This window comes from Yersinia intermedia (assembly GCF_900635455.1).
In the GTDB taxonomy this organism is placed as follows: domain Bacteria; phylum Pseudomonadota; class Gammaproteobacteria; order Enterobacterales; family Enterobacteriaceae; genus Yersinia; species Yersinia intermedia.
Window position 1 is genome coordinate 1384117 of sequence record NZ_LR134116.1, and the last position, 57671, is coordinate 1441787.

The window sequence follows — 57671 nt, forward strand, 5'->3', positions numbered from 1 at the left end:
GCGACGGGTGCGGTCGGCATAAGTCACCACGCGGTTAGCATCAAAATGTTGCTTGCCGTTGCTCTCGGTTTGCCACAGATTATTTAAAAATACCTGCACCGCATTCATGCGCTGATCCTGGCGAGCCTCAACCTGCGGTGTGGACCAGTAAATCCCGTAAATTTGCGGTTTGCTGGCAGCCAGCGTTCCGAAATAGTTATCTTCTGCGGCATTTTTCAGGCGTTCGACGAAATTATTACGTTCGAGATAGTTACCGATTTCACGGTTCCACGCCGCCGCTTTTTCCGTTGGGAAGACACCGAGAATGGCACAGCATCCCCGTTGTTTTATTTGTGTTTTTTGTTCTTCGGTGACCTTACCATTGATAATATCATCGGCATGAATTTGGGGAACTGGGTTCTCACCCTGTGCCAGACTACGGCGGATCTCGGTGACTTGCTGGCGAATATTCTCTTCCACGGCTTGGAAGACCTGCTGATAATCAGGCAGCGCCTGACGTAATTGCTGCTTCACCGCTTTGATTGCTGCGGGAATATCGTCTATTTGTAATGAAGCCATAATACTGATTCTCCGATAGCTGTAGGGGAGGGCCGTGGTAATGGTGCGTGTGATGCTGACCATTTGTTTGTTTTTTGTTATCTTGAAGTGAACATTATTTAAGTAAAATGGAGAAGAATAAAGGGATGAGGTTGTGGAAAAATTTCCTCTTTAATATTCTGCGTTCTGTGTATGGCTAACATCTGCAATTCGAGGGAAAAATGTCACCAGTAGTCCCGATGTTCAGTAGCTCGCCGATTTCTCTGAGAACACCACGTTTGGTGCTCGATAGTCTTAAAGAACAGGATTGGCCGCTGTTTTTGCGCTTATACCAGGATCCTGCGGTTCAGCGTTATATGGCCGATCCAATGGATATAGCCGAGATCCGCGCGCGTTTTGAATCACGCTTAATTCCTTGGGACAAGACCTCCAGCCATTGGCTATGTCTGGTGGTTCGTGAACGCGCCAGCGGGCAGAGCATGGGCCTTACTGGCTTCTTAGCCGAATGGTCGCCGTTACAGCAAGCTGAAGTGGGTTATGCCATGTTACCGTCCTGCCAGGGCAAAGGTTTTGCCAAAGAATCCTTGTTGGCTGTATTGGCGTTTGGTTTCCAGCAATGCCAGTTTCATAAAATGAAAGCCACGGTTACCGTGGGCAACCATGCTTCACGCGGGTTACTGGAACGCTGTGGTTTTCAGTTGGAAGGCACGTTGCGGGATAACTATCAACTTGGCGGGCAATGGTGTGATGACTGGGTGTTAGGGATGTTGGCCTGCGAGTTTGATTCTTAGTAACTTATCCGATGAGTTAGATATTTATTATCAGCTACTCGACAGCCCTTTAGCGCTGGGATATGTTCATAAACAGACCATCTGATGGTCAGCGTCGCTCGGACGGTCCGGGCGCTAACGTATCCTCGAGGAAATTATGGCTGAACTCCCTGCTAAACGTCGTTTTACCCGTATTGATCGCTTGCCCCCTTATGTTTTCAATATTACCGCTGAGTTGAAAATGGCTGCCCGCCGGCGCGGTGAAGATATTATTGATTTCAGTATGGGTAATCCCGATGGCCCGACACCGCCACATATCGTTGAGAAAATGTGCAGTGTCGCGCAGCGTGAAGACACCCACGGCTATTCAACCTCGCGGGGGATACCTCGGCTGCGTAGGGCGATTTCCAACTGGTACGCCGAGCGTTACCAAGTGGACATCGATCCTGAAAGTGAAGCTATTGTCACCATAGGTTCGAAAGAGGGGCTGGCGCATCTGATGCTGGCGACGCTGGACCACGGTGATACGGTGTTGGTGCCGAATCCTAGCTACCCGATTCATATTTATGGTGCGGTGATTGCAGGGGCGCAAGTTCGCTCAGTCCCATTGACTGAGGGCATTGATTTCTTCTGTGAATTGGAACGCGCGATTCGTGAAACCATTCCCAAACCGAAAATGATGATCCTCGGCTTTCCGTCTAACCCTACAGCACAATGTGTAGAACTGGAGTTTTTTGAACGGGTAGTGGCGTTAGCGAAGCAATACGATGTGCTGGTGGTGCATGATTTGGCCTATGCCGATATTGTGTACGATGGCTGGAAAGCACCGTCAATCATGCAGGTGCCCGGCGCTAAAGACATTGCAGTTGAGTTTTTCACCTTATCCAAAAGCTACAATATGGCCGGTTGGCGTATTGGTTTTATGGTGGGTAACCCGGAATTGGTTAATGCGCTGGCCCGCATCAAAAGCTATCACGACTACGGCACGTTTACCCCGTTGCAGGTGGCGGCAATTGCTGCCCTGGAAGGGGATCAACAGTGCGTCCGTGATATCGCTGAAAAATACCGCCAGCGGCGTAACGTATTGGTGCGTGGGTTGCATGAGGCTGGCTGGATGGTTGAAAATCCCAAAGCGTCGATGTATGTCTGGGCGAAAATCCCAGAGCCTTACGCCCATTTAGGGTCACTTGAGTTTGCCAAACGCCTGTTATCTGAGGCAAAAGTCTGCGTTTCGCCGGGGATAGGATTCGGTGATTACGGTGATACCCATGTCCGCTTCGCCTTGATTGAGAATCAGGATCGGATCCGTCAGGCGGTGCGCGGAATTAAAAGTATGTTCCGTGCCGATGGCTTGTTGAAACCGAGCAAAGCGGTTTCAGGTGACGGTATCTAACCCCGCGCTTACTCTGAACTAAATAGCTAACTCCCTATTCTGACCGGCGACTCAAGCTGTCCGGTCAGAATAAAGTACCTTATGTTCAAAACGTTATCTGCCCACCCTTAATGTTCTCTTCATCTATTTTGTACCATACTGACTATTAACTTAGTGAAGTCAGTGGAGCACAACAATGAGAAATCGCTATTCGTTACCCCAAATAACCCTGCATTGGTTGACGCTAGTGATGGTCATTCTGACTTACGCCGCCATGTTACTCAGTGACTCGGTGCCGGATGAAGACCTTGCCTTAGTGAAAAATCTGCATTTCAATTTTGGTATTTCTGTCTGGCTACTGATGTTGGTACGGCTCTGGTTGCGCCAGCGTAATGTGGCACCGGCGATTACGCCAACGTTACCTAAATGGCAGCTGCTAGGGGCGGACATTATGCATTGGGGACTGTATTTAATGTTCTTATCATTACCGGTGCTGGGCGTGTTGACACAGGCTTATGGTGGGAAAACCTGGTTCTTGCTGGGGTGGCAGGTACCGCAATGGGTGACACCGGATGATGTCGCGCGTAGTTACCTTAAGCAAACTCATGAGTTAATCGCTAATTTAGGCTATTTTGTGATTGGCGCTCATGCGATGGCCGCGCTTTATCATCACTATATTCGTCGGGATGATACGTTACGACGAATGATTCCTGGAAAATGATAAAGGGCGCAAATGCGCCCTTTATACGATGTCAGATTGTGGATGGTTTGAGTAAGTGTTACTCGACCATCATCATGAAGGTGCCAACCCAGACCACCAACATAATTGAGATACCCATAAAGAAATATTTCACTGAACAACTCCCCTTGGAGCTACTTCGCCAGTAACGATCCAAATTGCTGTGCTGCGTTTACCCTTGTAACTTGAAATTGCAGTGGCGTCCGCGAGGTTAGCTAACCCGAGTCACTTACTGATGTAAGCCCGTCGGGATCAACTCACTTGCTGGCTAGCGCTAATTCCAAGTACTTTGGGTATTAATGTGGACGAATCACGCGTTCAATCAATGGCGGCCATTTCATCATAACTGGCTAGCTATCAATCTGAGATACATCCGAATTGTCGTGCCAGCCTGAGTGAACTCAGTGGGATACGACAGGATCGGGCTAATGTAATCCCAACAGGGAGAAACTTTCAATACTGTAATTTTATGCATCAGATCACGTTTTCGTATCTAAATGGCAAATATTGTGAGCCAATGCATTGAAGTGTGAGGCTATTAACGTTTTTTTAAATTATCGCCAAATAACAATTTGTTACTCTCTTGGTTACAATCTAAGCCAATGCGGCTGACGTTAAGATAATCAGCTTATTTTTTTTACCTCGATGTTGGCCTCAAAGCCCAGTAAATACAGGGCTTGCTCTAGTGCTTCAACCTTGGAGGCGTAATACACATCCAGCAGGCGATCCATCTGTGCGGCATTCAAACCAAGCTTGCGCGCCATATCTGCTTTGCGGGTATTGGTGGTTAACATCGCATTGTGTAATTCAGCTTTCAGCCGCACCAGAATGGGCACATGAACTGAAATATCACCCGGTTGCAGTGCTGAGGGGGCAGGGACGGGGCGGCGCTCTTCCATTTCTGCTGCAATACCATTCTTAATACCGTCTTGTGCTTCCAGTTCAATATCTTCCTGAGAGTAGGTCACTGATTCCAATTCAGGGAAATCGCGATACTGGATGTGGTACTCGCCGCTGGCTTCATCAAGGGTATAATGGGCTGGGTAATGGAACACGGTGTCACTCCTGTGGCGAACAAGCTACTAAAGGTAGTGGCATTGTACTGACATCAGCAGGTTGGGGTTACTTATTTAACGTAGTGGTACTTTGGTTCAATCGGCCATTTGGGGCGATGTTAGTTGCATTTCCAACGCCCTTGCCGGGCACCTGAAGGCACACTCACCGCAGCCATCGCACAGCGCTAAAGCCAGCGTCGGCGGCTGGTGGGGCCGCCACAGCAAAGCCTGTTTATCACAGTAATCAGCACAAGTGTTGCAGTAGATATAGGTGTTTTGACAGATGTTTTTTACGCCCGGATGCGCCGTAATAGGGTGGGCAGACGGTGATAAAGCACCGCTTTGGCAAGCGGTGGTACAGGCCAGACAACGGCTGCAATATTGAGTAGAAAAATCCAACTCAGGCTTTTGATTTACCATGACTATCAGATGTTCGCCGCAGACGTGCATGCAGGCTTCACAACCGGTACACGTTTGCGTGAAAGCACTTTCAGCAATGGCTCCCGGTGGCCTGATTGCCGTTACCGACGAGAGGGGAAGCGGTTGTTGGCGGGCACTTTTTAGCAAGCCGCGAAATAGCCCACGGCGACTGATGGTGCGGTTTTCCAGATACGCTTTGTAGTAGCGCTCGTCTTTTATCACCGACTCTTTTTTTATCACCGAAATAGCTCGCGGGGCTGAGGAAATAGGCCCAGTTCAGTTTGTAAGGTTTGCAGGTAGCACTCGGTTATCTTTGCCAGTAACGGATATACCTGATGCTCGGTCTGGCTACTTGATACCAGCTCAAGGTAGCGATAGGCCCACGGCAGTAAATGCTCAGTGAGTAATACCAGTGCAGCTTCGCCAGATGGAAGCTTAGTTACCGGTTGCTGCTCAATTAAATTAACCCATGCCAATAACATTAGGCCAAATTGGTCTTCCGGTTCACGGATAGTACTTTGATTTACCAGCCCGAATGTTGACAGGAATTCGCGATATTGCAGGGTGCTATCTCCCATCAAGATATTTTCTTTATCCAGATAAACGGAACCCCAGGGTGGCGCGGGCATTTCACCTTGCCCCTCAAACAAAATCGAGAAATCATATTCCAGTTGTTCGGGCTGGATACTCGGCATTTGCTGGCAATAGCGCGCAATTTTAGCCGGATTTGACCACGGAAAAAGCTCAGCAATCTGTGGCAGCAGTGGCCAAAGGCGCTGTACGGTATCGGACTGTGGTGGATAGTAAAAACAGGCACCTAAAATCCTTGGCAGCGTGGTATTTAGTAACATCAAAATTTTCTCTCTTTGGGGCCAGCTATCTCAATACTGATTAGCCGCAGTTATCACGGCTAATCAGTGAGTTGTGAGTAGGGCAATAGCAGCAATAGGTTAATTTACATTGGTACTTGCCACAGATTGTAGAAAGCGATGCGCCCGGCCAACTCACCGATCACCAGCGCCGAAGCACTGACCGCGAGCGTAACTCGAGGGATTCTGTCTTTCAGTAATGCTGCGGTGGCAACAAAGATACCGAGCGTCAGCAGCAGAATTTGAATTCCCCAGAACAGCCCCTGTTGGCTACTCAGCTCCGCTGAACTTTGACCAAGAAAACTGAGGTAACCTGGTTTATTCACCAATGTCACAATGGCACCTACCAACACGGCTAATGCACCAAGCTGGCGAGCGCCGGTCAAAATAGCGAAAGCGCCACCGCCAACCAGTACCGTCATCCACAGTTGTAGCGAGGTATACGAGGTATCCCAATTAGGCACCGTGGTCAGTTGATAAACTTGAGTGATTGACCAGGCAAAGGCCAGGCCGAAGATCACGGTTGCCACATTGCACAACATTGCCAGTAGCGTATTTTTGACGATGGTTGAGAAAAATACGGTGCCACAGGCCATGGCGACAAATAAGCCACTGAGCACTATCTCGTTACTCATTGGTGAGCGGCCAACACCCAGTAGCATGGTGGCAGCGCGCAATGGTTGCCCAACATGCAGAGTGCCAACGATCAGGCCAACCATCATCAGCATCAGGCCGATGATATTGGCTTGTTTGAGTTGTAAAGGGGTGGTCATACCGAGTTTGTTACTCAGTAGCACCAGTGCAAACAACCCGACAGCGGTTTGCCCCAGTACGGTGAAAAACACCAAGGGTAATTCATGCATTTTATACCTCCGCCGGATTTTGGATGCGGCCTGATGTATCACCAGATGGCTTGGCATCACGGTGGCTTTTGATAACCAGATTGGGGTGTGTCAGATGCGCGTACGGTAATGGCGCAATGGCATTTTCTTCACCGTATTTATCCCTCAATAGCGTGATTTCATCAAAATCTAGTGCGCGCTGCGGGCAGGATTCGACACAAACCGGTTTATCGCCTGCGGCGACCCGTTGATAGCAGCCATCGCACTTGGTCATCAGTTTCTTCTTGGCATCAAATTGCGGCGCACCATATGGGCAGCGCATCTCGCAATAGCGGCAGCCGACACAGAGATCCTGATTAACGACCACCAAGCCATCTTCTTCACGTTTATGCATGGCACCAGTTGGGCAACCTGTTACGCAGGTGGGCGATGAGCAGTGGTTGCAGGCGATAGACAGATAGTAGTTGAAGACGTTTTGTACCCAAATATTGTTCTGCTTAGCCCAACTGCCGCCGCCATATTCGTAAACACGCCGCAACTTCGGCCCAAGATCTAATTTCTTCTCATCCTTGCAACTGATTTGGCAGGTCTTACACCCAGTGCACTTGGTGGAGTCGACAAAAAAACCATATTGCTTCATTACTCAACTCCTTATATGCGTTTTACTTCAACGAGGTTGGTGTGTTGTGGGTTACCTTTTGCCAGTGGCGACGGTCGCAGTGTTGTTAACGTATTGATACACCCTCCCACATCAATGCCGTCCTTATTGGTATTTCGCCATGCCCCCTGCGGCACGCTAATCACCCCCGGCAACACCCGTTCGGTAACCTTTGCGGCAATACGAATACGGCCTCGGCTGTTAAAAATTTCGACCATATCCCCTTGTTGGATACCGCGAGGCTGGGCGTCAATGGGGTTAATCCAAAACTGATGCGGAACCGCTTCCCGCAGCATGGCTACGTTATAATAAGAGGAGTGGGTATGGCCTTTGATATGGAAACCTGTCATCTGCAAGGGGTAGTTTTTCATGGTTTCTACATCGCTAACACCTTCAAAGGTAGGGCAATATTCGGCGACAGCCGTAATGCGATCACCGGGTGCCAGTTGCCACTCTTTTTCCAATGTTGCCAGCGCTTCTGAGTAGATCTCAATTTTGCCAGACGGGGTTTTCAACGGGTGGTTCACCGGGTCATCACGGAAATCTTTTAACGCGATATATTGACTGCTGTCCGCATAAATACGATCGATGATGCCTTGGTCGTTGGTCTGTTCAAAAGGCGGTAAGGCGGGATTTTTCTCACGCATTTTGTTATAGCTGATTTCAATCCATTCTTGCTGGGTATGGCCTTCGGTAAAAGCATCGCCAATCCCTAACTTAGTGGCAATTTCGGCTAACACATCATAAGACGGGCGGCATTCCCACAGTGGCTCGATCGCATTTTGCAACCGTGTGACATAGTGATAAGCCCCACTGGCGTAAGAGTTATCAATCAAATCATTTGATTCAACTGAAGTGACATCGGGCAGTAATAAATCAGCATACTTGGCAGAGTTAGTCATGTGGTTTTCCCACACCAAAATAAACTCGCACAGTGATTCATCTTGTAAAATGCGGTGGGTTTTATTCAGATCAGAATGCTGATTGCCGATAACATTACTGGCGTAGTTCCACATAAACTTAATATTGGTATCAAGTTTATCTTTATTCTTCACATGCGCATTTTTCGCCGTCATTTCAGTGCCACGGAAAATAGCATCGGTCCACATAAAGCAGGGTATAGCCGTCTTCACTGGGTTCGGAATACTGAATCCCGGCACCGGATATTTCACATTCCCACCCCAGGCGCCGGTATTGGTTCCGGCGCGGCCAATATTGCCGGTCATCAGTGGCAACATCATAATAGCGCGCGCCGCCTGCTCGCCATTAGCACTGCGCTGAATACCCCAACCTTGTGATATCCATGCTGCACGGGCATTTCCTAATTCGCGGGCTAATTGAATAATCCGTGTTGGCGCAATACCGGTTATCTCACTGGCCCATTCTGGTGTTTTTTCTACCCCGTCGAGGCCGTTACCTAAAATATAGTCTTTGTAAGAACCATTGGCGGGGCTGAAGCGGGTAATGTTGTGGTATCCCAGCCGACACAATATTGTGTCAGGAAATCTTCATCAGTCAGATTTTCTTTAATTAATACATGTCCTAATGCCGCCACCAGTGCGGCATCGGTGCCTGGGAAGATGGGGATCCATTCTGCATTGAGGGTCGTCACACTGTCGGTCATGCGTGGATCGATAATAATAACTTTGGCTTTGCTCTTCCCCAGCGCATGAACGGTTTCGATATATTGCCCGCCACCCGACATGCGTGTTTCTGCCAGGTTATGACCAAACATGACCACTAAATCTGAGTTTTTAATTTCATCCAGTAAGGTTTCGTCTGCGCTACCATAGATATACGGCATCACCGTATTTATTTGAGCAGTAGAATAGGTACCGTGTTGGTCGAGAAAACCACCGAGCAAGCTCAGCATTCTTTTACAGGCATTGCGGCCTTGTAAATTAGCGCCGGTCGAGCCAGAACCATATTGATAATAAATTGCTTCGTTACCGTATTGTGCAATGGTTCTTTTTAGATTATCGGCCACAATAGTGGTAGCTTCATCCCAACTGATACGTTTGAATTTACCTTCGCCACGTTTGCCAACACGCAGCATGGGGTATTTTACTCGATCTGGATTATATGTTTTCCATCTTACCGATCTACCACGCAAACAGGGGCGAATTTGATGCTCACCGAAGGTGGAGTCATCATAAATTGCTTCATTAGCAATCTTAATAATTTCGCCATTTCGCACATGTACTTTTAGTGGGCAGCGGCTACCGCAGTTAACCAGGCATGCACTGTATTTAATGGTTTCCTCTGTTGCTGCTGCGCGCTGTTCTGGCGCGGCATGTACTGAAAAAGGAAGGGTGATAGAACCGGCAATAGCCGCAGCCCCAGTCACTGCGGCGGATGTTTGAATAAATTCACGGCGGCTCAGTGAACCGGTGATAGGTCTTTTATTGTTATTCATCGACATTACCTTTGCGGAGGACACTTTTTTAATGAAAAATAAGAAAATCAGGCGTAAATGGTATTGCTTCACCTTAGGAAATAATTTGTTACTTTTATATGATGCAAATCAATTAAGGCGATATAACGGAAATATAGCGCTGTTTTTTGTGAGTTTGCCAAAGGTTATTAATGATTTAATGAAAGGTATTAACCATTTACTATACATATACGTAATATACTTATATAAATTTGGCTGTCGTAATAAAGAATCAATCTCAAATGAAAGTATGTTGTTATTATTCTCATTTTTTGTGATGTTAATTTAATTTATCTTTATAATCTTAAGAAAAGTCTCAATAAAATCGCTGCTGTTTTTTCTATTGTTTTTTATCACGATAACGCGAATTTTAGGTGGTATTAACACAAGCTAAATAATGGCTTAAACGAGGTGGTGATCTATTTTTTATGACAAGAGGAGATCTACATCACGATTTTTATCACTTGCGGCTTGCAGTAGGGTATTAACATGTTAATTTAGGGGTAGTTGGATTGTTACCGTCAATGGCGGGCAAAACCTGATTGAGTAGCTTGATGAATGCTGCTGAGTCGGGTTTTTTTGTTTTCAGGGCCAAAGCATGCGAATTGCGAAAATACTTAACAACAACGTGGTGATTGTTCTCGATCAACATGGTCAGGAACAAGTCATTATGGGTCGTGGCCTTGGCTTTCAAAAACACCCAGGTGAAGCACTAGATAACTCATTGATAGAAAAAGTGTTTGCTCTGAAAGATAATGAGTTGGTTTCGCGACTGAGTGAGCTACTTAGCTGTATTCCATTGGAAGTAATGATTACTTGTGACTGTATTATCACGCAGGCAAAGGCAAAACTGGGTAAGTTGCAGGATAACCTCTATATTTCGCTGACTGACCACTGTTTCTATGCAATTGAACGGCATAAACAAGGTTTGGATATAACGAATGGATTGCAGTGGGAGATTCGTCGGTTGTATCCCAAAGAGTTTGCCTTGGGCCGTGAAGCATTGCAGATCATTAAACAACGGCTTGGGGTGCAATTGCGTGAGGATGAAGCCGGGTTTATCGCGCTGCATCTGGTGAATGCGCAGTTGAAGGGTGAAATGCCTGAAGTGATGCAAGTGACGAAGGTAATGCAGGAAATTCTGCATATCGTGAAGTACCAATTTAAGCTGGAATATGATGAGGACGGGCTGAGTTATCACCGTTTTGTTACCCATTTGAAATTTTTCTCGCAGCGGATGTTGGGCCGAAATGGGGTCACCAGTGATGATGATTCCTTACACGATGCGGTGAAAGATAATTATGCTGAGGCCTATCGCTGTGCGGGTAAGATCCAGCAGCATATGAAATTGCAGTATCAGCAGGATTTGAGCAAAGAAGAGCGGATGTTTTTGACTATCCATATTGAACGCGTTCGCCGGGAAAGTTTTAATCTGCCAGATTAAATGACTTAAAAGGGCGGGGTTCTAAGTAGTAACAGAATTTCGCCAAACTGGATTGTTACTGCTTCGGCAGGCAAAACCTGAATGTACTTGTATCGCTAAGTCGCGATGCGGAGTGCGTTTAGGTTTTTTTTTGCCCGAATTTTTACCTGTATAAACAAGAGTGTTACCGAAGGAATACACGATGCAATACACAACGGTCGCCAGCGAGATCCTCGCCGGAGTAGGGGGTCAGAGTAATATTAATAGCGTAGTACATTGTGCTACCCGTTTGCGCTTCAAACTCAAGGATACGGCGCGGGCTGATGCCCAAGCGCTAAAAGACAATCCCGGCGTTATTATGGTTGTGGAAAGTGGTGGCCAGTTTCAGGTGGTTATCGGAAACCATGTTAGTGAGGTCTATCAGGCGCTAGTAAACCAGGCGGGGCTGGCTGATGCTGAAGAACATGACAGCAAGTCAGGTAACTCAAAAGAGAGTGTGTTTAGCCACTGTATTGATATCATTTCGGGTATTTTCACCCCCTTGCTCGGTGTACTGGCGGCTTCGGGTATCCTTAAAGGTTTTCTGGCACTGAGTATTGTTTGCGGCTGGTTACAACCCAATAGCGGCAGTTATACAATTTTATTTGCTGCCAGTGATTCGCTGTTTTATTTCTTCCCGTTGGTCTTGGGTTATACCGCAGGTAAGAAATTCGGCGGCAATCCCTTCATTACCATGGCGATTGGTGGTGCATTGGTGCACCCCTTGATGCTTGCCGCATTTAACGCAGCCGGGCAACCTGGTGCTTCTGAGGTCTATTTCCTTGGTATCCCGATTACATTTATTAATTATAGCTCGTCGGTTATCCCTATCATATTAGCGGCTTGGGTTAGTAGTCGGTTAGAAAAAGGGTTCAACCGGGTGTTACACAGCAATATTAAGAACTTTTTCACCCCGTTGCTGTGTCTGGTAATAACCGTTCCGGCAACCTTTTTATTGATTGGCCCGCTGGCAACCTGGCTCAGCCATTTATTGGCGTCGGGATTCCAAATTATCTATTCGGCTGCTCCGCCTGTTGCCGGTGGTGTATTGGCAGGGCTATGGCAGATTTGCGTTATCTTTGGGTTGCATTGGGGGTTAGTCCCGTTGATGATCAACAACCTGAGTGTACTAGGCTATGACGCCATGTTGCCACTGTTGTTACCCGCAGTTATGGGGCAAGTGGGGGCCACGCTCGGTGTCTTTTTGCGTACTCGCGATGCAAAAATGAAGGTACTGGCTGGTTCGGCATTTACTGCGGGGATATTCGGTATCACTGAGCCCGCTGTTTATGGGGTGACATTACCGTCGAAAAAACCGTTTGTTTTTGGCTGCGTAGGCGGGGCGATAGGGGGTGTCATCGTTGGTTTCTGCCAGACCCATGTTTATTCATTCGGCCTTGCCAGTATCTTCTCTTTTGCCCAGATAATTCCCGCTACAGGTGTCGATGCCAGTGTATGGGGCGCTATTATTGGCACCCTGATTGCGTTGATCTTTGCTGCCATCAGCACCTTCTTTTTTGGCCTGCCAGCGCCTGTTGTCACCGCAGAAACAGAAGATTTGTCTCACAGCTCATCCATCACCGATAACCACAGTGGTCTGGGCGAAGTGATATTTAGCCCGATCAGTGGCGAATTGTTAGCTCTAGCGGATGTCAGTGACAATATTTTTGCCAGTGGTTTACTGGGGGCGGGAATCGCGATTATTCCACAACAAGGGCGAGTAGTGTCACCCGTTAACGGCGTTGTTGCGTCACTGTTTAAAACCCACCATGCGATTGGCATTGAGTCTGATTCTGGTGCTGAGATCCTTATCCACGTTGGTATTGATACCGTCAAACTCGATGGCAAATATTTTACCGCTCATGTTAAAGCCGGTGATCGGGTCAACGCGGGTGATTTACTGCTGGAGTTCGATTGTACGGCGATTACAGGTGCCGGTTATGACCTGACGACACCGATAATTATCAGCAACAGTGAAAATTATCAGGATGTCCTGTGTACCAAAGGCACCGCTATTACTGAGCAAGCCCCGTTATTAACCGTAATTCGTTAATACTGATTCAGGAGAAAACCGATGAAACATGCATTTCCAGATAATTTCCTTTGGGGCGGTGCGATTGCCGCTAATCAGGTAGAGGGGGCTTATCTTACTGAGGGTAAAGGGCTATCTACCTCTGATTTACAACCCCATGGTATTTTTGGCGATATCATTCCCAGGGTGAGTGGTGACAGTTATGTCAAAGATGTTGCTATCGATTTTTATCATCGCTACCCAGAGGATATTGCGCTATTTGCTGAGATGGGGTTTAAATGTTTGCGGATATCCATTGCCTGGACACGTATTTTCCCACAGGGCGATGAGCAGCAGCCCAATGAGGCCGGTCTGGCATTCTATGACCGTGTATTTGATGAAATGGCGAAATATAACATTACGCCATTGGTGACATTATCCCACTATGAGATGCCTTACGGGCTGGTTAAGAATTATGGTGGCTGGGGTAATCGTAAAACAATCGGTTTCTTTGAACACTATGCCCGTACCGTGTTTCAGCGCTATCAGCATAAGGTTAAATTGTGGCTGACATTTAATGAGATCAATATGTCACTGCATGCGCCGTTCACCGGCGTAGGATTAGAGCAAGAAAGCAGTAAAAGTGCCGTATATCAGGCGATCCATCACCAGTTGGTTGCCAGTGCCAAAGCGGTTGCTGCATTGCATGAAATTATCCCTGATGGTCGAATCGGAAATATGCTGTTGGGTGGGCTGATGTATTCACTCACTTGCAAGCCTGCCGATGTGTTGGAAACATTACAGCAGAATCGTGAATGGCTATTCTTTGGCGATGTGCAGGTGCGCGGTTATTACCCCTCTTATATGGCTCGTTATTTTAAACAGCACGGCATTAGTGTTGAAATTACGGCTGAAGATAAATTGGCATTAAAACAGACTGTCGATTTTATCTCCTTCAGTTATTACATGAGCGGCTGCGTGACCGCCGATGAAGAGTTAAATCGTAAAGCCCGAGGCAATATTCTTAGCATGGTGCAAAACCCGCATTTGGCCAGCTCTGAATGGGGATGGCAGATCGATCCTGAAGGGTTGCGTATTCTGCTCAATGAATTATGGGATCGCTATCAAAAACCCCTGTTTATTGTTGAAAATGGGTTGGGAGCGAAAGATAAACCGGATGTTAATGGCCATATTGAAGATGATTACCGCATCGAATATCTCAATGATCATCTGGTTCAGGTTAGTGAGGCGATCGAAGATGGTGTTGAGGTGATGGGATATACCAGTTGGGGACCGATTGATCTGGTCAGCGCCTCGAAAGCTGAATTATCCAAACGTTATGGTTTTATTTATGTCGACCGCGATGACAATGGCAAGGGTACGTTGGCGCGTCGCCGTAAGAAGAGCTTCTATTGGTATCGCGATGTCATTCAGAGTAATGGCGAGATATTGAAACGCTAATAGAGACGCTTATATTTTGCAGTGAGATGAACAGTACTCAACTGTTTTTCCTCACTGCAACACGACTTATTTGGAGAGAAGCACCGAGTATTTATTATTAGATGTGCGAATTATTCTAAAAAGGGAAAATAATGAAACCAACTTTATATCTGACTCGTCAGATGAATTCTGCTGCATTTTATTTGCTGGCCTCTACCATTTTATTTTCATCATCGGCACTAAGCGAAGATTTAACGGGAAGTGGCGAATATGTCGAGCAATCAACGCCGGAGTGGCAGGGGATCGCATTAGGTTTTGAACCGCAGCAAACGGGGCTGCTAGGCGATATGTTAGGCATTCGCCCTATTTTATCGGAGCACGGTTTTAATTATTCACTCGCTTACTTGAGTCAATTATCATATAACGCGGGGGGCGGCTATAATCATGATAAACAAGCTTCTTATATTGATCAGTTTTCACTGACTTTTCAGCAGGACCTTGAGTTATATACGGGTATTCCCGATGCGGTAATCGAAGGGAATATTGTTAACCGTAATCATGATAACAACCTAACGCGGGATCGGTTACAAGATCCTCGGGCGAATATAACCGATTTGTCGCAAGAAAGTTTTGGTGGACAGTCGATTACTCGCTTGGGCTGGTTAACCTTTGCCCGCAGTTTTGCAGATCAGAAACTGCATTGGCGAATTGGTTTGATGAATAAAGTGCAGGATTTTGACCAAATTATTCCCTGCGATTTTCAAACTCTTGGATTATGTGGTGGTAAATCAGCAAACTCGCTGACCTGGTTTAACTGGAACGTCCATTATTGGGGAACCACACTGCAATATAAGCTTACTGATGGTTTAACATTAAAAGCTGGGGTGATGGAGCAAAATCCTGATGCGCCGAGCCGTGGTAGAGCATGGAGTTGGTCAACCAAGGGCAGCAAAGGCATATTACTGCCGCTTGAATTGGAATTAAAAACCAATGCGTTTCAGGATCTACCCGGTATTTATAACCTCGGTGTTCTTTATACCAATGCTGAGCAACGGGATCTTTATAACGGTGTCTCTGGCGCTCCCGGAGCAACCGACCCAGGTGGTTATCGTTATCATGATAATACCTGGTTCTTTTACAGTGGGTTCAATCAGCAGGTAACAAAACATCAGGATGATGCCAGTCGTGGTCTAAGTGTGTTTTACAGCATGTCGTTGGCGGATCAACGGACCAATTACATGCATTACGCTACTTCCGCAGGTATCCGTTATCGCGGCTTATTTGATAGCCGCCCACAAGATTGGTTGGGATTCGGCGTATCAATGGTCAAACTGAGTGATTATTATAAAGATAATCAACGTTATCTGAATCAAATCAATAATGTTTCCGATTATGCTAATCCACGTTACTCTCCAATTCCTGGGCATTCGATTACCGCTGAACTGTATTATCGTTTCCGTGTCACTTCATGGCTGGAATTACAACCCGACCTACAATATTGGCACTCACCAGCAGGGGTAAACCAAACGCAAGATGCGTGGGTAACCGGATTAAAAACAGTTATTACATTCTAAATCGCGGCTGCATTGCCGATAATACGGCTATAACGTGGTGCTTTAACTGGCACCACGTAAGCTGTTACTCTATTCTCCATCGGGTATTATCTTGCAGGGAATCAGCGCGATGTTGAATATGAGAAACAGATTCGATGATAATCACATTTTCGGTGAGAAGAATATTCATGCAGTTTTTGAGCTGAGCTTATTGCTGAAAGCAATATTGGCTATGATGGAAATTATCGCAGGTATTTTAACCTATTTCGTGACACCGAAATTTTTACTGGATATTCTGCATCGCATCACGCAAGTTGAATTTATTGAAGACCGTGGCGATATGGTAGCCAATTATTTACTGCATGCGGCGCAAAATCTCTCTATCAGCAGTCTGCATTTCGCCGCATTTTATCTGCTCATCCACGGCGTGGTTAAGTTGTGGGTCATTATTGGCTTATGGCGCAAAAAACTGGGTTATTATCCGGCGGCAATAACCATATTCAGCTTATTCATTATCTATCAACTCTATCGTTATACCTTTACTCACTCGGTGCTATTGATCCTGATAACTGCACTGGATGCAGTGGTTATCGCACTGACTTTGCTGGAGTATCGAAGATTACGGCATCAGCATAAAGCCCCGAGCAAGCCATACTGAGCAATGAACCAAAAAACCGAGGTGCAATGCCCAGTTAGGTTACTCAGTTAGCAAAAATATGCGCTTGACCAATAATTGTCAGATCAACCATTAAACCGATACTTATACCTTCGCGGCTGATGGTTTTGACGTCTACCGTTTCATTACTTTCAACAAGATATAAGGTAAGTGTTGAGATGAAACCCGCAAAATCAATATTGATAACCTTGGCCATACAATGAGTGGTGTAGTGATGATCAGCTGGCAGTGGGGTAATAGTAATTTGTTCTGGCCGTAACATAATCCGGCTCAAACCATGGCGTTGTTCATCATCAACCCTGACTTTGCCTAGTGCGCAATCAGCCCATCCGGTATCAATATTGGCGGAAAGAATCAATGTTTCGCCAAGGAACGTTGCCGTTGGTTCATCAACCGGCCGCAGATAAAGTTCTTGTGGCGGGCCAACATGCGCCAGTTTACCCGCCCGCATTACCGCGACTTGCGAGGCAAATGATAATGCTTCGGTTTGATCATGCGTCACTAAAATAGAGGCAATATTCGCCTGTGCCAACAGTTCAGCCACCGCTTTACGCGTTGAGGCGCGCAACGCGGTATCCAGCGCTGAAAAAGGTTCGTCCAACAGCATCAATACCGGCCGCTGTGCTAGCGCTCTGGCGAGAGCGACTCGCTGTTGTTGCCCACCCGAAATCTCATGAGGCCAAAGTTGTGATAACCGCCGATCCAATGCGACCATTTCCATCAGCTCATCAACTCGGCGGGCTTTTTCCTGCTTGGTCCCTTTTAGCCCATAACCAATATTGCCCGCAACGGTAAAGTGGGGGAACAGCGCCCCATCTTGCGGCACAAAACCAATCCCTCTTTTGTGCGCTGGCACATGGGTTGAATGGTCGAATACCGGATGGCCTTGCAGGATAACTTTACCGTGATCGGGGGTTTCGAACCCGGCAATAATTCGCAGCAACGTGGTCTTGCCTGAACCGGATGGCCCAACAATCGCGGTGCGACTGCCGGCGGTAACCTGCAAGTTAATTCGATCTAATACGGTAACCGACTGGAAAGACTTACCGATTTGCTGAAGTTCAAGCGTGCTCATAATCCTGCCGTACGTTGCGATTGAGAATAAAGAAGCCAGGTTAGTGGTAGAGACAGTGCCACCATCAACAGTGCATAGGGTGACGCCGCGACATAATCAATTTCACTGGTCAAGGCCCAGAAACCAGTCGCCAGTGTCCGGGTACCGTTCGGGGCCAGTAATAATGTGGCGGTCAACTCATTGGAGATGGCGAGGAACACCAGCGCCGCTCCGGCAGCGGCACCCGGAGCAGCAAGGCGCATAGTGGTGCTCCATACAGCCTGAGTCGGTGTTTTGCCCAAGCTGCGGGCCACGTTTTCCAATTCGACGGGGGCGGTCGCAATGCCTGCCCGTAAACTGATTAAGGCGCGTGGGGTAAACATCAATAAATAAGCTAGCAAAATAGTGAATTCTGTTTGATACAGCGGGCGAGCAACACGGATAGTGATGGTGACCAGCGCCAGCGCGACCACAATACCGGGCAGCGAACTGGTGACATAATTACAGCCTTCCATCGCACGGTGCAAACGCCCTGGATAACGCACCGATAGCCATGCCATGGGGACGACACACAATGTGATAATAACCGCACCGCTCAGTGCTAATGCCAGTGTTTGTTTCAGGGCAGGCAGCAGTTCAGGGTTCAGCCAGACATCAATCCCACCAATATAGAGCCAACGGGCCAGCGTGATAAAGGGCACGCCCAGCGAGAGGGTGGTGAGTACCAATGGCAATAGCAGACACAGCAGTGTGATGGCTGTACTCATTGAATACGCAGTCTGACGCCTGGCACTGCCGGAGCCGACGCGTGCATAGCGGTTGTAGCCACGGCTGGTGGCTTCGATTAACAGTAGCCCCAGGCAACATAACGCCAGAACCCCTGCTAACATATTGGCCGCCGGGCCATTAAACGTGGATTGGAATTGGTCGAAAATAGCGGTGGTAAAAGTATCGAAACGGATCATGGCATACAAGCCATACTCCGCTAATAGATGCAGCGCGATCAGTATCGACCCGCCCCATACTGCTAATTTTAGTTGTGGCAGGACCACGCGAAAGAAGACGACTGTTGGGGGGCTACCCAATGATGCTGCCGCGTCTTCAAGGCCGGGGTCAAGGCGGCGTAATACTGCGGATGCGGGCAGATAAATAAAGGGAAAATAGGCAATCACTGAGATAAACACACCAGCGGCAAGACCATGCATTGATGGCACCAGGCTAATCCATGCATAACTTTGCACAAAAGCAGGTACGGCTAGCGGTGCAATAGCCAATAGCGACCAAATCCGCCTGCCGGGCAGGGCTGTGCGCTCGGTCAACCACGCCAATGCAACGCCAATAATGGCGCAAAGAGGTAAGGTAAAAACCACCAGTAGCGCGGTGTTAATTAGCAACTCGCCCACGCGTGGGCGAAAAACCAATGCTTTGACTGTCGGCCAACCGGTATCAATAGCGATACCAATAACAAACCCTAATGGCAGCAGGGATAGCAGTGACAGCAAAATCGCGATAGCCACAATCCCGAACCCTGGGCGGTGGTTATACTGCCGTTGGGCTGCCTTACTCAGTGAAACCGATACAATATCGGTGCTTATATTGGCCATAATAGTCAAGGCACTCGGCTTGTTAAATGCCCGCCACCATAGCGATGTGACGGGCTAAAAATGTATTCTATCAGCAGGTTGCCCTTATTACAGCAGGCCGGCTTCGGTCATTAACTCAACCACTTTTTTACTGTTGAGTTTAGATGGCTCAACAGTTGGCGCTTGCAGGTCTTTTAGTGGCACCAATTTAGGGTTTGAAGCGGCATCAACACTAACGGCATACTCAAATGCTGTGTTGGTTCGCAAGATATCCTGGCCTGATTTGCTGGTGATCCATTTGACGAATTCTTGCGCTTGTTTCGGGTGTTTACTGGATGCCAGAACACCGCCACCAGAGATACTCACAAATGCGCCAGGATCTTGGTGTTTGAAGTAATGCAGCTTGGTTTTACCGCTGTTCTCACCTGTTTTTGCCTGATCGACAAAACGATAATAGTGATAGATAACCCCACCATCGATTTGGCCCGCATTCACCGCTTTCATCACGGTGCTATTACCTTTGTAGGCAGTGAAGTTGGTTTTCATGGCTTTTAGCCATTCCAACGTCGCTTTTTCGCCTTTCAGTTCCAGCATGGCACTGACAATGGCCTGGAAGTCGGCACCGGAGGGCGAGGCAGCCCAACGGCCTTTCCATTCAGGTTTTGCCAAATCCATAATGGATTTAGGTAATTCGGCTTCGCTAATTTTTTCCGGGTTATAGACAAACACGGTGCTACGAGCTGCAATACCGGTCCAGCGACCATGTTCAGGGCGATATTCTTTCGCAACCTGTGCCTGTGTGGCGGTATCCAGTGGTGAGAACAGTTTAGCGTTATCGACCAGTACCATTGCCGGAGAGTTTTCAGTCAGGAAAACGTCGGCGGGGGATGAGTTGCCCTCCTGAACCAGTTGATTACCTAATTCGCTGTCGCCGCCATTGCGCAGAGTCACTTTGATGCCGGTATCTTTGGTAAAACCGTCCACCCAGGATTTCACCAGATTTTCGTGTTGAGCATTATAAATCACGATACCTTCATCATTTGATGCGGCATTGACGGAGAACGCCAGCATCATTGAGGAAGCCAGTAAAGCGACAGGGCCGAAAGAGGGGAAGCGTAACGTCATAAACTGAGATCCTTTTAAAAGCGCAAAGAAGAAGACGATATTGTCAGGCAACCGCAAAACAGAGCAATTGTATAGAAAGAAATTAACAATGATAGTAAAAATCATTCGCGTTATTTGCTACGAAATGTTTCATTTTCAGCACTATTATTCCTAATTAATAAAGAGTCTTAATATGATCGTGGCCAGTCAATAGATTTACTGTTCTCATCATTTCCTTATGAAGAACCAAGGGGAATACTGTATTTTCCTGTTTGTTCGTGGCAGACAATGACTTAACATAGCTATCACTTTTTTGTATGGTTTATGGGTATTCGATGCGCTACCTGGCTATTATTCTTCCCTTACTTACGTTGCTCTCTGCCTGTAGTAGCAAACCGACACCTCCTGTTGCTGCCGAGCCATCGGCGGGCCTGATACAGAGCGGTTTCTTGCTTGAGCCGCAACATGTGGGGCATTTGCAAAACGGTGATTTTGCTTATAACGCCGACACTGCCCGATTTGTTGACAAAATGGTGCGTGAACACGGTTTTGAGCCTCAACAACTGCATGATGTATTGGCCCAAACTAAAAAACTGGATTTTGTTATCCGCCTGATGGATAAACAAGCGCCATCGGCAGGCCGCCCTTCCGGCCCTAATGGTGCGTGGAACCGCTATCGCAAACAGTTTATTACCCCTGATAATGTGCAAAACGGTGTGAACTTCTGGAATCAGCATCAAGAGGCGTTGCAACGCGCCTATGAGGTTTACGGCGTGCCACCGGAGATTATCGTCGGAATCATTGGGGTTGAGACTCGCTGGGGCCGGGTGATGGGTAAAACGCGCATCATTGATGCCCTGGCAACACTCTCCTTTGCCTATCCACGCCGTGCTGAGTACTTTTCTGGCGAGCTGGAAACCTTCCTGTTGATGGCTCGTGCGGAGGGTAATGATCCGCTCAGCTTGCGGGGGTCTTATGCTGGAGCGATGGGGTACGGCCAATTTATGCCATCGTCATTTAAAAGCTATGCTGTTGATTTTAATGGTAACGGCCACATCAATTTATGGGACCCGGAAGATGCCATCGGCAGTGTTGCCAACTACTTCAAATCCCATGGCTGGACCAAAGATGCGATGGTCGCGGTGCCCGCTAATGGGCAAGCGCCATACCTTGATAATGGCTTTAAGACGAAATACCCTACCTCGACATTATCTGCCGCAGGGCTAAGCCCGTCCGGTTCGTTAGGGGGCTATCAGGAAGCCAGTTTACTGCGCCTGGATGTCGGCACCGGTTATCAGTATTGGTACGGGTTACCCAATTTCTACACGATTACCCGCTACAACCACAGCACCCATTACGCGATGGCGGTATGGCAGCTAGGTGAGGCAGTAGGCAGGGCACGTTCAATACAGTAAATGGTGAGTGAAAGGCGTTGCCGGCGGTTAGCGCTGTTATGGCAAGCAGTAAAAGGGCCACATGTTACGATGCGGCCCTTTCTATTTCTATTAGTGGTTGGTGCTTATTACAACAGGTGTGAAATATCATCTGGATTAACGGATGGCGGCGATTTACGCCAGCCGCGAGTCAGCCACAACAAGTAGATAAAGCCTGCCAATAGCCACAATAAGCCGACTTCAAGCGCCCGTTGCTCAAGGTGAACCCACAGCCACACCGACATGACGAATCCCATCATGGGTAATAGCCCGTACTTAAACATAGCCGCAGTACCGCGGCGTTTCTCATTGATAATAAAATGCTTTATCACACTCAAATTAACAAAGGTGAAGGCACCGAGGGCACCAAAGCTTATCATCGATACCACTAAGTTCAGGTCAAGGAACAGGGCCAGCAGCGAGATGGTGGCAACGAACAAAATGGCCCGCCACGGTGTGTGGAATTTGCGATGCAGATGGAAGAACACTTTGCGTGGTAGTACGCCTTCTCGCCCCATGGCATAGAAAATACGTGACACACTGGTCTGCGCGGTCATTGCGGAGGCATAAACGCCGGTCAAATAAGTGGCCATAAAGAAGTTATACATCCACTTCCCACCGACATGCTCGGAGATAATCAGGCTGGCGGTATCCTGATGCGGGATCAACGATTGCCAGTCGGGATAGGCCAAATGGGCAGCATAGGAAACGGCGATAAAAATAGCACCAGCGCTGATCACCGTAAAGAGTATGGCTCGTGGCAGGGTGCGTTTGGCGTCGTGCGCCTCTTCGGCCATGGTCGCGATGGCATCAAAACCAAGGAAGGCTAAACAGAGCACTGCCGCACCAGAGAGTAACCCCGACAGGTCACCAGCGTTCACCAGCAGTGGCTTCATTAACGCTTCCGGGCTTAAATCGGCCTGACTGAAAGAAAGCGCAATAAATAATACGATAAAGACCATCTGTGCTGCGATCAGCGAGAAATTAACTGAGGTGAGTAAACGCACACCCAGAATATTAAGCAGACTGACACTGATGATAGACGCAATGATAAATACCGGAGCGGGAATAGCCGGAAATGCCTCATGCAAGAAAATGCCTAAAACTAAATAATTAAGGATTGGCAGGAACAGATAATCCAAAATTTGCGCCCAACCCACCAGAAAACCGGTTTTACCGCCAAAACTGCGCTGAACATAGGAATAGGCGGAGCCAGACAGCGGCATGGCGCTGGTCATCCGGCAATAACTGAGGGCGGTAAACAGAATGGTGGCAACAGTCACCAGATAGGCAACGGGCAAATGCCCCTGACTTAATACAGTCACCTGTCCATAGGTAGTGAATACGCCTAAAGGCACCATATAGGCAAGCCCGAAAGCGACCAGCGCGGGGGTTTTAAGCACTCTGCGCAACTGAATATTTTGTGGCATTACCGTATCATCTCCTGGTGATAAAAAGCACCGTTACGCTGCATTTTTATGCAGCTATAGAACATAAAGGAGCGGATTTTGACATAAGGGTCGCTGTAACGCCAATGACTTCCGTCTTAACCTGATGTTGCCATGCTGAAATTTGCGCCAAACAAATGTGTCCCCCGCATCACCGACGCGGGGGAATTGACTAGGCTTGATAAACCACATTACCGCCGATCAGCGTAGATTCCACCTGCGTCTGGTAAATCGCGTTTGGCGACTGCTCAAACAGGTTATTTTTCAGAATGATGATATCGGCGAACTTCCCTGCTTCCAGTGAGCCGATATATTGCTCTTTGGCAATCATATAAGCGGCATCAATAGTGGCAGAACGTAATGTTTCAATCAGCGTCAGGTCACGATCATTATCCAACCGTGGGCCAGCCGGATGACCATCGAGATCCCATGCACGACGGGTCATACCCACTTGCAGGTTGTACCATTCATCCAGTCGGTCAATGGGCCAGTCACTGCCATACGCAATACGTGCGCCAGCATCAAGGAAGCGCGCTGCCGGCTCCATATGCTGGAAACGGGCCTCGCCCAACATCTCACGCTCTTCATCAATTAGCACGCCAGGCAGGCCGGCCCACTGGAAGGAGAGCACCGCTGTTGCCCCCAGTTTGGCAAAGCGATCATATTGATGGGCGGCAACCAGTTCGTTATGTGCTAATCCTGGGCGGATATCTTTGCCCGGCAAAGCAGCGCGCATCTGTTCCACGGCATCCAGCACCATCTCGATGGCCCCATCACCTACGGTATGAGTGTGTGGGTGAAGACCGGCGCGAGCACATTCCAAAATCACGGCATTGACTACTGGCGCGCTAAAATAGAGGTCGCCATAGCGCTCGGTATTTTGCCAGTCAGGTTGGTGTGCTGAACCTTGGTTGGCACGATACGGCTCCAGTAATGCGGCGGTCATAGTCGGGGGTTGCAATACCCCGTCGATAAACAATTTCAAGTGATCGATGGCGAAACCCGGTGCGGGCGTCCATGCGTGGCTTCCCCATTGGCGGGCGAACTCTACCACTTCTTCTACCACGCGCGCGGCGTCCTGCGGGCCTTGCAGGCTTTCAGGGGTCACTTCTTTAGCACCCAGTACCCGTAAGGTTAATGCGTCACGTTCATGCAAGCGGCGGAAAGCCAGCAACTGTTCGGCAAAAACACGAGTATCCATCACGGTAGTGACACCTTGCGCATTAAGTACTTGCTGCACATGGGCTGCAATTTGCACATTTTTTTCCGCAGTGGCGGAGGGGATACTGTCAAAGGCGCGCATGGCGGGCGCATCTTCCAGAATACCGGTCAATTTACCGTTGTTATCGCGAGCAATTTTGCCATCTGGCGGTACTGGTGTGTGTTCATCGATGCCCAGCAATTCCAGCGCGCGGCTGTTGGCTGCCAGCGTGTGGCAATCATTGGAGAATAATGCAATGGGGCGGCGGGTATTGAGCGAATCCAAGGCTTTTCGGCTCATATCAGCGCCGGTTGGTGTCATCGCCTGACGCTGCCAGGCGCGCACGGTCAGCCAGTCATTTTCACCGTTAAAAGGATCGCTATCGAGGTGCTGCTGGATAATATCCAGTGTCTGTTCAACACTTAGTGCAGCATAATTGAGGTTACAACCAATCAGTTGTTTCCCGCCCCAAAACGGGTGCATATGGCTGTCAATCAGGCCAGGCATCATAAACTTACCCGCCAGATCGATAAGTTGAGTATGCGCGCTAGCGAATTGCTGTTTGATCTCCTCACCGCCCGTGGCCAGAATATAGCCCTGGCCTATGGCGATGGCACTGCAAACCGTGTTATCAGCATCTGCCGTATAAATTGTGCCGTTGTAATAAATACTGTCGGCGACAGGAGTCTGTTTAGTCATGTTATGTACTTTATAATATGCCCCTTGTTCCTTGACGCGCTGTTAGCTGCTTCTAACAGATTTATCACCCGAATCAATAACCTATATCAGTTCATCGGGGATCATTCCTGCGCTGCTTTGCTGCCACGCCAATGACGTTGGGGATTTGAGGAATCAGATAATCATTATAGCTTGTCCTATCAGGGAAAACTCTCCGAGTTAAGTACCCGCCAAGGTGAAAATCTATTAAGGTTTTTTCAGTAACTCGCTTTTCATCATCGCGGCCAGATGGCGCAAGATTTCCGCTTCTGAAAAACCTAACTCTGTAAACTGAGTCAGGCCATCCAGACCGCACACCAGCCCGATCAGCCGCCAGGCAACATCACTGGCATTGATATCTGAGCGGAATTCATCGCTGGTGATGCCGGTATGGATCACCGCCACGGTCGCCGAGTGCCAGTCTGACATCGAAGCCGCATAGGCTTCCTTAATGAGTTCATCCCGCTCGGCCAGTATTGAAATTTCATTCCACAGCCGGGTTTCTCTTTGGCAGGCTTCATCTTGTGGATAGCCCAAAACTTGCTGTATCCGTTCAACGGCAGGTAAGTGCTGACTGTTTAGCGCAAAAGCAGATAACGACTGTTTAACTAAGAGTAGAAATGCGTCTGCTCGTAGTCGTGAAACTGAGGTGAAATGGTGATGAACTTGCCCAACAGCCACCCCCGCTTCGCTGGCAACTCGGCGTACAGTGGTTGCCGCCATCCCTTCACTTATCGCGATACGCATCGCCGCCTGCAAAAGGGTGTCGTGGCGTTCTTCACGGTTCAAATAGGCCAAAGTGACTCCTTATCTGACGCATTAGTGTTTCAGCCATTATGTGATGAATTGGACGCCAGTTCAACTTTCCGCTATCATTGATATATTGAACAAGTGTTCAACATTAATCTATGCCTTATTTGAGCGTTTTGTATGTCTAAAAAGTGGATGATTTTCTACGTTATTATTCTGATGTATCTTCCTGTTTCTATTGATGCAACGGTACTGCATGTGGCCGCCCCTCGGCTGGGTATTGCGCTGTCAGCCACGGGCAGTGAATTGCTGTGGATTATTGATATTTACTCACTGGTCATGGCTTGTTTGCTGCTGCCCATGGGGGCGCTGGGGGATCGCATCGGTTTCAAACGGCTGGCGCTATTGGGGTCGGTACTGTTCGGATTCGCCTCACTGGCAGCGGCTCTTGCGCCATCGGTTGCCGCGCTTATTGCGGCGCGCGCTTTTTTGGCGATCGGTGCTGCAATGATCCTGCCGGCAACTTTGTCGGCCGTGCGCCATATCTTTACCGATGAACGAGAAAGAGCATTGGCGCTGGGGATATGGGTTGCCATTGGAACGACGGGGGCCGCGATGGGGCCACTGGTCGGTGGATTATTGATGGAATATTTCTACTGGGGGTCAGTCTTCCTGATCAATATCCCGATTATTATTGCCGTGGTTATTGCCACGCTGCTGGTCATACCGAGCCTGCCTGTACGGGTGGAGCAATCATGGAAATTGGCACCGGCACTGGTATTGATTACTGCGATCCTATTGTTGGTCTATGCGGCCAAAACCGGGCTACGCGGTGGGGGAGATATGAGGGTAACCTTCCTGGCTGCGTTTACTGGGGGGACGATGCTGTTTGCTTTTGTTCGTCACCAGTTATCAACGACGGCTCCAATGATCGATTTTCGCCTGATAAGCCAGCGGGTGATCGCTGTTGGTATGGCAATGGCCATGACGGCAATGATAACGCTGGTTGGTTTTGAACTCTTGCTGACACAGGAATTGCAGTTTGTGTTAGGTAAAAGCCCACTCGAAGCGGGTATATTTCTGATGCCATTGATGATTGCCAGTGGTGTTAGCGGGCCGATATCCGGTTGGCTGGTGGCTAAACTGGGGTTGCGTACCGTGGCAAGCGCAGGCATTGCATTTAGCTCATTGAGTTTTCTCGGCCTGGCCTTGACCGATTTTGCCTCGCAAGTTTATCTGGCATGGGGATGGATGATAGTGCTGGGGTTCAGTATTGAAGCCTCGTTATTAGCTTCTACCGCGGCGATTATGAGTGCGGCCCCCCCAGAGAAAGCCGGTGCGGCAGGGGCGGTTGAGGGCATGGCTTATGAGTTGGGGGCTGGATTTGGGGTGGCAATATTTGGTTTGATGTTATCGCGGGCTTATACCGCGTCTATTGAGTTACCGGCAGATTTACCCGCTGATCTGGTTACACAGGCCAGTGCTTCTATCAGTGAAACCATTCAGGTGGTCAATAGCCTTGGTGGAGACGAGCGTCTACTGAGCAGCGCCAAACTGGCCTTTTCTGCCTCACATAGTCTGGTATTAGGTACTGCCAGCGTACTGTTAATTCTGCTGGCGGTAGTCGTTTGGTTTACCCTGCCAGAGAGGAAAATACGGCAATTGGGCAAACAGCGTGCCACACCTCACTGATTAGGGTGTGGTTAACACTTCATTAATTAAACAGTCATTACTCTTACTTAACTGTGTGATATACCTATTTAGGGTTTGAAACATTAGAGTTTGGAAGAGGTAAGATCTGAGCAATGACTGAGCAAACGTCCCCCGCACAACTTGATCTTGATAGCGCGGCTCAGCCCCCCAGAGTTTATATTCGGGGGGACTGGGTGTTGGCGCATTACTGCGTTTTGGAGCCGCGCGTTGCGCAATTGCGCGCTAATATGCCCAGTGGGGGGGTATTTGATCTCAACCAACTGGGGGCGTTAGATACCGCCGGTGCAACGTTGTTAGCTCTGCTTCTGGGTGAGGATCGTGTGGCAAATTTACGCGAACTTGCGCCTAAATTGCCAGAAGAACGGAGGATATTACTTGAAACGGTAAGCCATGTATTGCCTGACTTAACCCCTGAGTTGTCTGAAAAACCCGCACGGTTTTGGCTTGAGATGCTGGCTAATACCGGCCGTTCGGTAGATAACTTATGGCAAGATATTAAGTCACTATTGGGCTTTATTGGTCTGGCGCTGGAAACCTTGCTGGGAACACTTTTTCGCCCCTCCCGCTGGCGCATTACCTCATTAATTGCCAATATTCAACAGATTGGCCTCAATGCTGTGCCGATCATTATGTTGCTCACCTTTTTGGTGGGGGCAGTTATCGCCTTTCTCGGTGCAACCGTACTCACTACTTTCGGCGCGGGCATTTTTACCGTCGATTTGGTGGTATTTTCTTTTCTACGTGAATTTGCGGTACTGCTTACCGCGATCCTGATGGCCGGGCGAACAGCCAGTGCTTTTACCGCTGAAATTGGCTTGATGAAAGCCAATGAAGAGATTGATGCTATCCAAACACTGGGCTTGAATCCGGTCGAACTGTTGGTGCTACCGCGCGTCTTGGCACTATTGATCTCTCTGCCGATGCTAACCTTTATTGGCATGGTTTGCGGTATTTTCGGTGGCATGGTGGTGTGTGCCTTAACACTGGATATCTCTCCCACTATGTTTTTGTCGATTATGCAAAACAGTAATGGGTTGCAGCATTTTCTGGTGGGAATAAGTAAAGCCCCTATTTTTGCTTTCCTGATTGCTATTATTGGCTGTCTGGAGGGGTTCAAAGTAACCGGTAGTGCTGAATCAGTCGGGGTTCATACCACCACCAGTGTGGTGCATTCGATCTTTGTGGTGATTTTGCTTGATGCCGTGGCAGCGCTATTTTTCATGGAAATGGGGTGGTGAGCCAAATGACGCAAGATGCAATCATTCAAATTCGCGATCTGGTTAACTGCTTTGGCGTACAGTGCGTGCATCAAGGGTTGAATCTTGATGTTAAGCGCGGCGAAGTTCTTGGCGTGGTTGGTGGCTCGGGTACCGGTAAATCTGTTCTGTTACGCAGTATTGTTGGGCTACGTCGTCCGACTGACGGGAAAATTCATGTTTTTGGCAAGGATTTAATGGCACTGTCAGGTCAATCCCGCTCCATGGTCGAGCGCCGATTCGGCGTATTATTTCAACGAGGCGCACTGTTCAGTTCTCTAACCGTGACCGAGAACGTGGCATTACCATTAATAGAAAACGCCGGATTACCCCGGGCTGAGGCTGAGCGATTGGCTCAGGTTAAACTGGCACTGGCTGGGCTACCGCCGGGCACTGGCAGTAAGTATCCGGCATCTCTGTCGGGTGGTATGGTCAAGCGTGTTGCGCTAGCCCGTGCCTTAGCGCTGGACCCGGATATTCTGTTTCTTGATGAACCGACTGCGGGTCTTGATCCCATTGGTGCGGCGGCGTTTGATAGTTTGATCCGCACCCTGCGGGATGCCCTCAATCTAACGGTATTCTTGGTGACCCATGATCTGGATACGCTGTATACACTGTGTGATCGTGTAGCGGTGCTTTCGCAGAAAAAAGTGCTGGTGGTTGATACTCTGGATAAAGTTGCAGCGACTGATGATGGCTGGATTCAGGCGTATTTTCATGGCCCGCGTGGCCGGGCTGCTTATCAAGCAGCGGCAATTAACAGTGGAGAGAGGTTGTAATATGGAAACCCGTGCTCATCATGTCGTTATTGGGTTATTCACTCTTATTGTGGTGAGTGCCGCGCTGCTGTTTTGCCTATGGCTGACAAATTCCGGTTCTGATCGCCAGTTCAGATTGTACGATATCGTTTTCAATGAGCCTGTGAGTGGCCTGTCACAGGGTAGCACCGTTCAGTACAGCGGGATTCGAGTCGGTGAGGTGACGCAATTACGCCTGGACCGAGACAATCCGAGTAAGGTTTGGGCACGTATCCGCGTTTCTGCATCTACTCCGATACGCGAAGATACCCAAGCTCGTCTCACCGTCGCGGGTATTACCGGCACCTCAAATATTCAATTCAGCAGTGGCAGCCAGACCAGCCCGTTGCTGGAGGGCAAAGATGACGAGGTTCCTATTATTATTGCTACCCCTTCGCCGATGAGCCAGTTACTGGCTAACGGTGAGAATTTCATGACCAATGCGAATGAAGTGTTGGTGCGCTTGAACCAGTTGCTGGCACCGGATAACCAGCAGCGCCTGGTAACGACACTGGATAATCTCGCGCTAGTCACCCAAACCGTGGCTGATCAACGTGGTGATCTCCGTACCTTGTTGCAGCAGTTGGCGCAGGCCAGTAAACAGGCTAATGAGACACTGACTCAAACTAATCGCCTGCTGCGTAATGCTAACGGCTTAATGGATGGGCAGGGGAAACAACTGGTCAGTGATGCCGCCAAGACCATGGCATCGTTGCAAAATACCAGTGCCATCCTCGATAAATTAGTGAGTGAAAATAAAACCTCACTCAATAACGGGATGCGGGGGATGAATGAGCTGGGGCCGGCAGTAGATGAGCTGCGCAGAACATTAGCGACATTACGTGCCGCCGTTTCTCGTTTGGAAGAAAACCCAGCGGCCTTGTTGCGCGGCCGTGAAAGAACACAGGAGTTTACGCCTTAATGCTCTCTTTTAATCTAATGCGCTATGCAGGCCGCCGCGTGTGGCTATTGATGATATCCGGGGGGGCGATACTGCTCTCTGCCTGCACCATTTTACCCTCGGCCCCCGTATCACAAGTTTATCTTCTGCCGGTGCCACCAGCAGTGAGTGCGCCACACGCGCAGACAGTAAACTGGTCATTACGGGTTTCACAACCGGCGACGAACCAGTTTCTTAATAGCTCACGCATAGCGGTGCAGCCTCAAGGCCAGGAGATTGCGGTTTATAAAAACTCCCGTTGGAGTGATTCAGCGCCGATTTTGGTGCGCAATCGTCTTATTCAGGCGTTCCGTAGCGATGGACGGATCCGTGCAGTCAGTAGCGACGATGATAGCTTGCAGGCTGATGTGGAGTTGAGTGGTGATTTGTCAGCGTTCCAAGGGGTATACCATGTTGGTAGCAGCGAAGTGCTGATCCGCTTTGATGCTCGGCTGGTAAGAATTTCAGACCGTAGGATTATTGCAACTCGCCAGTTTGAAATTCGCCAACCGATAAAAGGTAACGAGATGAACGAGGTGGTTCAGGCCTTTGGCCTGGCCAGTGACCAGTTAGCCACTCAAGTGCTCAACTGGACGATGCAGCAGTCCCCTGCGCAGGGTTGATATCTAAACCAGCACCGGCTGATTTTATCTGAGGCGAGTTGGCAGTAGCTAACTCGCCTTTTTTATCGTCTAGTTTAATGATTCAAGGCGAATAATTGCGTCCAAGGGGAAAATATTCTCTTTATTGTTTTGTGATTAGTATCTCATTGAGTGGGTGGTAAATGGTGTTTGAGTTATCTATTGCATTGTTTTTAATGGTTTTTTATTTAAATTGTTCTGTGTTTATCTTTTTTGTTAAAGAGAAAAATATTCTCCAGGTATTAAAAACAACAAGAAAATAGGAAAAGTATTTCTCCCCGTAAAACCATAAGATAAAAATAATCCAAATCACTGATTAATTACTTCAAATGCAAAAAATAACACATCAACAATTACTCGATTGGTTGAAAAAGGAAGTGAAACTTTCATTAGGTTGTACTGAACCTATTGCTATTGCGTATGCTGCCGCAGTGGCTGCTAAATATCTCAACGCACCGATATTAAAAATAACGGGGAATATATCGGAGAATCTGTATAAAAATGCGATGGGCGTCACTATTCCGGGAACAAGCTATTGCGGAGTCACTCTTGCAGCGGCAATAGGGGCTATTGGTGGTAACGCGGATGCCGATTTAGAGGTATTAAAAGGTATTACTGCGACACAAATTACCGAAGCCTATATATTCAATCAATCAGGTAACGTGTGTCTAAACGCAGTAGATGCTACGGACTTTATTTTTATCGATATTACGCTATATAGTCTTAGTGATCAGTGCCGGGTTGTGATTCAAGGCAGCCATACTAATGTCACTGAAGTTTATATTAATAATATAAAGCAAATATTAGTCCGAGACTTAATTACCACCAATGACAGTGGTGTACTACCCGAATTTTCCCTTAACGATGCATTTAAATTTGTAACCGATGTCGCCGCTAAAGACATCATGTTTATGCTGAAAAGTGCTGAGATTAATACCGCGCTTTCTGACGAGGGGCAAAGGAAGAACTATGGTTTGAACGTGAGTGGCGCGTTGTCGCAAGCCAGAAAAAATGGCTTTATTAGCACTGACTTACTGAGTCAAATGTTGATCAACACCACTGCGGCATCAGATGCCCGTATGGGCGGCGCACCCTTACCCGCGATGTCAAATTATGGCTCTGGTAATCAGGGGATTACCGTGACAATGCCGGTAGTGACACTTGCCCGACATCTTAATACCAATGATGAAACACTGGCCCGGGCATTAGCGTTGGCCCATCTAGCCGCAATCTCAATTCATATGCGTTATACCCGATTGTCTGCATTGTGTGCGGCGTCAACGGCAGCAATGGGGGCGGCGGCAGGTATGAGTTGGTTATTGACCCAAGATTTTCAAACTATCTCCTACGCGGTCAGTAATATGATCAGTGATATTAGTGGCATTATTTGCGATGGTGCATCAAATAGTTGTGCCATGAAAGTGTCTACCGCTACCGCCTGTGCATTTAAGTCGGTGTTGATGGCGCAACAAAATAGTGTTGCAGGGGAGCGCGATGGCATTGTTTCCTGCGATGTTGAAGGTTCTATCAATAATTTATGTAAATTAGTGTTATCGCCAATGAGGCAAACAGATAAAGAAATTATCAGTATAATGACACGTAAATAAATATTACGGTTTAACCGCGTGGCCTAACATCATTATTAATAATGATCGGCGGGCTATCGTTAAAATTTAAAGGGACAAATAATGAGCAAGTCAAAATCGATCGCGACTCTGGTTATCCATGCCGGAGATCAAGTTGACCGAGGCAATAATGCTATTTTTCCACCGATTACTACCGCCAGTTCCTTCATTCAGCCAAATTTAGGCGAAGAAGGGGAGTTTTGTTATTCCCGTTGCAGTAACCCGACAAGATATGCATATGAAACCGCCTTGGCTGAGTTGGAAGGTGGTATCTATGCTACGGCAACCGCTTCCGGTATGGCAGCAACTGCACTTATATTGGAGTTGCTACCTAAGGATTCCCATGTATTAGTAATGAAAGGGGTCTATGGCGGTACTTATCGGTTGTTTGAACGTCTGCGTAAACAAACTTCAGGTACGACATTCAGTTATGTCGATCTTAATGATTTGGCGTCAGTAGAGCACCATATTCAAGAGAATACAGGTTTAATCTGGATCGAAACGCCCACTAACCCACTGTTGGAATTAGTTGATATTGAAGCAGTATGCCAGGTTGCCAAAAGCAGGGGCATAATGAGCTGCGTAGATAATACCTTTGCCAGTGCCTGGAACCAAAGGCCACTCACCTTAGGTGCTGATATCGTTATGCTCTCTACCAGTAAATATATTGGTGGGCATTCAGATTTAATTGGCGGTGCAGTTATTACCAATGTACAGGATATTGCAGATCAATTGGATTTCTGTAAAACCACCGTTGGGGCTATTGCCTCGCCGTTTGATGCCTATTTGGCATTACGCGGTATGAAAACACTCGATGTCCGTATGGAACGTCAATGCAGTAACGCTTTAAAAATTGCTCAGTTTTTAGAGCAACATCCTAAGGTGCTGGATGCGCATTACCCAGGTCTGGAATCTCATCCTCAATATCAATTATGTAAAAAACAGATGCGTTCTGGCGGAGCGGTAGTCAGTATCCGGTTAAAAGGCGATATAACAGCGGTGAAAACCTTTATTGCCAAATTAAGTTATTTTGTTTTAGCCGAATCACTGGGGGGCGTTGAAAGTATGGTTAACCATTCTGCTTCAATGTCGCATGGCTCAATGTCTCAAGAAGAGAGGGAAAATATAGGCATATACGATACAACACTACGGCTCTCAATCGGTATCGAAGATATTAATGATTTAATAGCAGACGCAGAGCAAGCCCTTTCCTTTATACAATAATTAATAGGGTAGTCATATGCATGATTATGGCGTGTGGACAATTATAACTCCACTGGTAACTATTTGTTTGGCAATTTTTACTCGGCAGGTAATATTATCGTTATTAATGGGGATAGTTGTTGGATTTACGGTTATTAATGATCACAATCTACTTCAGGGGGTCAGTGGCACTTTAAATGGAATTATTGATACGTTCTCTTCTCCTGGGAATACTCGTACCGTTATTTTTATGGTGATGATTGGCGGGATCATGCGCTTAATTGTCGTGACCGGGGGCGTCCGAAGTTTAGTTCGCGCCTTAACAGAAAAAACCCAGTTTGTTACCAATAAAAAAGCAGTGCAGTTGTTGGCGATGGTGATTACGTCAATTATTTTTATTGAAAGTTCGATCAACCAGCTTATTGCCGGCGCATCGACCAAAGATCTGGCAAAAAGATACGGTCTATCACCAGAGAAAATGTCTTATATTGTCCAAACCTCGTGCGTATCAGTCTGTTCTTCAGCAATGATTAATGGTTGGGGGGCGGCAATGATGGGGGTTATCGGTGTCCAGATCGCCAAAGGGTACATCGATGGACAGCCTTTTGAGATTCTGGCCAGATCGATGGTATGGAATCTGATGGCATGGTTCTCGTTGGCGTCAGTGCTGTTCTATATTTTCTCTGGGGCATCTTGGGGGCCGATGAGAAAAGCTGAGGTGAATTTCACCAGCAAGCAGGATCTGCACGTTGAGAAAGAACCCGATGAAGTCATTGATCATCCGGCGTGTAATTCATTGCTTAACTTCCTCATCCCTATCTTATCGACAGTTATTGCGGTTCCGGTTGCCCTTTATGTTACAGGGGACGGTGATTTCACTAAAGGCAGCGGCTCTATGTCGGTATATAGCGCCGTGATGTTTGGGACAACAGTTTCTTTTGTTTGGTTCTGTGGGCGGCGGATCCTGAATATAGAATCCTTCTTTAAAGAGTTGTATATCGGTTACGCCAGCATGGTGAAAATCAGCTCAATTATGGTATTGGCATTTTTGATGGGGAATGTCTCTGCTGATCTGAATACCGGGCAATATATTGCCACTATAACGTCCGGTGTTATTTCTCCTGGATTCTCAATTGGCTTTATTTTTATTATCAGTGCCATTATGTCACTAGCAACGGGGACGTCATGGGGCACATTTGCCATTATGATCCCCATTGGTGTTCAGCTTGGGGTCTCTCTGGGGATGCCAGTGGAATATATGATTGGTGCGGCCATTGCGGGTTCTATTTTTGGCGACATGACATCCCCTATCTCTGGTGATGCTATCGTGGCCTCTATGGCAACGGATTGCGACCATATTGAGCATATTCGAACACAAATGCCTTATGCTATCGCCACAGCAAGTATTGTTTTGGCAATCTATCTCTATCTCGGGTTTACGGTATAACCTGATGGCTTTCTACCTATCTGTTAGATAGAAGGTTCTACGGATACCCCTACAAATAATGCCATTATAAATATTTATAATGGCATTATTTTCTGCTTTAAATTCCAGCTATTTTTTCGCTGGGAATGCTTGTTTAACCAATCCACTGTTTTTATTTCTCCAGTACTTATCTGCTTGTTTACTCTGCTTATGTCAGGTTAAGTAAAGTCCAACAATTAATCTGACCGAGTAATTATCGACTCCTACAAAATAACTGACAGCGTTTGGAAAGATATATCTTATATAAAATAAGTGTTGATTTTATGTTTCAAAGTGTTTGACTATTGTCATGTGAATTAAGCATTCTGTAAATTAAGCAAAAGGGAATAATCATGCTTTGGGAAAATACCAAGGAGCAGTTCGGGCGTATAACTATTGGTATCCACTGGTTAGTGGCATTTACAGTATATGCATTGTTTGCTCTGGGTTTATGGATGGTAACCTTAGGCTACTACGATGGTTGGTATCATCAGGCACCTGAAATACATAAAAGCATCGGATGCATACTGTTTGCAGTGATGTTATTTCGGGTGATTTGGCGCTTTATTTCGCCGCCACCAAAACCATTATCGAGTTATAGCCGTTTCACTCGGCTCAGTGCGATATTGGTACATTTGATATTATATCTAGTGTTATTTTGTATTATGTTCAGCGGTTATTTAATCTCAACGGCCGATGGGCAACCTATCAATGTATTTGGTTGGTTCACTGTCCCTGCAACACTGACTAACCTACCTGATCAGGCAGATACTGCCGGAACTGTGCACCTCTATTTGGCTTGGGCAGTCGTCGTGCTTTCACTCTTGCATGGACTGGCCGCAATTAAACACCATTTCATTGATGGTGATGTAACCCTTAAGCGGATGCTGGGACGTAGCACCGATTAACCAACTGTATTATGGAGAATTAAATATGTTTAATAAGACCCTGTTGGGCCTGGCTGTAGGGGCACTGATGTTTACTGCAGGCAGTGCTGTAGCCGCCGAATATAAAATCGATAAAGAAGGGCAACATGCCTTTATCGAATTCAGAATTAAACATTTAGGATATAGCTGGTTATACGGCAGTTTTAATGATTTTGACGGTTCTTTCACTTTTGATGAGAAAAATCCGGCCGCTGATAAAGTCAATGTGGTGATCAATACCAATAGTGTTGATACCAACCATGCCGAGCGTGATAAACATCTGCGTAGTAAAGAGTTCCTGAATGTCAGTAAATACCCACAGGCGACGTTTGAGTCGACCGACGTTAAGAAAAATGCAGAGGGTTATTCCGTCGTGGGTAATCTGACATTAAACGGTGTCACTAAGCCGGTGACACTGGAAAGCAAGTTGACGGGGCAAGGTAATGATCCTTGGGGCGGTTATCGTGCTGGTTTTGAAGCCAATGGCACGATCAAACTGAAAGATTTTAATATCACCACTGACTTGGGTCCGGCTTCACAAGAAGTCGAGCTGATTTTGTCAGTCGAAGGTGTTCGCGCTAAATAGTTTGGGTGACACGAATACCGCAGTTGCTTGACCTAAAGGAGCCTTGTGCTCCTTTTCTTTGGTCGGTACCCAGCGTGGGTGCTTGAGTTAAAAGTTAAACTAATTAATCGGATATCCTTCCAATAGCTATACTTAAAAAATCGGACCATAGCGTGCAACCATCATTAAAAGATTAATTTGACTCACTAATCGTATTTAATTGTTCGTGGGGTATATATGGCCAATGTTCCCAAAAAAACGCGCACTATCAAACCACCCTCTTATTTAGATGCCATTACGCCGATGCTGTCGTTGGTGATACTCGTCGGTGCATCTGTCGCGCTGTTTGGGCTTCAGGCCGTCAATGGCCCCTTACAGGTTGCCCTTATCCTTTGCACCATGATTACTTCGGTAATCATCATGAAAAATGGTCATTCGTGGGAGGATATTGCCCAGTCGACGCGTAAGGGGATATCGACGGTGGTCGGTGCGATATTTATCCTGCTTGCTGTTGGTGCATTAATTGGTACCTGGAACATGTCGGGGACAATCCCGACCTTGGTTTATTACGGCATTATTCTGATTACCCCGAATTGGTTTTTCCCCATTACTTTTCTTGTTTGCGTCGGGGTTTCTATGAGCATTGGCAGTTCATGGACAACCGCGGGGACTATTGGCGTCGGGTTAGTCGGGCTGTCAAATATGATTGGTGTCTCACCAGAGATAACCGCAGGTGCGGTGATTTCGGGTGCCTATGTGGGGGACAAAATCTCGCCATTATCAGAAAGTACTGTGTTGGCCGCACAGTTGAATGGTGTTGAGCTGTATCGCCATATACAGGCACAACTTTGGACCACTATTCCTGCCGCATTGATTGCTTTGGTGGCCTTCATCATATTAGGTATCAATCAACAAGCCAGCTTTGATGCCACAATTACGCACGCCGAATTAGCCCGATTTGATGAGTTATTCAACATTACACCTTGGAATTTACTGCCACTGATATTCTTGCTTGGATTATCCGTCGGTAAAGTCCCGGCACCTTTGGCCATTATTAGCGCTGCGTTGCTTGCTGGTGTGATGGCGGCATTTATTCAGCCGCAGGCCATTGCGCGCTTTATTGCTGAGCCTGATACCGCGTTACCCATTGCCGCTGTGAAGGGCGTCTGGCTGGCGATGGCTAATGGTTTTCAGGAGAACTCTGGTATTCCACAGATGGATGCATTGTTGTCGCGCGGGGGAATGGACAGCATGCTGTTAACTATTTGGTTAATCATCGGTGCGGTGACGTTCGGTATTATGGTGGATGACTTTGGGCTGCTTAATAAGCTGGTAACCCCTATTTTGTTGCGAGCCAAAACCGTTGGGCAACTTTTTGCTTCTGCGGTTGCTACGGCCATTGGGCTGAATATCGTCGCGGGTGATCAATATATTGCTTTATTGCTACCCACACGGTTATTCCACGGTGAATTTGCCAAACGCGGGTTAGCGCCAGAGAATCTTTCTCGCTTGGTGGGGGATGCCGGTATCGTCACGTCTCCGTTGATTCCCTGGAATTCTTGCGGCGCCTATATGGCGGCTGTATTAGGCGTATCCACCATGGGCTACCTGCCATTTGCGGTATTTAATATTGCTGCGCCGATAGTCACGTTAATACTGGGTGTTACCGGCTATAAGGTTCGCCGAATTGTGGTTGAGAGAGCTTCATCTGTGCCACCAATACCCAGTGATCGCCGGGGCGATGGGCTATAAACACAAGCTAGCCCTTGCTATACCCAATACGCGCCCAGTGAACTGGGCGCTTTATTGATGGTTGAGCGCTGATTGGCCTAAATAGGGCCCGTCACCGACTGAGTCCCTGACAATCAGTTCGGACTGAAATATATTTTCAGTTGATAAATACCCCCCGTCTAACATTGAAATTAGCCGGTTAATGACATCATTTATCATACCGCTGACCGGGTCTTTAATACTGGATAACGATGGGCTTAAAAAAGGCGCAATGGGAATATTGTCGAACCCAATAAGAGATACGGCTTCAGGTATGTTGATCCCCATCTCATTTAATCTTTTCATGGCACCAATGGCCATATCATCATTGCTGGCGATAATGGCACTAAATGGTTGTTGGCTGGCTAATAACGATTCGACTGCAGTTGCACCACTGAGCGGGGTCCATTTCCCTTGAATAATCAGGCTATCCCGCAGCGGAAGCGAACATGCTCTTAATGCTTCTTTGTATCCAGAAAGGCGCTCAATCGCTGTCGGTGAATCCAGTGAGCCGGTGATAAATGCAATATCCTGATGGCCTCGTTCAATAAGATATTTTGTTGCATTATAACTGGACCCTTTATGATCGCAGAAAATACAGTGGCTGTGGTTTTTTCTTAATTTTCTGTTGACCACCATAATAGGCTGCTTATATTTATCAATAATAACATCCATATCATCCACAGTTAAAAACCGGGGGTAAATTATTATTGCATCGCAACGTAAATCGAGCAGGAATTGGATTGCTTCTTGTTCTTCTTCCGCGCTGTGTTTCCCGTCAACCAGCACCAATTGACGGCCATTATTCTCTAATTTTTTTGCCGCTTGAGACAGTATTTCATTAAAGTAGTTACCATTATAAAGAGTATTGGTCACCACTAAACCAATGCATTGTGATTTATTGGTCGCCAGATTTCTGGCCAGTAAGTTTGGCCGATATCCGCTCTCTTCAATCGCTTTATATACCTGCGCTTTAGTCACTTCACTGACATAGCCTTTGCCTGACAGAACACGCGAAACAGTGGCTTTCGAGACACCTGCTTTTTTTGCCACTTCTTGCATTGTAGACATAGGTCTTTCCTACCCGTTGAAAATTATTGTCATTCTATACCTTTCATCCTTGAAACTGCACGGCTGTTAGCAATATTCACTGACCCTCTGAGCGGGTATACAGGCTGTTCCCATTGGGTTCTGGTCAATGGGCCATAGACTGGTGGCTGACTGCAATACTCAGTTCTTTAGGCCTACAGCTACTGTCTTACACAATCGTCCCGGATTAATGCCGATCTTTATCACATAATGAAAATTTAATGCCGACATCTATTGAATTGTAATTGGTAATTTAAGATTCTCGTGTGGAACCGGTTACCTAATTGCCTGATAATAACTAAAAGCAAGGGTATACCGGCAGGTGATATTTAAATAACTATATGAATATAATAGCTAATTACCACTTATACCGGTGAGGGCAGTCCCCTTAGACCGCAAATGGTTTGCTTAGCTCGGCGTGCGTCATTACGGGGAGTTGCTACTCATGTCAAAGAATTATGCCGCAGTATCCGCATCGATAGTCGATGCCATTGGTGGGGTGAATAACATCGCAGCAGTGACCCACTGTATGACGCGTTTACGCTTTGTGCTTAACGATGATAGTGCGGTTGATCTGGCGAAGTTGAAGTCCATCACCGGTGTGCTGGGTGTGGTGCGCAATGAAAACCAGTGTCAGGTCATTATTGGTAATAACGTTTCATATGCATATGCTGAAGTGCTAAAACTGCTGCCAGAAGGGCTGGTAGCTGAAAATACACTGCCGCAAAAAAATAAAATAACCTTGAAACGTATTGGCGCAGGGATACTTGATGCGCTGATTGGCACCATGTCACCTCTGATACCGGCCATTATCGGTGGGTCGATGGTAAAACTGTTAGCCATGATTCTGGATATGACCGGTGTTTTTGGCAAAGGCTCATCGACACTGATTATTCTCAATGTCATTGGTGATGGGGCGTTCTTCTTCCTTCCGGTTATGGTTGCGGCTTCTGCTGCACTCAAATTTAAAACCAATATGTCGCTGGCTATCGCCATTGCCGGGGTGTTGGTTCATCCAGCCTTTATTGATTTAATGGCGAAAGCTGCACAAGGCCAACAAGTTGAGTTTATGGGCGTTTCGGTCACGGCAGTGAAGTATACCTATACCGTTATTCCGGCATTATGTATGACCTGGCTGCTGTCTTATATTGAAAGATGGGTGGATCGCATTACACCCGCGGTGACCAAAAACTTCCTTAAGCCGATGCTAATCGTGCTGATTTCCGCGCCTATTGCCATCATGTTTATTGGCCCTCTGGGGATCTGGATCGGCAGCGGTATTTCTTCGTTAGTGTACACGGTTCATGACTATCTGGGCTGGCTCTCGGTGGCGATTATGGGGGCACTTTGGCCATTATTAGTTATGACCGGCATGCACCGTGTCTTTACTCCAACCATTATTCAGACCATTGCGGAGACGGGCAAAGAAGGCATGGTTATGCCATCAGAGATTGGCGCTAATCTTTCACTAGGCGGCTCTTCGCTGGCTGTCGCTTGGCGAACCAAAAACCCAGAATTGCGCCAAACGGCACTGGCTGCAGCCGCATCAGCGATTGTCGCGGGTATTTCTGAACCGGCACTTTATGGGGTGGCATTGCGTCTTAAACGCCCGCTGATCGCCAGTCTTATCAGTGGTTTTATCTGTGGTGCGGTCGCTGGAATCGGTGGGCTGGCAAGCCATTCGATGGCATCTCCTGGATTATTTACCAGTGTCCAGTTCTTCGACCCGGCCAATCCAATGAGTATTGTATGGGTGTTTGGTGTGATGATTCTGGCCATCGTGATTTCGTTTATTACCACGCTGTTGCTGGGCTTTGAAGATATTCCGGTTGAAAATAGCGAAAGCGATACCGCCCATTCTGCTGTTGCGCCGAGTGCAGTAAAAATTAACTAAATACGAGGTATGTAATGCCAGCATCAACATTTCCCGACGGTTTCTTATGGGGCGGCGCATTAGCCGCAAACCAGGCCGAAGGTGCTTGCTTTGAAGGTGGAAAAGGGCTGACGACGGTTGATATGATCCCTCATGGACCACACCGTTTGGCAGTGAAGTTGGGGCAGGAGAAGCGTTTTACCTTAAGAGATGATGAGTTTTATCCCAGTCATCAGGCGATCGATTTCTATCATCGTTATAAAGATGATATCGCATTAATGGCCGAAATGGGGTTCACCGTATTTCGTACCTCAATCGCATGGAGCCGAATTTACCCTAACGGTGATGAGCTAACCCCAAATGCGGAGGGCATCGCATTTTATCGCGACCTTTTTGCCGAGTGTAAAAAGTACAATATTGAGCCACTAGTGACGCTGTGCCACTTTGATGTTCCCATGCATCTGGTCACAAAATATGGCTCGTGGCGTAACCGGAAAATGGTTGATTTCTTTGCCCGTTATGCGCGCACATGTTTTACGGCGTTTGATGGATTAGTTAAATACTGGCTCACGTTTAACGAGATTAATATCCTGTTGCATAGTCCGTTCTCTGGCGCTGGGTTGGTGTTTGAGCAACAGGAAAATCAGGAGCAAGTAAAGTATCAGGCGGCTCATCATGAGTTGCTTGCCAGCGCCTTGGCGACAAAAATTGCCCATGAGGTCAATCCTGCTAATCAGGTGGGTTGCATGTTGGCGGGGGGGAACTTCTATCCGCGCACTTGCAAACCCGAGGATGTGTGGGCCGCGCTGGAGAAAGACCGTGAAAATCTGTTTTTTATTGATGTACAGGCCCGAGGTGCTTATCCGGCTTATACCAAACGGCTTTTCAGGGAGAAAGGGATTTCAATTGTGACTGAAACGGGTGACGACGAGATACTCAAACACACAGTGGATTTTGTCTCCTTTAGTTATTATGCCTCCCGCTGTGCGTCGGCAGATATGAACGACCATAATAGCAGTGCGGCGAATATCGTAAAATCGCTGAAAAATCCTCACATTAAGGCCAGTGAATGGGGTTGGGGTATTGATCCTTTAGGTTTGCGCATCACCATGAACATGATGTACGACCGCTATCAGAAACCGCTATTTTTGGTTGAGAATGGGCTGGGTGCCAAGGATGAAATCAACCCGCAAGGCGAGATTGACGATGATTATCGCATCAGTTATTTGCGCGAGCATATCAACGCGATGGGGGAGGCCATTGCTGATGGCATTCCGGTAATGGGCTATACCTCATGGGGTTGTATTGATCTGGTTTCTGCTTCTACCGGTGAAATGAGCAAGCGCTATGGTTTTGTTTATGTTGACCGTGATGATCAGGGCAACGGGTCTTTAGCCCGTAAGAGAAAGAAATCCTTTTATTGGTACAAAAAAGTTATTGCCAGTAACGGTGCCGATTTGGATTAAGTCATCTACCGGGATATCGTCTATAGCCGATATCCCCAGTGGATAAATATAGTCGGGAGCGGGTCCATTTTCTCCTTATGATGTATTACTCGGCGCTATCATTACGATCGTGCGGGCCTTTCTTCAGATGAATCATGAAATCGGTAAATGCGGTGCGCAGCGGTGCAAACAGCGGGTGTTTACGGTTTTCCAGCATTGTTTCTGAAAACAGTTTCAGCCCGAGGGCAAATGCTGCGGTTTTCTCTTTGCCGAAGTCTATATCTTCCCGCGCTTGTAACCGTTCGATGATGCCGAGGATCTCGTCGTGATTCTCGGCTTCGAACGTTAGCGGGGCTTTATCAATAGCGTCACCTTTGCGGTCGGTTAGCGGCTCAATGGTGATGCGATAACGATATCCCGGCATCAGCTTTTCTCCTGATCTTTTTCATCAGTTGTAACCGATGGGGGGGCTAATTCTTTTTCAATCACTTCTACTGCTGTCAGTAATGCGGCGTTAATGCGCGCCACCTGCTCTGGTGCGACATCAGAACGCATCATACTGCTGCGCAGAATATGGCGTAAGCGATGCATAGCATCAGAAATACCTTCTGCCAGATTCCCTTCTGGCCGTCGATTTACCTGCGCCAAGCGGGAGAAAATCACATCCACTATTTGTTGATTTTGTTGTAATTCCACTTTACCCGCATCAGTGATTTGGTAGCTTTTACGGCCATTACCGGTTGCCACTGGCGTGACAAAATCTTGCTCTTCTAGCAGCGTTAGCGTTGGGTAGATAACCCCAGGGCTTGGGACATAGAGCCCAGAAGACGCTTCTTCAATTGCTTTAATCAGCTCGTAGCCGTGGCTCGGCTTTTTATCAACCAGCGCCAAGAGTACGATGCGCAAATCTCCGTGTTCGAACAAACGGTGCATTTTATCACCACGACCACGCCTGCCACCCCTTACTGCCTCAGCGCCTTCAGCGGCCATATGATGACGGCCCCCGCGATGCATTCTTTTGCCACAACAGCGCTGCCCTTCATGGTGTTCACCACCTTGGTGATGACCACATTTTGAAAAACCAAACATAATGACTCTCCTTTAGATATATCTAAACAACTTAGATATATCTAATTTAGATCGATATATCTAAATCCGCAAGCCGAGAGTAAAAAATAGTGGATTTTCTGGGTGAAAATAGAGGGGGTTTTTACGTTATTTATTGATATTTATCATAAATATTTATTATGTGCCAACGAGAAATGGAGTGAGGAACAAGTCACATATAGTGAGGGGGATGGGTTGGCTGGTAATGTTTTAACAGGATTTTATGGACTTAGTGGGACGTGCTGAGAGGTGCTAATGGTGTCCCCTACAGAAATCGAACGTATAAATATTTTCATGATTTAAAAGAGAATTTTTATAGGTAGTCATAATTGTTCCAACATTAATACCAACAAAGAATTTTTATGTCGCTGTCATCGGTTAAGTCTTTGAAACTTGCATAAATCGAGTAAGTCTGGGAAGTTCAACACTAACAGATTATGGTCTATTGCTGGAGTGTGTTTCGATGAAAAATTGGTCCCCAGAGCATACAAAAGAAATCAAAGCTTGGCTCGACATAGATAACTACCGTAAGTTCGAAGAAATCACCTTAAACGGCCTGTATCATGAACTTTGGGCAAGATCGCATTTGTTTAAGCCATGGCCCACGGAGGAAGAGAAAAAAGGGCTGTGGAACTACATGACGAAAATTTTCAGTGGCAACCCCCATCTTTTCAATGACACACAACTCGACTACCCAACGACCAACGATAGCCTTTACAATCCTCCCCACATTTTTATAACTGATATCAGCAGGCTTGCTCAACTGAGTGTATCTGCTCTCAATGTGAATCTTTTCACTTGGGAAAGAGGAAACGATATATACAGTGTTAACGCTCCCCATCACGAAGCTTATGTATCAGCGCTAATGTCTCCTATATGTGAGAAAACTGTTCTGCTCGAAATCGATCTGGGTAGTGGAACAGACGATGAAATTACAGAGTCCATAAAAGCAGCACTGCCTCAATGGAGACGGATTAAAGGGGTTGAGGTTGATGAGGCTGGGGCGGTTCGTTTTGGCTATGGAACTATCAAAAAAATCATAAACTATCGTTTGCCAGCGATGTTGGACATATTGCTATGGGCGAAAAGGAAGGATGTTCGAGTATCAGATGATCGCCTTTCTCGTCTTCTATACACGGACGAAGACGATGAGGCTTCAATCCGGCTTCACTATCACATCAAAGATGCAGATCGACCACTTGCTATGAAAGCTGCAACAATGGACTTCGCCAAGCAGTTCAATTTTTTCATGAATCGAAATCCACATCTAAAAAACATGAGAGTTTCAGATGTGATGAAACTCTCTGATTCCAACTAATCGTAACTCCACGACACCTAGATCTACAGGGCTACTCATTGCCCTGTAGTTCGGAAGCTCGCTCCTTTCTTATTCCGACAGTTCGTATAGTCATTTCATTGAAACGAACAAGAAGAAATATGAAATGAACAACAAAAGCACTCGTCTAATACGTCTTCCTGAAGTCCTCTTGAGAACTGGTTACGGAAAAGCCTGGATCTATCGGCTCATCAGCGAAGGGCGTTTCCCAACTCAAATTAAAATCGGCTCACGGTCTATAGCTTTTATTGAAAGTGAAATTGATGATTGGATTCAAGCAACAATAGATGAAACAAGAAAAAACGCTGCTTAAAACTAATTCTATTAAAGGATAGAGAAAATGGAAATATTTACAAAAATGTAAAGTTTGAATGATAAATACAGGGTTAAACTTTACAAAATACTTAACGAAAACATTGAGTGTCTTATTCTAGTTAGGTTTGACACTCGTTTCTAAGTATTAGGTGTACATAATAGTTACTAGATCTACCAGATGATAAATTGTAATTTTTCAAATCGTTATATATTGATTTACATATAATTTTAAGAATATTCTCTTTAATTTTTTTTGTAAATTTAAAAACCGTCTATTACTAATATATTAGAACTATACTTTTTGTAAACTTTAGGAGGAATATATGTGTAGTATTTGCGTGGATTCATTTATGTTTGAAAATGGTGAAAGATATTGTCATGTTGTTGATAAAGAAACAGGGGAACCACTTTTTTATCCTAATCTGTATATAACAACACAAGTCAGGAATCGTTCTGAATCAATATCAACAATGAAAGTGATAGCAGGCAACATTTCATTGCTATATCGCTTTTTTTACAATAAGAACATTGAGATTGACGAAAGAATTCAGAAGATGATATTTCTGACTCCTAATGAAATCGATGACTTGATAGAGTATACATCGATCAATTTCAAGAAAGCAAAACCTAACAGTTTTAAAGATATTGCTGTTAAAATTCCAACTAGATATTTCAGGGTGACAACAATTGCTAACTATCTAGAATGGTTATGCAAAATTCATCTTTCTCTTTCAAGCCAGAAAGATAAGATTAAAGAGATACAGATTTTCATTAAAAACATCAAAAGAAAACAGCCAAGGAACAACAGTAAATATAATATGAATATTGAAAAAAGTTTAGATGAAAATCAACTTGATTCCTTATTTAACGTGCTTGCACCCGGTAGTAATTCAAACCCATTTTCAATGAATGTACAAAAAAGGAATAATCTGATATTTCTGTTGCTTCACTCATTTGGCATTAGAGTTGGTGAGCTTTTGAATTTAAGGATTAGCGATATCAATTTTTCAGAATCAACAATCTCTATAAGAAGAAGACCTAATGATAGATCAGATCCACGAGTATACCAGCCATTGGTTAAAACTTGTGAGAGAAAGCTGAGTGTTGATACAACACTAATGCTGGAAATTTCAGACTATATTTTAAATGATAGACGCAAAATTAAAAACGCGAAAAAGAACGATTTTCTTTTTGTTACTTACAAGGAAGGCCGAACCCAGGGACAACCTCTATCATTTTCCTCCTATCATAAAATAGTCAGCGTTGTTCGACAATCATCTTCACTTTTAGATGGATTGACAGGTCATAAACTTAGACATACTTGGAACTATGAGTTTTCGAAAGCAATAGATGAAATAGGGGGCATCTCAGATGAAAAGGAACAGCAAATCCGTTCTTACCTAATGGGATGGAGACCGGGTTCAGACACTTCATTAATCTATAATCGCAGGCATATTGTCGAAATTTCGAAAAAGACATCAATTGATCTTCAAAAGACACTATTTAAAGGAATGTGTAATGAATAATATTATGCAAAACAATAAAAAAATAGAATCTAATGAAGGTAAAACCATTATCGTCCAGAGGGTATTAGGTTTAGATGAGAACAGTAAAATAAGTATTAGCAATTTAATCGAGATTATGAATGTAAACTTGCTTAATGGATTCATAAATACATTGCAGCAATATGCTTGTAGTAATAGTCGTTCTTACGTAAAAACCATAATTAATCATATGGTGCATTTCATTAAGAACATACAGCCAGAAAGCATTAATGATAAGGCAGTAATGCAATATAAAAATATCCACCCTACAAATTTACGGGTTTTAAGACCATTTATTATTAAATGGTTCGAGTTTGGATATCCTGGAGTTGATGAAAATGCAGTTGAGTTATTGAAACACTTCGATCTTAAAATAAAGAAATTTGGGCAGGCAGTTTTGCAAGACGACCCGAATGAAGGACCACTAACTAAACATGAGCTTGATTCATTGATCAAAGCTATAACTAATGCGTATGGCAAAGGGGAATTATCATTATCAGATTATGCGATATCGTTATTAATTAGCATGACAGGAAGAAGGCCGCAGCAGTTAGTTCTGTTAAAATATAAAGATATTAAAAAAAAGAATATAAGTGGCGATTTAACTGAATTCTTAATTAGTATGCCAAGAGTTAAACAACGAGATGTACAACAACAATATCGGGATATTGCTATAATCCCGCACCTGGCTTCGATTATAGTTAAGCAAGCCAATGATTCAGTTGATCTTGTTGAGAAAGTTCTTGGCATGTCTCTTGATGATAAGGTTAAAGGAGAAATTCCTATATTTCTAAACAAGCAAAGCCTGTGCAAGTTAGAGAAAACAAAAAATATATTTGAGCTAACAAATAATGATGTATTAAATGCAAAGCCTTCAATAGCCCATGCTGCATTAACTAGAATAGTTAAATTTGAAAATTTAATTTCAAGCCGGACAGGTTTGTTACTAAAAATTAATCCAAGAAGACTTCGTCATACGATAGCGACACTGCTGGCTCAGGATGGTCATGATGCCAGCGTCATTGCCGAATTGCTTGACCACTCTTCGACTTCAAGTGTTGGGATTTATATTAAGAACTTAGCCGATAGTGCAGAAAGGATAGATAATGCTGTTACAAAGCAACTTTCATTTTTAGCAGATATTTTTATGTATGGGATGAAATCGAAAAAAGACCTGGCTTTTAAGTTTTTCTCGACAAAAATATGTCAATCGCAAAATTCAGATTACCCTTGTGAACAATGTGCTTTTTTTATCCCATTTGAAGATATTAAGGATAACAGTTAATGAATAATATCGTTTTGTTTAAATCTAAATATTCAATAAATGTGGAGGATAATTATAACAACTTCATAAAGTTTTGCCATTATAAATTGATTGGATTTACTCAAATTAAAGATTGGGATAACTGTGTGTGGAAAGGAGTTACGACATTTCGGAAGATCGGCGTGGGGTGCAAAAAATTCAGTTCTGCAGATGCAATGCATGACGAGTTTGCTAATTTTGCTAAAGCATACATTAAGTATCAACACTCACTAAAACCGCTAAAGAGCTATGGATCTGTGATGATGGCATTGAGGTGTCTTGAACAAGCACTTTTGCAGATTTGTAGTAATGGTTTCATTTATAATGTTACAACCATAATTTTTGATGAAGCAATGCAAATCGGAAGAAAACATTTCAAGGGTAATGTTTTGGCACAATGTGGAACACAGCTTGAAAGATTATCCAATTTCCTTTACGAACATAATCTTGTAAAAGCTGGCTATATAGCTTGGAAAAATTCGGTAAAACAAAAAGTTAAAAATAATTATATTCCAGTCATAGATGACTATCAAAGAAAAGATAAATTGCCCAATGAGTCTGCGTTATTAGCTATTGCAGATATCTTTTCAAAAGATGATGATGTAATGAGCCAAAGAGATATGTTTACAAGTTCAGTATTTGCGCTTCTCCTCTGTTGTCCAAGCCGAATTTCTGAGATTTTAGCTTTACCTGCTGATTGTGAAATTATCCAGCAAGATAGCAAGGGAATTGAAAGATATGCTTTGAGATTTTATTCAGTTAAGGGATATGGGCCTAATATAAAGTGGATTCCACAAGTTATGGTGCCAGTTGCAAAGAAAGCTGTCAGAAGGCTACGTCATCTCTCTCGAAATGCAAGGTCACTGGCTATATGGTGCGAAGATCACCCTGACGAGTTTTATCGACATGAACTGTGTCCATTGGTCGATGAAAAAGAGAAATTAACAGTTGAGCAGGTCTGCCATGCATTGGGATATCCTTTGCATGACAAAAAAGCATGTATATTGAAAGTTAAAAGGACGAGTCTTGATGGCAATAAGACCTTCCTTAATGCAAGTGATTACGCATACACATTGACTGAACTATGGAAAATGATTCGTTCAGGATTTAGCCAAAATTTCCCATGGTTTGATAAAGAAAAATCTATAAAATATAGTAATGCATTATGTTTACTTAATGATAATCAGCTTGTTTTGTCACGAATGACGAATATCTATTCTCTGTATAAACCTACTAAAGGATTCTTTTCCGTTGATATGCAATGGAAAGAAAGTCATGAGTATGGTTATAAAAATATCTTTGCTCGATATGGTTTCTTTGATGAGGAAGGAAAGCCACTACTCATTCGTTCACACCAGCCAAGACATCTTTTAAACACAATTGCTCATTACGGTGAAATGTCGGAATTAGATATCTCAAAATGGTCTGGTAGAGTCAATGTAAATCAGAACCGTGTTTATAACCATATTTCAGAAGAAGAGATGGTGGAAAAAGTTGGAACTATTGATTTCCATGTAAATTCTTATTGCCATAAGGAGCCGAACTCATCTGCAGGATTAGCTGTGAACTTAAATGATCTTCAGCATGGAGCAATACACTTAACAGAACGCGGTTATTGTATTCATGATTATGCAATTCTACCTTGTGAAAAAATAAATCAATATATTGAGTCATACAATCACTTAAAAGAACTAAAACCAACTGATAAGAATAGGCTTCTAATCATCAGAGATAGAATAATAGAGTTCAAGAGACTAACTCACGTAGCATTTGAAAATGGTGACTATGGTGCTGAAAAATGGATCAAGCATCATGAGTTGAATTTAAATAGAATAAACAATCTGTTAGGTAACTAAAATAGGAAAAATCTATGGCAAAACATTTGAGTAGTAGTGAGATAAAGGAGATAACATATATTATAAAAATGTGGAATGGGAAAATCACATGGGTTAATTTGTGTGAGTCAATACACAAAAAATTAAATAGAACCATAACTAGGCAATCACTTAATTCACATGAGGAGGTTGTCGAGGCGTATAGAGTTAAAAAGAACGTATTAAATTTGAAAGCATCTGATTTAAAGAAACCTGCAAATTTAGCTATTGCTGCACAGCAGATTTTGAACCTTAAAGCAGAGAATGACGCATTAAAAAGCCAAAATAAAAGGTATAAGGAACAGTTTACCCGTTGGCAGTATAATGCTTACAGGCATGGTGTTTCACCAGAGAACTTGAATCGACCATTTAATCAAAAGTAAATAATAATGATTGAGTTAGTATAATGATATTTTTATTATTTATTTTTAGATTGATAGGTTTTACCTATTGACAATTGCTCTAAAGCTGATAATTATTTAGTTAAGTCAGGAAGACAAACCTATTGCAAGGATGCAATTTATGGATAATAAAATAGATTCTCTAACAAGAGAAGAGCAGCTAATCATGCTCATCGATAAATATATCAATGACACGTATAACCCAGAAGATGAAATATATACATATAAGTTATATTTGATCTTTGTTGGATATCATCTGAAATATTTTCAACCCCATGCTATTTACAGTGATTCTGTTAGTAATATTGATAATGTTATGCAAATGTTTTGCAGCGTATTCAAATGTATGAAAAGTAACTTCATTAAAAAATTACGGAATAAAGATGTCATTTTTATCCAATTAAATGCACTTGTTGACTATATCGAAGGGAATCAAATCAGATTAGAGCAAGTCTACGTTGAATTGAAAGCTCAGTATGAGAAGCGTGAGATAAGCAAGGGGGTTATAAATAAGGGAAGTTCGAGGAAGAGAGTAAGGTTGTGATACGTCTATCAAAAAAAAGCTCCCAGAAGGGAGCTTTTGTAAGGTAATTAATCATTAATTGCCGATCACTTTCCAGCCATCGTCAGTTTTGAGTAATCTAACTGGTGTAGTTCTGTTTTCATTATTAATACTTATTTCAGCATTGCATTTGTAACTTTTATCAGATTCTTTTGCACAATCAATTTTCTTAACAGAGTTTAGCGTTCTAAGCATTGCTTCCGGAGCATTTGGGTTAATGGCTCGAACTGCAGAATTCCCACTCTCTATAGACTTGTTTAATGCATTTGAAATATCATTTTCTGAGGGCTCGCTATCGCACCCTGCAAGCAGGAAAGAAGAAATTATGACTGCTGCAACAAAAGTATATTTTTTCATTTTATTTTCCACATAGATATTTTTTAACCACGTTTAAACTTATCTCGATGAATCTTCGATGTTTACCAATCTGAAGTAAAAACGTTTGTACCGATCGATGGCTTACTTGTGATAGATATAACCTATCAACGATAAATTATCGATCTGTTAAACCGATCAATCAATCTCGTGAAATCAATGGATTAATCCCTACTTTCGATGTGGTTGCTTTCAGGCCGATGAAATTGGTTGTTATCTTTGTTGTTTAAGATTTGCAGTAAACTGAGAACGAACAGGAGGGGGAAAGCGGTGAACAGTGAAGATGTTCTTAAAGTTTCTGACTGGATACAATAAAGAGAAACCTATTTTTTTCAATAAGTTAATCAATAAGAGCCATGAGTTAAAACGAGTAACGTTTGCAGATTTACTTCTTTGAGAATTTTGTAAATCGAAAACGGCCTTGATTATGCGTTTGCGTTTATCCTCCTTAACATCAATTTTTGAATCGAGAGAAGCAATTTTTTCAGAAATACTTAGTGTTTCTTTCTGTCTATACGACAAAATCCTTGCAGGAGCAGGAGCAGGAGCAGGAGCAGGAGCAGGAGCAGGAGCAGGAGCAGGAGCAGGAGCAGGAGCAGGAGCAGGAGCAGGAGCAGGAGCAGGAGCAGGAGCAGGAGCAGGAGCAGGAGCAGGAGCAGGAGCAGGAGCAGGAGCAGGAACAACTTGCCTGGTATTCAGTAGTAGTGAGTTTTCGCGTTCAGGCTCGTAGTTGAGAAGCTTTTGAAGATTCGCCCATGAATACATTTTGCCGAGTTGAGATGCTTTGAATGCAATACCCTGGTATTCAAATGAGAAGCCATTCATTTTTCCCGTCGAAGCGATATTGGCTTTACAGGTCACTTGGCTATCTGCGAGTCGCTTGATAAAAGTTAGCAGTTCAGGCGTATCAGCTAAACTTTTATCAATGATCTGTTGAAGAGCTTCTTTTGGTGAGGGCTCCCCAGTCCGTTCAGATAGCATTTTCTCATTACGGGACACTCTCTTCCGCTTCGGTTGTGCCGGTTTGGTTGAAGATGCGGCTTTGGTAATAGTAAGGCCATGAGTAATCTCAAGTTCACTAATAATCCGGGTGCTGATGAGGTTTTCGTTCCTGCCAAGGTAAAGTTTACCGGCACTGAGATTTATGCGGCTTGCGATGATATGTATGTGCTGGCCGGCTTCGTCATCGTGCAACACATAACACCTAAGATGCGTTTCTGAGAAGCCCATGCGTTGCATGTAGTCGTTGGCAAATGATACCCACTGTTCATTGGTTAGGCTTTCACCGCAGGGCAACCGAAGCGAATTGTGCCACACCGCTTTTTCTACTTCCGGGCGAAGCTGTTTGGTGTCATCAAATTCAGCAATCAGTTCAAGGGCTAAGTCACTCAGCATATTGCCCCCGATAACGACTGGATCACTTTTATGATGTGAACCAGGCTTCAATGTATACTGGACCACACCTGAGAAGTTCTTACCTCTCTTGATCTTCTGCATACCCTTCACGAGAGACACTCCAAATATCCGCATTAAGAAGATGTTGACGAAGTTCACTGATCTGTCTTCTGACTGCAAATAGTTCAGTATGGGTAAGCTGGCTTTCTTTGCTCTTACCATCAATATGAGTCGCAATACGATTTAGCTTTTGTGATATTTCAGAAAGTGCTTTCCACGCTTCGGTATTAATAGCGGGTATAATGGGGGGTAATTTGTGTAGGGATGCCATACGAAGCCATTCGCCTTTGCTTCTAGGACCACGTTTGGTATTAAGGTATTGTAATTCTATATTGTTCAGTCTAACACTAACACAATGGGTGCGGAGAAATTCTGAGGGGAACGGGGATTGTGCTTTTAGATGTGTTGGGTTTGTGACAATATTAGGCACCGATTTTTTTCCATATAAACTCCTTTTTATATGACTTCAATTGATATACTTATAGATTACTTTATTTTATTGTCAATACATGAAATCTCATTATGCAATTCACATAAAGCTGAAGTTACCTCGAGTTTTATGTGAATTAGGATTGCTTATAGGGTTTTTCTATTATTTTTATGATGTATATATCTCCGCCATTCTTTAGTGAGAGATTTGTTATTTATCTTATATAAACATGGTAGGGTATTAGGTGCTTTTTCTATAGCCGCATTATAATCCGACATCAATAGTAAAACATCTGCCTCTAAATAATTTCGACCTTCAATACCTTCGATTCTTTCAAAAATATCAGTAATGGTTTTAGTTGCATTAAAGTATGAAAGCATTACACCTAAATAATCAGAGGATAATAATAATATCAAGAATGCAATTAAAGTTCGCGCTATTGAAAAAATGGTTGGGGACTGAATAGTCACGGAGGAAACCCATCCAATGATAATAAACAATAATAATAATAAACTTAAGAACAATAACATTATTTTCGCGCTGGTTTTTTGCAACGCACATGTCCAATATGATGACTCTTCTATCATTTCAGTTAGGCGTTGATACCCTGGCGTTTTTTTAGTTGAAAAATATGTATCAATAGAAAGATTTTTATCATCAATCGATGCTGTGAAATTTTTATAGATAGATACATTTTGCTTATTTGAAAATACTCCTTTAAGGCCATTTTTTATTAACAGAGCACGCCGGGCTTGATCACCAGCTTGTCGATGGCGTTGTTGTAAATGTTCAAACCTAAGCCAAAGTATAGTTGTAATTACACCGAAAAAAGCAACTAAAAGAAGAAAAAAATTATCATCAATGTAAACTGAGGTGGCAGATAAAATAGCCAAGAAAAATTGTGCTAGCATCATTTTAATCTGATACTTCCCAGCCATGTCTAGCTCTGCTCTTTGATGTGACAAAAGATTGGTAGCATCATATAGAGAGTATTCTTTTCTTAATATACTTGATATGAAATCAGACTTCCCGGAAGTGTAGGACTCCAGATCATTATGATGTTTCTTTATTAATTCTGATTTGAGTTCGCTATATTTTTTTTTGAGACTTTCATCTTCATTTAGAATGTCACGAAAAAGAGACATATCAGTCCCCCACCTTGAAGTAGGGATGGTTATATGCAAATTAATTGACTCAATGCTGTCACACTGAACCGATTTAGTTAAAAAATATCTCGGAGTTTTATCGCATTGCTCAATAATTTTATAACCTAACGTGTCAAGATGCTGAAGTATATCGGCAATATGACTCCATTCATCTACGGTCAGCAAAATATCTATGTTAGGCTTGGCTATAATATGTTCTATTGAAGTTGAACCAACATGCTCGATGTGAATATTATAACTTGCACCAGATATATTGGTTCTAAGATTATCAGATTCATTCTTGAAGATGTTCCTCCATTTAGAACTCCAGGGAGTTAGAGTGATTTTCTTTTTATTAGATATTTGCATAGAGAGTCCATTTTCCTCTTTTAAAAACTCATCCAACTCTATTGGTTTTTATGAAATTTATCTATCTTTTTTAGGCGACATGGCCACCAAAATATTATCAAAGAAGTTCTGAGCATCTCTTTTCTTCCTTTTTCTTGAAGGTAGAGCTCTTGACAAATTGAAGTATATGGAATATTTAATTCTAATACATAAATAAGGAGGCATCATGAGTAATTTAATCAATATATATGAGGACGTTTTTTGCCAACCAGGGAGGGTAATAAGTGTCGAAAAAAAGAGAGTCATAACTGAAAAAGGAGTTTTGATCAGTTTTTATGAAGCTCAGGTGGAGTATCCTAATGGAGATAAAAGCAGCCATATATACTATCCTGACAAAAAAATAAAAGATTTTTTGAATGTCTGGATCGTATTTGACTGCTTTATAAGCAATGATAAAAAGTACATCATACATATATATTAATAAGATATCATGGTTTTTTATTAGTTGCTGAAATATTTCTTTCATTATTTAAAATTGTATCTTGTAGTGAATTTTTTTCAATAATAACCAAGAGTGTTTCAGCGAGGGAATGTTCACTATGAGTATTATAATACTCCTCTGAGAATTTTGATGTTCTATCATCTTCACAGGTTAATTTATTCGCAGTAATATCGTAATTGAATTTTAAATTTTCAGCAGACTCATTACTTTTCACTGTTTCCCCCTCAATGGTATTTGCAAAAGTTTCATTAAACACATACTTTTGAGCACAGCTAAGAGACACATGTGATCGGAAGGACGTAGGACTATTGGGAATAAAAGTAATAAATAGCGAATCAACTTTTTTTGCGCCCGATGTGTTTTTGTCTTTATATATATAAACTTCAGCTATAACTAATGAAGACATATATTTACCCTCTTTGATATGTTGATTTTTAAATTCTTTGTTTCTCGGCAAGCTTTTTATAATAAACACCAAGAGCTGTTAATCTACATCCGGTAGAGTTCATAGCTGCGAAATACATATGTTCCGCATCTACAGGTATAACTAAACCGTGTCTATTACAAGCCTGTAATTGCTTAAATATGTTTATATTATTTTCATCCGGCATGTTGGATTCAGGTTCAAAACTAGGATTCAAATTGAAAACGGATGAGTCTTCTTTGAACCAGACTGGTAACATCCTGAGAGTGTCTAAGGAAATCCGTGGACCTGTTTCTCTCAAGATAACAAACCTGGAAACATTAGTTTTAAATACGGGTCGTTGCTCCCACTCACCCAAAGCTTGATCAACAAAGCTATATAAACTCCCCGGAGTAACATATCCTAATATATTAGCTCCCGCACTATACAAGGCTTCCAGCATTAAGGTAGTAAAGATACCATGACCATTTTCTTCCATGGCAAACTCATCTCTTTGACAGGCGGTTAAAATAGTGCTTCCATCTGATATTAGAGATTCACCTCCTCTTAAATTCCTTATTTGTCCAGCAGCACCTGATTGGCAGCAGTCAAGTATTATAATTTTATTGCGTATCTTATCTGCATTGTTTGCCCAATTTAATATATCACTTATCCTCACGCCATTATTTTTACTTTGATTATAATCAAACGGTAGGATGACCCCTTCATCAATATTTTGATCAAAGTATCCATGTCCTGCAAAAAATAATAGAGCGATGTCCGCATCACCGCTAAATAACGTCTGAATTTCCTTTTCAAGGACTTCGCGTGTTACAGGCTTCGCTGGGGAGTTTATTAACTTTTTAGCACCAAAATTTGGCCTTCCATCAGCATGTCGGCTTAACACTTCTGACATAGATATTGCATCATTTTCACATCCTTTGAGGTCTTGGATGCTTTCATATTCATTTATTCCAATAAATAGGGCTTTTCTCATACAAACCTCAGGATAGTTCTCTTATAGCTGCAACGATGCTATCGGCATTCCATTTTACTATTCTATCTGATGCATTTTTTACAACCGTTGATGTTCTTTCTGAACCCCAAGGCTCTATAGCAATAATAGGTTTTCCAT

53 protein-coding genes and 1 pseudogene (2 of these 54 only partly in view) are annotated in these 57671 nt (G+C 44.8%); 30 read left to right on the top strand and 24 right to left on the bottom strand.

The window, feature by feature from the left end:
* A protein-coding gene (locus EL015_RS06445; protein ID WP_032905956.1) for a DUF1479 domain-containing protein crosses the window boundary here: on the bottom strand, positions 1–558 show its start. It extends 690 nt beyond the left edge of the window; 558 of the gene's 1248 nt are visible here — the first part of the coding sequence; it begins with the start codon at positions 556–558; its stop codon lies beyond the left edge, outside the window.
* A 260-nt stretch (positions 559–818) separates the two neighbouring features.
* On the opposite strand from EL015_RS06445, the gene EL015_RS06450 reads away from it, so the two are divergent.
* The 3 genes from EL015_RS06450 (at position 819) to EL015_RS06460 (ending at position 3400) form a co-directional block, all read left to right on the top strand.
* Positions 819–1328, top strand: coding sequence for a GNAT family N-acetyltransferase (locus tag EL015_RS06450; RefSeq protein WP_032906013.1), 510 nt, complete (start codon positions 819–821; stop codon positions 1326–1328).
* Between the two features lie 136 nt (positions 1329–1464).
* Positions 1465–2700: an alanine transaminase gene (gene alaC / locus EL015_RS06455; RefSeq protein WP_005183665.1), complete on the top strand. Its 1236-nt coding sequence runs from the start codon at positions 1465–1467 to the stop codon at positions 2698–2700.
* Between the two features lie 175 nt (positions 2701–2875).
* On the top strand, positions 2876–3400 hold the full coding sequence (locus EL015_RS06460; RefSeq protein WP_005183662.1) for a cytochrome b: 525 nt from the start codon (positions 2876–2878) through the stop codon (positions 3398–3400).
* 58 nt (positions 3401–3458) lie between these two features.
* On the opposite strand, the gene ypdK is transcribed toward EL015_RS06460, so the two are convergent.
* The 7 genes and pseudogenes from ypdK to EL015_RS06495 all read right to left on the bottom strand — a co-directional run bounded on the left by ypdK (position 3459) and on the right by EL015_RS06495 (position 9678).
* Positions 3459–3533 carry a membrane protein YpdK gene (ypdK, locus tag EL015_RS06465; protein WP_098057507.1) on the bottom strand — a complete coding sequence of 25 codons (75 nt, stop codon included), beginning with the start codon at positions 3531–3533 and terminating at the stop codon, positions 3459–3461.
* A 508-nt stretch (positions 3534–4041) separates the two neighbouring features.
* Positions 4042–4473 (bottom strand): type II toxin-antitoxin system HicB family antitoxin, encoded by a 432-nt coding sequence (locus EL015_RS06470; protein ID WP_005183650.1) that lies wholly within the window; start codon positions 4471–4473, stop codon positions 4042–4044.
* A 96-nt stretch (positions 4474–4569) separates the two neighbouring features.
* Positions 4570–5133, bottom strand: a complete 564-nt coding sequence (locus tag EL015_RS06475; protein WP_032905955.1) for a 4Fe-4S dicluster domain-containing protein — start codon at positions 5131–5133, stop codon at positions 4570–4572.
* Entirely contained in the window at positions 5130–5744 is a 615-nt protein-coding gene (locus EL015_RS06480) for a TorD/DmsD family molecular chaperone (RefSeq protein ID WP_005183648.1), read from the bottom strand. Before EL015_RS06480 ends, EL015_RS06475 begins: the two co-directional genes overlap by 4 nt.
* Before the next feature lie 104 nt (positions 5745–5848).
* Complete coding sequence (locus tag EL015_RS06485; protein WP_005183647.1) at positions 5849–6625, bottom strand: dimethyl sulfoxide reductase anchor subunit family protein; 777 nt, start codon at positions 6623–6625, stop codon at positions 5849–5851.
* 1 nt (position 6626) lies between these two features.
* Positions 6627–7244: a DMSO/selenate family reductase complex B subunit gene (locus tag EL015_RS06490; RefSeq protein WP_005183646.1), complete on the bottom strand. Its 618-nt coding sequence runs from the start codon at positions 7242–7244 to the stop codon at positions 6627–6629.
* Between the two features lie 11 nt (positions 7245–7255).
* Positions 7256–9678: pseudogene (locus tag EL015_RS06495) on the bottom strand (DmsA/YnfE/YnfF family dimethyl sulfoxide reductase).
* A gap of 616 nt (positions 9679–10294) precedes the next feature.
* Here EL015_RS06495 and licT point away from each other — a divergent pair.
* From licT to EL015_RS06520, 5 genes are all read left to right on the top strand, one after another.
* On the top strand, positions 10295–11140 hold the full coding sequence (gene licT, locus EL015_RS06500) for a BglG family transcription antiterminator LicT (RefSeq protein ID WP_005183644.1): 846 nt from the start codon (positions 10295–10297) through the stop codon (positions 11138–11140).
* Positions 11141–11321: 181 nt separating this feature from the next.
* Entirely contained in the window at positions 11322–13211 is a 1890-nt protein-coding gene (bglF, locus tag EL015_RS06505; protein WP_005183643.1) for a PTS beta-glucoside transporter subunit IIABC, read from the top strand.
* 21 nt (positions 13212–13232) lie between these two features.
* On the top strand, positions 13233–14630 hold the full coding sequence (locus tag EL015_RS06510; protein WP_005183639.1) for a glycoside hydrolase family 1 protein: 1398 nt from the start codon (positions 13233–13235) through the stop codon (positions 14628–14630).
* Positions 14631–14761: 131 nt separating this feature from the next.
* Positions 14762–16183, top strand: coding sequence for a carbohydrate porin (locus tag EL015_RS06515; protein ID WP_005183635.1), 1422 nt, complete (start codon positions 14762–14764; stop codon positions 16181–16183).
* Between the two features lie 109 nt (positions 16184–16292).
* On the top strand, positions 16293–16820 hold the full coding sequence (locus EL015_RS06520) for a DUF2127 domain-containing protein (RefSeq protein ID WP_005183632.1): 528 nt from the start codon (positions 16293–16295) through the stop codon (positions 16818–16820).
* Positions 16821–16863: 43 nt separating this feature from the next.
* Here EL015_RS06520 and EL015_RS06525 read toward each other — a convergent pair whose 3' ends face one another.
* The 3 genes from EL015_RS06525 to EL015_RS06535 form a co-directional block, all read right to left on the bottom strand.
* Complete coding sequence (locus EL015_RS06525; RefSeq protein ID WP_032905953.1) at positions 16864–17913, bottom strand: ABC transporter ATP-binding protein; 1050 nt, start codon at positions 17911–17913, stop codon at positions 16864–16866.
* Positions 17910–19496, bottom strand: a complete 1587-nt coding sequence (locus EL015_RS06530; protein WP_005183629.1) for an ABC transporter permease — start codon at positions 19494–19496, stop codon at positions 17910–17912. Before EL015_RS06530 ends, EL015_RS06525 begins: the two co-directional genes overlap by 4 nt.
* An 87-nt stretch (positions 19497–19583) precedes the next feature.
* Positions 19584–20600, bottom strand: a complete 1017-nt coding sequence (locus tag EL015_RS06535) for an iron ABC transporter substrate-binding protein (protein WP_032905952.1) — start codon at positions 20598–20600, stop codon at positions 19584–19586.
* A 314-nt stretch (positions 20601–20914) separates the two neighbouring features.
* Between EL015_RS06535 and mltB the strand changes: the two genes are divergently transcribed.
* Positions 20915–21994, top strand: coding sequence for a lytic murein transglycosylase B (mltB, locus tag EL015_RS06540; protein ID WP_005183620.1), 1080 nt, complete (start codon positions 20915–20917; stop codon positions 21992–21994).
* A 107-nt stretch (positions 21995–22101) separates the two neighbouring features.
* Here mltB and EL015_RS06545 read toward each other — a convergent pair whose 3' ends face one another.
* The 3 genes from EL015_RS06545 to EL015_RS06555 form a co-directional block, all read right to left on the bottom strand.
* Complete coding sequence (locus EL015_RS06545; protein ID WP_005183616.1) at positions 22102–23442, bottom strand: APC family permease; 1341 nt, start codon at positions 23440–23442, stop codon at positions 22102–22104.
* 190 nt (positions 23443–23632) lie between these two features.
* Entirely contained in the window at positions 23633–25360 is a 1728-nt protein-coding gene (locus tag EL015_RS06550; protein WP_005183613.1) for an amidohydrolase, read from the bottom strand.
* 225 nt (positions 25361–25585) lie between these two features.
* The gene (locus EL015_RS06555; RefSeq protein ID WP_005183598.1) at positions 25586–26176 is read right to left on the bottom strand and encodes a TetR family transcriptional regulator; all 591 of its coding nucleotides are present in this window, start codon (positions 26174–26176) and stop codon (positions 25586–25588) included.
* A gap of 132 nt (positions 26177–26308) precedes the next feature.
* On the opposite strand from EL015_RS06555, the gene EL015_RS06560 reads away from it, so the two are divergent.
* The 11 genes from EL015_RS06560 to EL015_RS06610 all read left to right on the top strand — a co-directional run bounded on the left by EL015_RS06560 (position 26309) and on the right by EL015_RS06610 (position 39011).
* Positions 26309–27820, top strand: coding sequence for a SmvA family efflux MFS transporter (locus tag EL015_RS06560; RefSeq protein WP_072103905.1), 1512 nt, complete (start codon positions 26309–26311; stop codon positions 27818–27820).
* Between the two features lie 113 nt (positions 27821–27933).
* Positions 27934–29079: an MlaE family ABC transporter permease gene (locus EL015_RS06565; protein ID WP_005183590.1), complete on the top strand. Its 1146-nt coding sequence runs from the start codon at positions 27934–27936 to the stop codon at positions 29077–29079.
* Between the two features lie 5 nt (positions 29080–29084).
* Positions 29085–29876, top strand: a complete 792-nt coding sequence (locus tag EL015_RS06570; RefSeq protein ID WP_005183587.1) for an ABC transporter ATP-binding protein — start codon at positions 29085–29087, stop codon at positions 29874–29876.
* 1 nt (position 29877) lies between these two features.
* A complete protein-coding gene (locus EL015_RS06575; RefSeq protein WP_005183584.1) occupies positions 29878–30816 on the top strand; it encodes an MlaD family protein in 939 nt (312 codons plus the stop codon).
* Between the two features lie 17 nt (positions 30817–30833).
* Positions 30834–31457, top strand: a complete 624-nt coding sequence (locus tag EL015_RS06580) for an ABC-type transport auxiliary lipoprotein family protein (RefSeq protein WP_005183581.1) — start codon at positions 30834–30836, stop codon at positions 31455–31457.
* A gap of 347 nt (positions 31458–31804) precedes the next feature.
* The gene (locus tag EL015_RS06585; RefSeq protein WP_005183576.1) at positions 31805–33082 is read left to right on the top strand and encodes an L-cysteine desulfidase family protein; all 1278 of its coding nucleotides are present in this window, start codon (positions 31805–31807) and stop codon (positions 33080–33082) included.
* A gap of 81 nt (positions 33083–33163) precedes the next feature.
* A complete protein-coding gene (locus EL015_RS06590) occupies positions 33164–34324 on the top strand; it encodes a trans-sulfuration enzyme family protein (RefSeq protein ID WP_005183575.1) in 1161 nt (386 codons plus the stop codon).
* Positions 34325–34340: 16 nt separating this feature from the next.
* Positions 34341–35750: a Na+/H+ antiporter NhaC family protein gene (locus EL015_RS06595; protein WP_005183574.1), complete on the top strand. Its 1410-nt coding sequence runs from the start codon at positions 34341–34343 to the stop codon at positions 35748–35750.
* Positions 35751–36121: 371 nt separating this feature from the next.
* Positions 36122–36676, top strand: a complete 555-nt coding sequence (locus tag EL015_RS06600; protein WP_005183572.1) for a cytochrome b — start codon at positions 36122–36124, stop codon at positions 36674–36676.
* 25 nt (positions 36677–36701) lie between these two features.
* Positions 36702–37280, top strand: a complete 579-nt coding sequence (locus EL015_RS06605; protein WP_005183570.1) for a YceI family protein — start codon at positions 36702–36704, stop codon at positions 37278–37280.
* Between the two features lie 216 nt (positions 37281–37496).
* Positions 37497–39011, top strand: coding sequence for a Na+/H+ antiporter NhaC family protein (locus EL015_RS06610; RefSeq protein ID WP_005183568.1), 1515 nt, complete (start codon positions 37497–37499; stop codon positions 39009–39011).
* Between the two features lie 51 nt (positions 39012–39062).
* On the opposite strand, the gene EL015_RS06615 is transcribed toward EL015_RS06610, so the two are convergent.
* Positions 39063–40100 carry a LacI family DNA-binding transcriptional regulator gene (locus EL015_RS06615; protein WP_032905949.1) on the bottom strand — a complete coding sequence of 346 codons (1038 nt, stop codon included), beginning with the start codon at positions 40098–40100 and terminating at the stop codon, positions 39063–39065.
* Positions 40101–40563: 463 nt separating this feature from the next.
* Between EL015_RS06615 and ascF the strand changes: the two genes are divergently transcribed.
* Positions 40564–42012, top strand: a complete 1449-nt coding sequence (ascF, locus tag EL015_RS06620) for a PTS cellobiose/arbutin/salicin transporter subunit IIBC (RefSeq protein WP_005183557.1) — start codon at positions 40564–40566, stop codon at positions 42010–42012.
* Between the two features lie 14 nt (positions 42013–42026).
* On the top strand, positions 42027–43457 hold the full coding sequence (locus tag EL015_RS06625) for a 6-phospho-beta-glucosidase (protein ID WP_005183555.1): 1431 nt from the start codon (positions 42027–42029) through the stop codon (positions 43455–43457).
* Positions 43458–43542: 85 nt separating this feature from the next.
* Here the strand turns inward: EL015_RS06625 and EL015_RS06630 are convergent, their stop codons facing one another.
* Both EL015_RS06630 and EL015_RS06635 read right to left on the bottom strand, forming a co-directional pair.
* Positions 43543–43860, bottom strand: a complete 318-nt coding sequence (locus EL015_RS06630; RefSeq protein ID WP_032905948.1) for a DUF3861 domain-containing protein — start codon at positions 43858–43860, stop codon at positions 43543–43545.
* A complete protein-coding gene (locus EL015_RS06635) occupies positions 43860–44525 on the bottom strand; it encodes a PadR family transcriptional regulator (protein ID WP_005183552.1) in 666 nt (221 codons plus the stop codon). The genes EL015_RS06630 and EL015_RS06635 overlap by 1 nt, the downstream gene beginning before the upstream one ends.
* Positions 44526–45006: 481 nt before the next feature.
* On the opposite strand from EL015_RS06635, the gene EL015_RS06640 reads away from it, so the two are divergent.
* The 7 genes from EL015_RS06640 (at position 45007) to EL015_RS06670 (ending at position 51860) form a co-directional block, all read left to right on the top strand.
* Positions 45007–45861: a DUF6387 family protein gene (locus EL015_RS06640; protein ID WP_005183550.1), complete on the top strand. Its 855-nt coding sequence runs from the start codon at positions 45007–45009 to the stop codon at positions 45859–45861.
* 124 nt (positions 45862–45985) lie between these two features.
* Positions 45986–46192 (top strand): helix-turn-helix transcriptional regulator, encoded by a 207-nt coding sequence (locus EL015_RS06645; RefSeq protein WP_032905947.1) that lies wholly within the window; start codon positions 45986–45988, stop codon positions 46190–46192.
* Positions 46193–46517: 325 nt separating this feature from the next.
* Complete coding sequence (locus tag EL015_RS06650; RefSeq protein ID WP_005183547.1) at positions 46518–47720, top strand: tyrosine-type recombinase/integrase; 1203 nt, start codon at positions 46518–46520, stop codon at positions 47718–47720.
* A complete protein-coding gene (locus EL015_RS06655; RefSeq protein ID WP_032905946.1) occupies positions 47713–49023 on the top strand; it encodes a tyrosine-type recombinase/integrase in 1311 nt (436 codons plus the stop codon). Before EL015_RS06650 ends, EL015_RS06655 begins: the two co-directional genes overlap by 8 nt.
* On the top strand, positions 49023–50897 hold the full coding sequence (locus EL015_RS06660) for a hypothetical protein (RefSeq protein WP_005183544.1): 1875 nt from the start codon (positions 49023–49025) through the stop codon (positions 50895–50897). Before EL015_RS06655 ends, EL015_RS06660 begins: the two co-directional genes overlap by 1 nt.
* Before the next feature lie 14 nt (positions 50898–50911).
* Positions 50912–51298 (top strand): hypothetical protein, encoded by a 387-nt coding sequence (locus EL015_RS06665; RefSeq protein ID WP_032905945.1) that lies wholly within the window; start codon positions 50912–50914, stop codon positions 51296–51298.
* A 130-nt stretch (positions 51299–51428) separates the two neighbouring features.
* On the top strand, positions 51429–51860 hold the full coding sequence (locus tag EL015_RS06670) for a hypothetical protein (RefSeq protein ID WP_005183538.1): 432 nt from the start codon (positions 51429–51431) through the stop codon (positions 51858–51860).
* A gap of 54 nt (positions 51861–51914) precedes the next feature.
* On the opposite strand, the gene EL015_RS06675 is transcribed toward EL015_RS06670, so the two are convergent.
* From EL015_RS06675 to EL015_RS06690, 4 genes are all read right to left on the bottom strand, one after another.
* The gene (locus EL015_RS06675; protein ID WP_032905942.1) at positions 51915–52235 is read right to left on the bottom strand and encodes a hypothetical protein; all 321 of its coding nucleotides are present in this window, start codon (positions 52233–52235) and stop codon (positions 51915–51917) included.
* A gap of 231 nt (positions 52236–52466) precedes the next feature.
* Positions 52467–53750 (bottom strand): relaxase/mobilization nuclease domain-containing protein, encoded by a 1284-nt coding sequence (locus EL015_RS06680; RefSeq protein WP_126286776.1) that lies wholly within the window; start codon positions 53748–53750, stop codon positions 52467–52469.
* Positions 53728–54129, bottom strand: coding sequence for a hypothetical protein (locus tag EL015_RS06685; protein ID WP_050413735.1), 402 nt, complete (start codon positions 54127–54129; stop codon positions 53728–53730). The genes EL015_RS06680 and EL015_RS06685 overlap by 23 nt, the downstream gene beginning before the upstream one ends.
* Before the next feature lie 155 nt (positions 54130–54284).
* On the bottom strand, positions 54285–55652 hold the full coding sequence (locus EL015_RS06690) for a GrpB family protein (RefSeq protein WP_005183528.1): 1368 nt from the start codon (positions 55650–55652) through the stop codon (positions 54285–54287).
* A gap of 205 nt (positions 55653–55857) precedes the next feature.
* On the opposite strand from EL015_RS06690, the gene EL015_RS06695 reads away from it, so the two are divergent.
* Entirely contained in the window at positions 55858–56112 is a 255-nt protein-coding gene (locus EL015_RS06695) for a hypothetical protein (RefSeq protein ID WP_032905938.1), read from the top strand.
* Between the two features lie 7 nt (positions 56113–56119).
* On the opposite strand, the gene EL015_RS06700 is transcribed toward EL015_RS06695, so the two are convergent.
* The 3 genes in view from EL015_RS06700 to EL015_RS06710 are tightly spaced (at most 28 nt apart) and all read right to left on the bottom strand, a layout consistent with a single transcriptional unit that may run on beyond the window.
* Positions 56120–56539: a hypothetical protein gene (locus tag EL015_RS06700; protein WP_032905936.1), complete on the bottom strand. Its 420-nt coding sequence runs from the start codon at positions 56537–56539 to the stop codon at positions 56120–56122.
* Between the two features lie 28 nt (positions 56540–56567).
* Entirely contained in the window at positions 56568–57533 is a 966-nt protein-coding gene (locus EL015_RS06705) for a caspase family protein (protein ID WP_005183522.1), read from the bottom strand.
* A gap of 7 nt (positions 57534–57540) precedes the next feature.
* Positions 57541–57671, bottom strand: the final stretch of a protein-coding gene (locus tag EL015_RS06710) for a TIR domain-containing protein (RefSeq protein WP_032905934.1). The gene runs 271 nt beyond the window's last position; only the last 131 of its 402 coding nucleotides appear in the window; the start codon falls outside the window, past its right edge; the stop codon is at positions 57541–57543.

Excerpts from the sequence above, each read along its gene's own strand:
- bglF (WP_005183643.1), top strand. The coding sequence starts at position 11,322 with ATGCAATACACAACGGTCGCCAGCGAGATCCTCGCCGGAGTAGGGGGT.
- EL015_RS06605 (WP_005183570.1), top strand. The coding sequence starts at position 36,702 with ATGTTTAATAAGACCCTGTTGGGCCTGGCTGTAGGGGCACTGATGTTT.
- EL015_RS06595 (WP_005183574.1), top strand. The coding sequence starts at position 34,341 with ATGCATGATTATGGCGTGTGGACAATTATAACTCCACTGGTAACTATT.
- EL015_RS06635 (WP_005183552.1), bottom strand. The coding sequence starts at position 44,525 with ATGTTTGGTTTTTCAAAATGTGGTCATCACCAAGGTGGTGAACACCAT.
- EL015_RS06535 (WP_032905952.1), bottom strand. The coding sequence starts at position 20,600 with ATGACGTTACGCTTCCCCTCTTTCGGCCCTGTCGCTTTACTGGCTTCC.
- EL015_RS06665 (WP_032905945.1), top strand. The coding sequence starts at position 50,912 with ATGGCAAAACATTTGAGTAGTAGTGAGATAAAGGAGATAACATATATT.
- EL015_RS06560 (WP_072103905.1), top strand. The coding sequence starts at position 26,309 with ATGTCTAAAAAGTGGATGATTTTCTACGTTATTATTCTGATGTATCTT.
- EL015_RS06570 (WP_005183587.1), top strand. The coding sequence starts at position 29,085 with ATGACGCAAGATGCAATCATTCAAATTCGCGATCTGGTTAACTGCTTT.
- EL015_RS06565 (WP_005183590.1), top strand. The coding sequence starts at position 27,934 with ATGACTGAGCAAACGTCCCCCGCACAACTTGATCTTGATAGCGCGGCT.
- EL015_RS06525 (WP_032905953.1), bottom strand. The coding sequence starts at position 17,913 with ATGAGCACGCTTGAACTTCAGCAAATCGGTAAGTCTTTCCAGTCGGTT.
- EL015_RS06460 (WP_005183662.1), top strand. The coding sequence starts at position 2,876 with ATGAGAAATCGCTATTCGTTACCCCAAATAACCCTGCATTGGTTGACG.
- mltB (WP_005183620.1), top strand. The coding sequence starts at position 20,915 with ATGCGCTACCTGGCTATTATTCTTCCCTTACTTACGTTGCTCTCTGCC.
- EL015_RS06480 (WP_005183648.1), bottom strand. The coding sequence starts at position 5,744 with ATGTTACTAAATACCACGCTGCCAAGGATTTTAGGTGCCTGTTTTTAC.
- EL015_RS06670 (WP_005183538.1), top strand. The coding sequence starts at position 51,429 with ATGCAATTTATGGATAATAAAATAGATTCTCTAACAAGAGAAGAGCAG.
- EL015_RS06590 (WP_005183575.1), top strand. The coding sequence starts at position 33,164 with ATGAGCAAGTCAAAATCGATCGCGACTCTGGTTATCCATGCCGGAGAT.
- ascF (WP_005183557.1), top strand. The coding sequence starts at position 40,564 with ATGTCAAAGAATTATGCCGCAGTATCCGCATCGATAGTCGATGCCATT.
- EL015_RS06655 (WP_032905946.1), top strand. The coding sequence starts at position 47,713 with ATGAATAATATTATGCAAAACAATAAAAAAATAGAATCTAATGAAGGT.
- alaC (WP_005183665.1), top strand. The coding sequence starts at position 1,465 with ATGGCTGAACTCCCTGCTAAACGTCGTTTTACCCGTATTGATCGCTTG.
- EL015_RS06640 (WP_005183550.1), top strand. The coding sequence starts at position 45,007 with ATGAAAAATTGGTCCCCAGAGCATACAAAAGAAATCAAAGCTTGGCTC.
- EL015_RS06610 (WP_005183568.1), top strand. The coding sequence starts at position 37,497 with ATGGCCAATGTTCCCAAAAAAACGCGCACTATCAAACCACCCTCTTAT.
- EL015_RS06585 (WP_005183576.1), top strand. The coding sequence starts at position 31,805 with ATGCAAAAAATAACACATCAACAATTACTCGATTGGTTGAAAAAGGAA.
- EL015_RS06650 (WP_005183547.1), top strand. The coding sequence starts at position 46,518 with ATGTGTAGTATTTGCGTGGATTCATTTATGTTTGAAAATGGTGAAAGA.
- EL015_RS06680 (WP_126286776.1), bottom strand. The coding sequence starts at position 53,750 with ATGCAGAAGATCAAGAGAGGTAAGAACTTCTCAGGTGTGGTCCAGTAT.
- EL015_RS06515 (WP_005183635.1), top strand. The coding sequence starts at position 14,762 with ATGAAACCAACTTTATATCTGACTCGTCAGATGAATTCTGCTGCATTT.
- EL015_RS06510 (WP_005183639.1), top strand. The coding sequence starts at position 13,233 with ATGAAACATGCATTTCCAGATAATTTCCTTTGGGGCGGTGCGATTGCC.
- EL015_RS06660 (WP_005183544.1), top strand. The coding sequence starts at position 49,023 with ATGAATAATATCGTTTTGTTTAAATCTAAATATTCAATAAATGTGGAG.
- EL015_RS06645 (WP_032905947.1), top strand. The coding sequence starts at position 45,986 with ATGAACAACAAAAGCACTCGTCTAATACGTCTTCCTGAAGTCCTCTTG.
- EL015_RS06550 (WP_005183613.1), bottom strand. The coding sequence starts at position 25,360 with ATGACTAAACAGACTCCTGTCGCCGACAGTATTTATTACAACGGCACA.
- EL015_RS06690 (WP_005183528.1), bottom strand. The coding sequence starts at position 55,652 with ATGCAAATATCTAATAAAAAGAAAATCACTCTAACTCCCTGGAGTTCT.
- licT (WP_005183644.1), top strand. The coding sequence starts at position 10,295 with ATGCGAATTGCGAAAATACTTAACAACAACGTGGTGATTGTTCTCGAT.
- EL015_RS06615 (WP_032905949.1), bottom strand. The coding sequence starts at position 40,100 with ATGTCTACAATGCAAGAAGTGGCAAAAAAAGCAGGTGTCTCGAAAGCC.
- EL015_RS06575 (WP_005183584.1), top strand. The coding sequence starts at position 29,878 with ATGGAAACCCGTGCTCATCATGTCGTTATTGGGTTATTCACTCTTATT.
- EL015_RS06545 (WP_005183616.1), bottom strand. The coding sequence starts at position 23,442 with ATGCCACAAAATATTCAGTTGCGCAGAGTGCTTAAAACCCCCGCGCTG.
- EL015_RS06630 (WP_032905948.1), bottom strand. The coding sequence starts at position 43,860 with ATGCCGGGATATCGTTATCGCATCACCATTGAGCCGCTAACCGACCGC.
- EL015_RS06530 (WP_005183629.1), bottom strand. The coding sequence starts at position 19,496 with ATGGCCAATATAAGCACCGATATTGTATCGGTTTCACTGAGTAAGGCA.
- EL015_RS06700 (WP_032905936.1), bottom strand. The coding sequence starts at position 56,539 with ATGTCTTCATTAGTTATAGCTGAAGTTTATATATATAAAGACAAAAAC.
- EL015_RS06485 (WP_005183647.1), bottom strand. The coding sequence starts at position 6,625 with ATGCATGAATTACCCTTGGTGTTTTTCACCGTACTGGGGCAAACCGCT.
- EL015_RS06490 (WP_005183646.1), bottom strand. The coding sequence starts at position 7,244 with ATGAAGCAATATGGTTTTTTTGTCGACTCCACCAAGTGCACTGGGTGT.
- EL015_RS06520 (WP_005183632.1), top strand. The coding sequence starts at position 16,293 with ATGTTGAATATGAGAAACAGATTCGATGATAATCACATTTTCGGTGAG.
- EL015_RS06675 (WP_032905942.1), bottom strand. The coding sequence starts at position 52,235 with ATGAAAAAATATACTTTTGTTGCAGCAGTCATAATTTCTTCTTTCCTG.
- EL015_RS06600 (WP_005183572.1), top strand. The coding sequence starts at position 36,122 with ATGCTTTGGGAAAATACCAAGGAGCAGTTCGGGCGTATAACTATTGGT.
- EL015_RS06695 (WP_032905938.1), top strand. The coding sequence starts at position 55,858 with ATGAGTAATTTAATCAATATATATGAGGACGTTTTTTGCCAACCAGGG.
- EL015_RS06705 (WP_005183522.1), bottom strand. The coding sequence starts at position 57,533 with ATGAGAAAAGCCCTATTTATTGGAATAAATGAATATGAAAGCATCCAA.
- EL015_RS06625 (WP_005183555.1), top strand. The coding sequence starts at position 42,027 with ATGCCAGCATCAACATTTCCCGACGGTTTCTTATGGGGCGGCGCATTA.
- EL015_RS06580 (WP_005183581.1), top strand. The coding sequence starts at position 30,834 with ATGCGCTATGCAGGCCGCCGCGTGTGGCTATTGATGATATCCGGGGGG.